Source organism: Vibrio sp. A8-1 (genome assembly GCF_013048685.1).
Lineage (GTDB): Bacteria > Pseudomonadota > Gammaproteobacteria > Enterobacterales > Vibrionaceae > Vibrio > Vibrio metschnikovii.
This window is the reverse complement of sequence record NZ_VHTC01000023.1, coordinates 1-57,671: the sequence shown is the minus strand read 5'-3', so window position 1 is coordinate 57,671 and position 57,671 is coordinate 1. Positions and strand designations below refer to the sequence as shown.

Here is a 57,671-nt window from a genome sequence, read left to right as displayed (position 1 = left end):
AACCTATTTCGCGTTCCATAACAGTACTAACGATCAATATGTTGAAAAACTGCAGAACGGAATTAATCTCATCAAAGAGAGCGGTAAGCTCGATGAAATCATTGCCGGTTACCGTTAATACTATCAATCCGCACTTCATCACTTGAAGAGAATACTTCTTCAATCTCTTCAAGTGATCACCTTTGATACAAAGTGGCGTTTTCCCTACTCAAACGACACCAGTGTTTTATTAGGATAATGAGGTCTTCGTATGAAAGTCACATCACTTTGTTTAACCGTATTACTTACTTTTCTGAGCTGGACAAGCTGGGCGAAAACTCTCACAGCAGCGCAAGATCCATGGCCACCGTTTGTTACCTCAGAGGCTCCTCATGGACTTTCTATTGAATTAGTCAGCGCCGCACTAGAAACGCAAGGCTATCAACTAGAGTTTCAAATTATGCCTTGGGCAAGGGCACTGGCAGAGGTTCAAGCAGGCAATATTGATTTGCTACCAGCAACGTGGTTTACCGAACAGCGAACCAGCGTTCTGGCTTATAGCGATCATTATCTCTACAACCAAATAAAGTTTATTACCTTACCCACGAATGCCTTTGAATATAGCGGTCTTGATAGTCTCGCAGGTAAACGCGTAGGTACGGTTCGAGGTTATGGATATGGCGACGATTTTTTAAATTCAACGCTATTTAATCGCTCAGAAGCCAATGATTTAATTTCTAATTTACGCCGTTTAGAAGCAGGCCGGATCGACGTCACTTTAGAAGATGAATTAGTCGCTCGCTCTTTAATGAGTGACAATGGTTTGGATGCCAATAACTATCGATTTACCACGAGTGGTTTATCCGCTAACTCACTTCATGTTACCTCTGGGCTAGCCAATCCCAATGCTCTCGAGTACATCGAAGCTTTTAATCGAGGGTTAGCACAAATCAAAGCCAATGGTACTTTTAACGAAATACTGCTTAAGTATGGGATCGCTCTCGATTAATCAGTCTATGGACCTGCGTCTAAGGCATTAAAAAAACAGAGATCGGATATGAGTAAAATGCGGCTGGTAGAAATAATCCACCAGCCGCATTTTTTTATTGAGTGCGTTTGTGCTTCGGCACGTAATTAAGAATTGATATTGGCACTGGATGTTTAGGCTCAAATCCTGCGATTTCTCGCCGTTCAATCAAATGCCCTAAACGGCTCTCTATCATGCATAAGTTTTTGAAGTTGTCTTTCGATACCAAAGAGATCGCTTCGCCTTGTGCCTCAGCTCGACCAGTCCGTCCGATACGATGGACATATTCATCGGCGGGAAACGGCAGATCATAATTGACCACTCGAGATAATTCATCGATATCGATACCACGCGCTGCGACACCGGTCGCAATCAAATATTTGATCTTTCCGGCTTTAAAATCTGCTAACAGTTGCTCGCGTACTGCTTGGCTACGACCGCTATGAAACGCTTCAGCGGCAATGCCTCTTTTTTCTAATTGCGCAGCCAATTTGGCAGCGCCGTGTTTGGTCTCGATAAAGATCAGCGCTTGGTCCCATTGATATTCATGGATTAAATGACTCAACAATGCTGACTTTTGATCTTTATCGACCGTAATAAGCCACTGGGTAATGTTGGACTTCGAGGCTTGGTTCGCTGCAATGCTGATCTCATGAGCTTCACCCACCGCAGTTTTAGCCAGCTCACGAACCTTATTCGATAAAGTCGCGGAAAAGAGTAAAAATTGCGCTTCCGTTGGCAAACGTTGAATGATTTTGTTAATCGCTTCAATAAAGCCCATATCGAGCATGCGATCCGCTTCATCCAGCACAACCACTTCAATTTCATCAAAATGTACCGCTCGTTGAGCGTACATATCAAGCAGTCGTCCGGGGGTGGCAACCAACACATCCACACCGTCAATCAGTTGCTGTTTTTGTGCCTGCTCATCAACGCCGCCATACATCGCTAAACTGGTTAACGCCGTATATTGAGCATACTGTTTGACATTATCCGCAACTTGGATGGCAAGCTCACGAGTCGGCACTAAAATCAGCGCGCGAATACGTTTTTTGCGCTGAGTTTGTCCTTGCATCAATCTATCTAAAATCGGTAGCACAAAGCCGGCCGTTTTACCGGTCCCAGTTTGCGCGGCAGCAATCAGATCTTGGCCTTTTAAAATAACCGGGATCGCTTGCGTTTGAATAGTGGTCGGAGTTTGATAACCAAGCTCAGCGACTGATTTGATCAGTGCTTCGTTTAGTCCAAGTTGTGTAAATGACATAGCAGACTCTAAATAAAATGGCGTAGAGCAAAAACGCTCGACAATATCGCTCATTCTAACATGAAGAATGCGGTGCTGTTGATCTTTCGAGATTAGTGATTTCGAAGCCGTTCAACAGCACCTCGGTATGAACGCTTTACTTTCTTCATACCTCATTTATAAGTCAGACATGATGTCGCATGTAATCACGCCAATTTTTGCTGCGCTATCAAACGGTACTGGACGATGTCTTCGATGGTCAGTACGGGCATATTGTGTAAAAGGCCAAAGGCAACAATCTCTGGCGTTTTAGCCATCGTACCGTCCGGATTGGTTACCTCACATAACACACCAGCGGGCAATAACCCTGCCATTTGCATTAAATCTACCGTACCTTCAGTATGACCACGTCGTGTCATAACACCGCCTTTACGGGCACGTAGCGGAAAGACATGACCTGGGCGGGCTAAATCGTCGGGTTTCGCTTGCGGATTAATCGCGGTTTTAATCGTGGTCACACGATCTTGAGCGGATACTCCAGTGGTCACACCATGACGAGCTTCTATCGATACCGTAAACGCGGTTTGGTTTTTGCTGTCGTTGACGGGCACCATCGGTGGCAGTTCGAGTTTATTGGCCTGCTCATCGGTTAAACATAGGCAGACAATCCCGCTGCATTCGCGGATCATCAACGCCATTTGTTGGTCGGTCAACTTTTCTGCAGAATAGATAATATCGCCTTCATTTTCACGATCTTCATCATCAAGCAATAAAACACCACGTCCTTCACGTAAAGCGTGTAACGCGTTTTCTACTCGAGTGATTGCATCGCCAAATTCGGCAAGTAGTGACAACTGATTCATGGTTTACTCCTAATAATGACCAGAATCAGGGCAGTTTTATGAGGCAAAACGAAAGGCACCATAATGGCAAGCTGAGTAAATCCTCGCTAGACACTATTGGCGTATTTGTCATTCTCTCTCATCCGGACTATAACCGTCGGCTCTGGCTTCTCACCAGATCTGCTGACCTCGACGAATCGAGCGCTCGTGGGCTGGCCCTAATGGACATACCACCGGTGGGGAATTTCGCCCCGCCCTGAGAATTTTAATGTAATGAGTTAAGGTCAAGCTAAAGGCCTCCTTTAACTTGACGCCTATTATGGTAATACTTCACGCCTCGTTTGCAAAGCCACAAGCGGCCAGATTTGAGACATGCAGACACAATAAAAAAGCCCCATGATCGACATGAGGCTTGATAGAATTTACCTGTACCACATTAATCTAATTCAACTAAATTCTTTTGAAAGGTTTTGTGCTGCGCTTTAACCGCATCTTCTGGTTCACCAGTTAGCAAACTAACAGCCACAATCGCTAGGGTTGAAAAGAGTATCCCTGGAACGATTTCGTACACATCAAACCAACCGCCAGTCAGCTGTTTCCAAACCACAATTGTCACACCACCAACGATGATCCCCGCTAAAGCGCCATTACGATTCATACGCGACCAGTACAGACTGAGCACTAATGCAGGACCAAAAGCAGCACCAAAACCCGCCCAGGCATAAGAGACTAAGCCAAGCACTGAGCTATCCGGTGTCATGGCCAACACTAACGCGACGATTGATATCAGCACAACGGAAAAACGTCCTACTTTAACGATCTCTTCTGAAGTCGCCTCTTGTTTGAAAACTTGCTTATAAAAATCTTCCGCTAGGGCAGACGAAGAGACCAACAGCTGTGAATCTGCTGTACTCATGATGGCCGCTAAAATCGCCGCCAAGAGAATACCAGCGATGACTGGATGAAACACAGCGTTAACCAGCAGCATAAATATCCGCTCACCATCATCAAGCTGAATCGAGCCATTTTGCGTAACGTAAACTAGGCCAACTAAGCCCACTAACATGGCTCCAAACATTGACAACGCCGTCCACAGCACCGCAATCCAACGGGCAGTAGTTAGATCTTTATTCGAACGCGCCGCCTTAAAACGCGCCAAAATATGCGGTTGTCCAAAATAGCCAAAGCCCCAAGCGACGAGAGAAAGAATGGCAATACTAGAAAGAGGCTTGCCTTGAATATCATCCCATAGAGTCAATAATTGCGGGTTAATCGCGCTCAAATCTGAACTTAATTGACTAAAACCACCATTCATTGCGGTGATCGGGACAATCAGCAACGCGGCAGCCATCAATAAACCTTGCACCAAATCGGTCCAAGATACAGCCAGAAAACCACCAAATAAGGTATAGGACACCACACAAATCGTGCCAATGATCACCGCGGTGGTGTAGTCAATCCCAAAGACGGTTTCAAATAATTTACCACCCGCGACTAAACCTGAACTGGTATAGAAAAGAAAAAATAACAAAATGAAGAAAGCCGAAATGGTTTGAATCAGTTTCGATTTATCATTAAAACGCCGCGATAAAAACTCAGGTAAAGTCAGAGCATCGGTGGTAATACTGTAAGTACGCAACCGCTTTGCGGTAATTAACCAGTTAGCCCATGTACCGATGAGTAAGCCACCCGCAAGCCAAAAGGCTTCAATCCCTGCCGCATAAGCGTAGCCGGGTAAACCTAACAGTAACCAACCACTCATATCCGATGCTCCCGCTGACAACGCAGCAGGCCATGGCCCAAGGGAACGGCCCCCTAGGAAGTAGTCTGATGAGTTTTTGGTTCGCTGGTAAGCAAACACACCGATCGCCAACATCAAAATCAGATAGATAATGAAGGTGGTCGTAATAGCAAAGCTATTGTCCATTGATATTTCCTCTATTTACTAAGATCGCTTTCCCTCCTGCTCATTAATTTAATGAGCAGGAGGGTCAGGATTAATGGGTTTCGTTGCCTAGCTCTAAGAGCGTCGCGTTACCACCCACTGCTGTTATATTTATAGTGCGCGTACGTTCGGTAATAAAACGTAGCGATAAGTGCGGATCGTGTGCCACGGGAAGGGTGGTGAGATCGGTTTCTGAAACAAGATTAATAATTGCGCCGGAACGCTGGGCAAGTTGTCGATTAAGACTGTGCTCAAGCGATACATTACCCACATAACCAACACTGCGGATGTCTGACTCGATTAATGCCTGATACGCGTCCAAGGCACTAAACTGCAGTAAATTAACCGGTAACGATGACTGCTGGTTAGCCGCCGTTAACGCGGCAACAAGCTCGCGATCATCACTGCAGATAATCACACTATTGCCCGCCACCAACGCACAGCATAACTGAGCCACCAATGCTTGCTTAGCCGTTACACTGGTGTCATTTTGGATAAGTAGAGCAACCCCTCGCCCTGCGGTATACAGTTCATTGGTTTCACCCGTAGGACCAATCAATGAGTGTGAACGCGCCAATAATGCACTGGCCTGCTCAAGGTGAAAAGACACCACATCGGCTAATCCCGGCATACTTTCTTTTAAAGATGATTTCAATGACAGTAAGCACTCACATTTAAAATCAAAATCGGTTAAGTTCCAGTTTTCCCAAGCCGAGCAGGCGTCGGTGAAACGGGTGACTTGATGTACCATAAACTACTCCTTCGCTGGTTAGATTAACCGTATTGCACTTGGGTAAAACGATATAAATAATGCGGCCCACCCGCTTTCGGTCCGGTGCCAGATAACCCTTGACCACCAAATGGCTGCACTCCAACCACTGCACCAACCTGATCGCGATTGATATAGCAGTTACCGACTCGCGCATGTTTCTCTATCCAACGGTAAGTGGTTTCGTTACGGCTATGAATCCCCATCGTCAAGCCGTAACCAGTAGCATTGATCTGCTGAACTACCTGAGCCAGCTCGTTGGCTTGGTAGCGAACAATATGCAAAATAGGTCCAAACTGCTCCTCACTTAAACAATCAATTCCTGAGATTTCAAACGCCGTTGGTGCTACGAAATCGCCATATTGACAATCATCAGCTAACGTTAATTGCGCAATTTTTCTCTGAGTCTGGCTCATGTGAGCAATGTGTTTCTCTAAACCTTGCTTTGCCTTCGCATCAATCACTGGGCCGACATCGGTACTGTGCAAATAAGGCATCCCGACCGACAGCTCCTGCATCGCACCTTGGATCAAACTAATCACACGATCAGCGATATCTTGCTGCACAAACAATACCCGCAGTGCTGAGCAGCGTTGACCCGCCGAAGCAAAGGCAGAACGTAACACATCGCGCACCACTTGCTCGGGCAGAGCCGTGCTATCGACGATCATCGCATTTTGCCCTCCCGTCTCAGCAATCAAGGGCACAGGCGTCGACTCTCGCTCAGCCAGTGTTTGATTAATCCGCTGAGCGGTAGCCGTCGATCCCGTAAACACCACACCAGCAATCGCAGGGTGTGAAGTCAATGCATGGCCTATCTCCGAGCCGCGACCAGGTAAAAATTGAATTGCATAGTCAGGGAAGCCCGCTTCAAGCATCAGTTCAACGGCACGCGCAGCGATCAAGCTGGTCTGCTCGGCGGGTTTAGCCACCACTGTATTACCAGCGACTAAAGCTGCCGTAATTTGTCCAAGGAAAATCGCTAATGGGAAATTCCACGGGCTAATACACACAAATACGCCTCGTCCTTGACGTGAAACTTGACGTGTTATGCCATCAAAACTGCTGATGGTGAACGGAGCCAACCCTTCGACTTGATTCGCGTAATAACGACAAAAATCCACGGCTTCACGAACTTCATCTATTGCATCATGAATCGTTTTTCCGGCTTCCTGATGACAAAGCGCACAAAACTCAGCCAAATGCGATTCCAGCAAATCGGCTAATTTCAGAAGTTTTTCAGCACGTTGCTGATCAGGAGTCTGCTGCCATTTTGAAAATCCAGCCTGAGCAATCGCAATGGCTTCGGAAACATGATCATGGGTTGCATGATAAACTTGCCCAACGTCAACACGGCGATCATAGGGAGCCGTGACTGCAACCGGAGAAATGCGTTCCTTGATCATGCTTTCGATCTGTGACTGACCATTGAGTATCGGTCCTGCTTGCCATTGTTGACTCAAATAACCATGCACTTGATCTTCGAATGGTTGCGCTTCACTTTGAATATCAATATTGATCCCATCTGAGTTTTTGCGTTCAGGGAAAATCTTCGGCGGCAGAGGAATGTTAGTGTTGTGTAACGTCTCAAACGCCAATAACGCATCAACCGGATGCTGAGTTAAGCTCTCAACCGGACAGCGCGCATCGACTAAACGATGGACAAAAGAGCTATTCGCACCATTTTCTAATAAACGGCGGACTAAATAAGGCAACAGATCCTTATGGCTACCAACGGGGGCGTAAATACGTACCGATTGCTGGTAAGCTTTCATGGCATGATGATATAAGCCATCACCCATCCCGTGTAAACGCTGAAACTCAAATTCTTTATGGCTTGCCATGACCGCAATCGCCGATACAGTGTGCGCGTTATGAGTCGCAAATTGAGGAAAAAGATGTCCGCGAACCCCATCACTCAGTAAAAAACGAGCACAGGCTAAATAGGACACATCGGTCGCTTCTTTGCGGGTAAAGACGGGGTAGCGTTGATAGCCTCGTTGCTGTGACCATTTAATCTCACTATCCCAATAAGCGCCCTTAACGAGACGTACGGGGATACAACAACTGTATTGCTTTGCCAGCGCAGTCAACCACACTAAAGTCGGTAACGCCCGCTTAGAGTACGCCTGTACGACTAAGCCAAACTTTCCCCAACCTTGAATTTGTTCACTGCAATACAATTTTTCAAATAGTTGTAACGACAGCTCTAGGCGATCCGCTTCTTCGGCGTCAATGGTGATCGCCACATCCAATTCCATCGCTCGTTCTAATAATTGCAGCAAAGTCTGGTACAGCTCATCCATGACACGGGCTTGATTGGCCACTTCATAGCGCGGGTGCAACGCCGATAACTTAATCGAGACCGAGGGCGCAGGGCTAGTATCCAAACCATATTGGTCACGACCAACCGCCTCAATCGCCATTAAATAATCTTTTAAATATTTATTCGCATCACTAGTGGTTAACGCCGCTTCACCCAACATATCAAACGAATAGGTGTAACCTTTATCACGCATTATCCGGCCATTTTTTTGCGCTTCGCTGATCGTGCGACCCAATACAAACTGATGACCCATGATTTTCATCGCTTGATGCATCGCCTTACGAATGACTGGCTCAGAAAGTTTATTGACCAAACGGTTTAAGGCTTGAGTCGGACTTTGCGCTTGGTTGTCACCCAAGCCAATGACTTTACCAGTCAGCATCAATCCCCAAGTCGAAGCATTGACAAACACAGAATCCGAATTTTTCAGGTGTGATTTCCAATCGGCGACCGATAATCGATCTTTAATAAACGCATCCGCTGTTGGTGCATCAGGGATACGCATCAGAGCTTCTGCAAGACACATCAATAAAATACCCTCTTGAGTGTCCAAGCTGTACTCTAAAAGCAGTGCGTCGATCATCTGCACCGATTTCTTGTCTTGGCGAATCGCTGCGATCAATTGTGTCGTTTTGGTCGCAATCAACACTTTTTCTTCATCGCTAGGCGTTGCCAAAGGCAGTAATTGCGTTAGCCATTGAGATTCGTCCACCATATAAAGTGGCGAGATCTGTGCCCAAAGCGTACTAAGCGGTTGCTCAATAAACTTGGGGTTCAACACATCTATTGCTGTAAACATGCGTTTTCCTCAATCTCCTATCCGAGGGATGTGACTCGGATTTCAGTCAATGGCAAGCAGTGTATTTTGAGCGCAAGCACAATACTTGTCAAAAACTCCGGAGTTTTTGTGAAAATCTCGTCTTTTTAACAAAACAAAAACAAAATCACAGCAATTAAGGTCATAAGAAAAAGCAAAACCACTGATAATTTTTCAAAAAAACAACGTCACTATGCCGTCAAGAGCACAGCCGTCGATGCCAAGAAAAACAATCACCATACAATATCAGATGGACAACACAGAATTCAGCGAGAGCAGTATTCGGGATCACTGGTAATAGGCTTGCGGACAAAGAGTCCGCAAAGCGCAATAAACCATTTATCGACTACACTGCTTTTTGTATTGAGAAGGGGAGATACCTTGTAAACGAGAAAAGGTATGAGTGAACGCACTTTGATTTGAAAATCCTGCCAATTCAGCGACTTGACCCAAGGTAAAACGAGATTGCTCAAGGAGTTGTTTCGCCATATCCACACGTTTACTCAATACATATTGGTGTGGGGTAATCCCCAATTGCTCTTTGAATAATTGGTGAAACTGACTCTCACCTAAGTAAACGCTGCCGGCTAATTGAGCAACTGATATCCGCCGACTTAAATGCTGCTCGATATAGCGATCGATCGCGTCTAAATCAAAACGAGCCTCTTTACGATGGACTTCAAACGCCGAAATATGACGCAATAACAAAGCGAGCACGGTATCACTGCACGCTCGACTCAGTAATAAATCGTCCGGACTGGCATGCATTTCCAGCACTAGCATCTGAATGAGTTTTTGGATCTGCTTATCGAGTTGAAAATAAATGTCGCTACGCGCCAGTTCATTGATTCTCTGTAACGTTAAAGGATCATCCCCTTGTGGTAAGGGCAAATTCAACACCAAAATGTCCGACTGTCCTACCGTCGCACCGAAAGCATGCCCTGTACTTGAAGTCACGACACATCCTTGTCCAGGGCCAACAATATTACCGATGCCAGATACCTCAAAATCTGCTTGTCCCTTCAAGCCAATCACAATTTGTGTGTAACTATGATCATGGCAATCCATGTAATCCGGTAAAGTAATTAATTCCGCCGGACGAGGCGACAAAAGTTTGGCTCTTTCTGGGTTATTCACTAAATATTGACTCATGAGCACTGCACCATGGGATGATCTCTCTGCATGTTATAACATTTTTATCAGAAACCAAGCTTGATGGTGAAATAAGTCTCATCTCACTATCAATACCGCCAACAACAAGCAAAATTAGCGCTCACTTAGAGCAATAGCCCCTGATCCGAGACTTCGGAACAATGATCAAGTGCACATAAATTACGGTCAATGAGTATCCAATTAAAAAACGTTAAAGCAGATCGGAAATCGGTGCTTGCATATTTCAAGAATCTGCTCAAAATGGAGTAAGTACATTTATAAAAGATACAAAATCAGTGACCTACTCACTAGATTTTGTATACAATTGTGCCTTCAGGATGAGAATTTTTTGCGATGAGCCAGCGTATTGATAACGCTGTCAAAAGTTTGTCTTTCTCCACTATAATGTGGCTATGTTAATTGTTGCAGGGACCTAATGATCAAATATCACCTCCCAGCGCTACTGCTTGCGCTAAGCCCTCTGTGGGTATCGGCATCGGTGTTCGCGGAAGAAGTTACACAGGTTGATCCTGTGGCCGCTATCGATGAAAAAATAACCATTAAACAAAGTGAAATTGACACTATCGCTGCGGAATTTGAAGCAGAAGGAGCTCAACTTCAACAACTTAAAAACGAACAAGCACGTTTAAAACGTGAAAGTGATGAGCTTAATGCACGGCAAAACCGGGCAAAATCCGCTCTGGACAAACAGTATAATCGCCTTCTTGAAGATCCAGACACTGATTTAGTCACCTTCCAACAACGTTATCAGCAGGCTTGGGCCGATGTAAAACAAAACCAATCGGAACAACTTACTAATCAGCAAGCGATAACTGAAAGTGATATGCGTTTATCGCAAATGAAGCAGCGTCATGCGCGTTTGAAAACTGAGTTTACGAACTTGCAAGAGAGCAAAATGGATGCTCGAGTTAAACGTCTCGAAGCTGAGCTTCGTCAAAGCCGCGTCTTGGAAGCCAGCTTCCGCACCACGTGTTCTACCAGTATGACTCTGGGCGAATGTGCCAATCAAGGTCAGCAGTTGACTCGTCAGCGTGCCGTGAATACCTTTAGAGAGCAACTGCTTGATAATTTGACTGAATCGGTCATCGCTAAGCAAAATCTTCGTGGTGTAGAACTCAACATTCACGTCCAAGAAAGCCAGGTGATTCGCAGTGGGTTTGAAGGTAACAACGAGTATTTCACTCATATTCAGGCTCAGCTACAAGCTCGTCCAGAAGCCGTCGCCGCCTGTAAGCTGTTAAACCTATCCAGTCGCTATTGCTTAAAAAACGCCACCGAAGCTGTCAATAGCAAGAATGAAAAACAGTGGGCCAATGTGACTATTCGCTCAGATCAGTATCATGATTCTGTCACCATTAATGGTATACAATACGGTAGTACGCCTGTGGAAGTTGTTTTACCCGCAGGACGTCATCAAATTTCTGTGACGAAGGACGGATTTGAGACCTATAATCAAACCGTGACAATCAACGGAAATGACACTATTTGGGTAAGACTTCGCCCCAGTAGAAACGATTAATTCCTGTAAATCGACCCGTTTTCTGGTCTGATTTCACAAAGCTGTCGTTTAAACGCCGTTTTGGTCCTAAGTTATTGAAAGATGACTTCTGACAAAACGGCGTTTTCGTTTAGAATAGCGACAATAATTTTTAAAAAACTTAACTGAAGTAGGCAACAATGCGACCAGGTTTACCCGTTCTGTTATTAGCACTTTTACCTTGCTTAGTGACAGCACCCACGTTAGCTGAAGGCACACCTTCCTCAGTCATGGCGATTGATGACGCATTATTTACGCATCATACCCAGTGGCAAGAAGCGAAGAAAGCAACTCAACATCAGCAAACGGTGGTGGACACTCAGCAAGCTGAACTCGCTCGTTTAACTGCCTTAGCGAAACAACTCAATACCGCGTTTAATTCAGCGAAAACAGCCCTTGAACGTGATTATTTGAAAATGATTGATGAACCGCAATTAGACATTAGCGGTTCACAAAACGCTTACCAAACAGCTTGGTCTGAAGTTAAGAAGAATCAGCAAGACACTTTACTTGCTGAACAAACCTTGCAAGAAATGCACAATCAGCTCGTTCAATTACAAGCTAGCCAAGACGCTATCCAACAAAAAATCACTCAACTGGATCAAGATAAACTCCGAGCAAGAGCTGAGCGATTACGAACAGAATTGAGTCGTGTCGGAGAACAAAAAGTTAGCTTTACCAATGTGTGTAATGCGGCGATGACCTTGGCACAATGTAGCCAGCAAACGACTGATTTAGCTCAGCAAAAAGCGGTTAATCAATTTCAAACTTGGCTAATAGAAGAAACCACCGAAGCGCCATTAATCAAACAGCATCTGGCTTCCGTTTCGCTCAACATTCATTTACTCAGACATAAAACCGTTGATTCTGGCTTTTACGACGGTAATCGCTTTAAAACTGTGCTCGAAGCGCAATTAGATGCAAGACCAGCAGAAAATGTGCCTTGTACATTACTCAATATTGATAGCCAATACTGCTTCGCCCCTGGTGATGGTAGTCACCCTAGTCAACAAAAAGAAGTGGCTTGGGTCAATGTCATGATTCGCTCGAATCAACATAACGATCAGGTCACGATTAATAGCGTGCGTTATGGTAGTACTCCGGTTGAAATTATGCTTCCCACGGGTCAGCACCATGTTGTGATAAAAAAGGAAGGCTTCCATCCCTTTGATCAACAAGTCAATATCAGTAACGATCACACCTTACGTGCCGTATTACGTGAAATCGTCAATGAAGTAAAAGCCGGTGATAAGTTCGCCGATACTCTGAAAAATACTCAGCAAGCCCCGCAAATGATCACTCTACTCGCAGGGGAGTACTTATTAGGGGAGAACACATCTCGTCAAGTTCGCCTTGATCATGCTTTCGCTATTAGCGCAACGCCAGTCACCGTAGGGCAATTTAAGCAATTTATTCAACAAACGGGTTATAAAACCGATGCTGAACTGAAAAATATTTGTCTGGCAGTACAAGGAACAACGGTTGCTCCTGTATCAGGAAGCGATTGGAAAAATCCCGGCTTTCAGCAAACAGCTCAATCACCTGCCGTCTGTATCAGTCGTAGCGACGCAAGAGCTTATACCAATTGGTTAACTCAACAAACTGGGTTTCGTTATCGCTTACCGAGTGAAGATGAGTGGGAGATCGCCGCTCGCGCTGGGCGGAGAACTGATTACTGGTGGGGGAATGATTTTGGCGCTGGTCAAGCCAATACTGGATGGAGTGGTACGCCATGGTCAAATAACCGTACATCACCCGTCATGGCATTTTCACCAAACCCATTAGGCTTTTACGATATGGTTGGTAACGTTTGGCAATGGACATCAGACAATCCCGGTATCGCTAAAGGTGGAGCATGGAGTTTTTCACCTGAAATGGCTAAAGCCTACCATCAACTCTTTGTCTCGCCGTCTACGGCGGCCAACTATCTCGGATTTCGCGTCCTACGCGAGCTATAGCGCAAGCATTAAATACAATAAAGGGGGATAAGTCACTTATCCCCCTTTATCATCTCTAACCGGTTTTATGGCGCTAAACGCTCTATCTGCCACTGCTGATCAGATTTGCTGTATAGAAAACGATCATGTAGACGATGCTCGCCACCTTGCCAAAACTCAATACTTTGCGGTTTGATTCGATAGCCTCCCCAAAATTTAGGCACAGGAATTTCTCCTTTAGCAAATTTTTGTTTCAGTTCGAGATACTTACCTTCTAATACACCACGAGCAGAAATACGGCTACTTTGCTTACTCGCCAATGCGGCAAGCTGGCTCTCTTTAGGTCGAGAGGTGAAATATTTCATGTTCTCAAAGGCAGTCAGTTTTTCCGCGACGCCAGTAATGTGCACTTGACGCTCTAAAGGATGCCAAGGAAAGTGCAAACTGACTCGATGATTATGTTCAATATGCTGCGCTTTACGACTGGCTAGGTTGGTGTAGAAAACCAAGCCTTGCTGATCAATATTTTTTAGTAAAACAATTCGTTGAAAAGGTTGACCATGTTCATCTACGGTCGCAACCGTCATCGCCGTCGGATCAGCGAGCCCGGCATTAATCGCTTGCTCTAGCCAAAAATTGAATTGCTCGATAGGATCGAGCAATAAGTCCTTACGGCGTAATCCACCTTGTGTGTACTCACGACGAATATCTGAAAGATCCATGTCTACTCCTCTTTTTTGGCTATGATTGTGCGCCGATAGCCTAACGATCTCAAGTAGAACGGATTGATTTCGCCCGTCGAACTCTCACCGTGCAGAGTCTCTGGCTTAAATTCCAATATCCTCTTGATCCAATTTGGAGGAAAACTTAATCTCATGTTGATTAAAAATAATCATCGAAGGCCCATGAACTCGCTTTGTGACCACTTTTTCATCACCATATTGAATCGTCACGTGAGTGAAGACCTTGCCTTTAACTTCAATGGTATTGATTTCCAACATCTGTTCAAATTCTTCATTTAATAAGTCTACCGCCACCTTCACTTTTTCCATCCGTTCACTTGATTGCGCCTTATGCTGATCAATCTGTGACGCTTCTTCCTCATTACGCTCGGCTTTAGGACGCTTTTTAAACTCTAATTCCCGGCGAATGACTTCCATCGTGCTCTCTTGAGCTTGTTTATAATACTCTTTATGTTTAGCGATTCGGTCACGGTACCATCCATAGCGAGCAAATGCTTCAAGCGTTGTGGCCGCATCGCCTTCTACTCCTAGATTAAAGCACACGACTTTTCCGCCAACTTTCGCACTACCGCCGCTGAGTGTGCCTTGTTTTTCCGCTTTATCTAAAACGGTTAGATCGCCCCCACAGCGAATATCATTGCTCAGACTATGCACAGAAAGCTGGATATTTTCCGCGGCTTGTAACTCAGAAAATTGGGCATAATTGGCCTTAATACTGCCTCCCGATTTGACCACACAGGTTTTCGCTTCATCATCATAAACCGTATGGCCAATAATTCCTTTACCGATCTCGATATCACCTTGAGCTTGTACATCTGCCGATTCAACAAATCCACCGATCACAATAGACCCCGTCGCGCGGACAATCATTCCCGGCTCAACATCTCCGGCAATAACCACACTGCCTTTAAATTTCACGTGACCAGTTGCGACACTGACGTTATTTAGACACAAGGCGCTTTCTACATCGACCGTTTTATTCTTAATGATCGGCATTCCAGATAGACTGGATAACAACAAATTAGGATCATCAGGAGAGATGTGTGTCCCTTTACCCGCAACCAGTACCCCTTCGTTACCCGGTTTAGCAGGAATGACTTTCCCCAACACGGTAAAACCCGGCTCACCCTGAGTTGCAGGCTTACGACGCATCACTGGATCGTTTTCTTCGACGGTGATTGTTTCTCCCAGATTTCTCATATCGACTTTATGCGGATCGGCCGTTTTTTGCGGAGCTAAAATGCGGGTTGTCACATCATCCACTAAAGGGACAAATTGCACGTCTTGACCTTGAATCGGCGCTTTACCCTGAGCAATCGGTTGAGTAAAGGTTTCTCCGGGTTTTAAGGTTTTACTCACCAGTAAGACTTTTTTTAAAGCTTGTTTATTTATGCCTTTAATTACATAAGCTTGCGCTAAAGCATGCACTAACTCACTGCCATAAAGACCACGCCCCCCATAAGCGCCTGTGACCACCATACTGGCTAGCATATCTTGTTCACTCAAGACGACTTCAACAGCCGCATTTCTTTTTTCAGCAATGATGATGCCTTCACGAGCCTCTTTTTTACCTTCTTTGACACAATTGATAAAACGATTCACCGCCTCTTCGAGCAAATAGAATTTCCCTGCTCCTAATCGAGCTAAAGACTCACTCAATCCCGTTTGAGCTAATTCAGGGTTTGCATTGCTATCGCTCGGTAAGCGCGCAATAACGCGACTCTTGTCTTCCGAGAGAGTAATCAGATCCTTCCACATAATACTCAACCTTACCGCATCTCTTTGGGTTAAAGAGCAGTGTATAAAAAATGTCTGAATCACTAAATAATTCGATGTTCAAATTAAGGCCCCCATCACTGGATATCGGCTTTAAGTTAAAAAAAGGCCATATTAAAGACCTAACCTCGACATTCGTTTAATGCTCGTAATCCTCAATGACCACAGAGACGTCTGGAAAAGCGTACCGAGTATCAAAACGATATACGGCTTGAATTTGCTGACCGTGGTTTATATAACGAATCGATTCACATAACTCGGTTGCAAATAGTAAATCTTGATCATCATGCGTCAACTCCGTTTGCTCAGTATTAACGTCTGTCAACGGTCGCCCATTATGTTCGAGAATAAACAACACCCTTTGCTGCTGAGGTTGATAATCGACCTGAAAACGGATCCAGTAATCGTCAGCTAATTCCTCAAGCAACTGCTCTCGCTGTTGGTGGTAAAGCACAAAACCGTCAGGATGACTTTTGAGAGCCGTCGATAAACCAAGTAAGCCTTGTTCAATAATCTTCGTAAACAGTTCCGATAAAATTGAACAGATAAAATCCAGATGATCGCCAACTTGAATAATCCCTTTTAAAAATAAACGAACTTCATTCATGACGATGATCTGCTTTAATACCGAAGCGGAAAAATAGAGTTCACTTTTACAAGGAATTAAACTGGGAGAAGAACCGAGCGTCGGCTGAGTATTTTGGGCATTAATGATCGGAAAAGACATGGCAAGGATAGAGAGATCTTCATCTTGCCCTGCTGGTGAAAAAGCGTGCACCGCCGAATCAATCAGGCTGATGAACGATTGAGTCGATGCTTGTGTCAATAATGTTTCCAGCCGTTTTCGACCAAACACTTCGCCGTTTTGATGACGAGTTTCAATAACCCCTTTCGTGCAGCAGACAATACTCTGCCCTGGTGAGAGTTTAAAGTGTTTGATATCACAACGAAACATTTCACTCGGTAGAACACCTAAGGGCTGATGTGTCGATGCCAAGCGTTTCACCAACTGACGATTCGGCGATAATATATAACCGTCAGGCATTCCTCCCCCCCACCAAGAGATTTCAAAACCGTTGGAGTGTATTTCAAATAAATGAGCCGCAACATGAATACTTGGGGGCAAAAACGTTGCCAATTCTTGATTAAGCTCGACAACCATTTCGCTTAATGCACAACCTCGTTCCGCCAATGCAAAAAAAGCGCGAGTCGCAGGAATATTAGCAATCGCAGCAGGCAACCCATCGACACTAGAATCGGCGATCATCACATAAATTCCACCATAACGACGCCGAGCCACCAAGATCAAATTACCGTTAAAAATCGTTGAAGGCGTAGAGATGTAATGAATACCATAAATCGGTTCGATTTGTGCACTCATCTCTTCGACCAAATTACTGAAAATCGACTCTGCTACCGAGTAATCATGCTGGACTTGATCTTGGAATATTTGTAACTGATCACGCTGCAAGATCAGTTGCTGATGCATTTTGACAATCCGATAGTGCGCCTGTATTTTGGCTAATAAGACACTTTTTTCGATTGGTTTAGGAATAAAATCATCACCGAGAGCAAGGCAGCGAGAAAAAGAGTCTTGATCATCCAATGCCGTGAGAAACAAAATAGGAATATGCTGATCAGGAAAAGCCGTACGGATCTCTTTTGCGGTAGTAAAGCCATCTTTTACTGGCATGATCACATCGAGAAGAATAATGTCGGGTAAAGGATCCATCTTTTTCATTGCCGCGACCACTTCCTGACCATCGGCAAAAAGATCAACATGCGGCGTAATATGACTCAACATAATACGGCACAATTCTCGGTTGGTCGCATGATCATCGATGATCAACACTCTCATACTCGGCCTCACTGACTGTGCGTGTTATTCATTTTTAGACGATTAAGGCCTGTTAGCCTTAGCTATTTCATCGGCTCTATCGATAAAAATGAGCCAAGAACATCGCAAGAGTAACAAACCCTATGCATAAAAATATAGTTCAGTTTATGAGTTAGAGCGAATAGCTTTGCTGATCAAAAGAAGAAGCCAATGATCTATCAACCAACAATAAATACATCAATGCCCAAATCAAACCTATAGAACGTTTTGTTTGGGCATGATGGTGGGCTTTCAATTGTTTTGTGTTGTCCCTCCCCCATCATCGATGATGACTAAGAGACGTCAGCGGTAAAAGATCAATCCCTAAGAGCTTTGATTAAAACCGAGGTATCCATCCGGCCAAGCCCCTGAGCAGACAAATCACGATAACGTTGCGCCGTTACTTCCGTCAGCGGTAAAGACAAGCCATGACGCTCAGCTTCATCAAGACAAAACTGCAGATCTTTGATCATCCAATCAATAGCAAAACCAAAATCAAAGCGGTTCTCAGCCATACTGATTGCACGATTCTCCATTTGCCAAGAGCCTGCGGCGCCATTTTTTAAACAAGCGATCATGGTTGGAACGTCTAAGCCTGCTTTTTCAGCTAATAACAAACCTTCAGACAGTCCATTTAAGATGCCAGCGATGCAAATTTGATTGACCATCTTAGCACTTTGCCCTTGACCAACCTCTCCCATCCGTACTGCAGAACGACCATAAGCGGCAAAAACAGGTTGTAGCTTTTCAAATAGCGTTTGCTCTCCGCCACACATAATGGTCAATTGCCCATTCTCAGCGCCAGCTTGTCCGCCAGAGACCGGAGCATCCATAAAGCTTATTCCCTGCTCTTTCGCCGCTTGTGCAAGCTCTCGGGCAAGCTCAGCGGACGTCGTAGTATGATCGACTAACATAGCATTTGGCTTCATTGCTGATAGCGCGCCATGCTGGCCAAGCGTAATGCTACGGACATCATCGTCATTACCGACACACATCAATACGACATCAGCATCAGCGACACATTCAGCAATGGTCATTGCCGCGTGACCAGAGAATCGCTGAGACCAATCAATGGCTTTTTGCTGATTACGGTTAAAAACCCTCACTTCAAAACCCGCATTGGCTAAATGCCCAGCCATCGGATACCCCATCACACCTAAACCAAGAAAACTGACTTTCATAATAATTTCCCTATATTGAATAAGATTGACATGCTAAAGACGTAAAAAAGCCGAGACAAGCTCGGCTATTCATCATTACTCGACGTCAGCGTTATGGTAAACCTGCTGAACGTCATCACAGTCATCCAATAAATCGAGGAATTTCTGGAATTTTTCAGCATCTTCACCCGTCACAGCGGTACGATTTTGTGGCACGAATGTGATTTCTTCAACATCTAAGACTAAATCAGGAAAAGCATTAGCCAATGCCGTTTTCACTTTGAAAAACTCGGTGTGAGGTGCAAACACGGTAATCACATCGTTGTCCAACTCAATATCCGTCACATCGGCGTCTTCCATCATCAGCGCTTCAAGGATCGCCTCTTCGTCACTGCCTTTGAATTGAAAGACCGCTTGATGATCAAACATGTGTGCAACGACGCCTGGAGTTCCAATTTTCGCTCCAGTTTTCACAAAGCATTGACGAACGTCTTGATAAGTACGGTTACCGTTATCGGTTAAACAATCAACGATCACGCTTGCGCCACCTGGGCCAAAACCTTCATAGCGGGCAGGTTGATAATCTTCACCGCCACCGCCTGTTGCTTTATCTAACGCTTTATCAATAACATGGGCAGGAACTTGATCTCTTTTTGCTTTAGAGATCAGGTGGCGTAGAGATAAGTTCATATCTGGATCTGTGCCACCATTTTTTGCACACATGTAAATTTCTTTACCGTACTTGGAATAAACTTTAATTTTTGCGCCTTGAGTTTTCGCCATAGCGGCTTTGCGCACTTCAAAACTTCTTCCCATCGGGATCTTCTCTCTTATTCAATTAAATGCGATGGTTACAGCAATCAAGAGTGATCTTGGCTGTTTAATCATGAACGCTACGCTACGCCCATTACTCGTTTGTACTTATCTACTGACTGCTGAAACCAAGCTTTCTCTTGTTCAGAGTTCAGCTTGGTTAGCTGCTTAGTGATCGCTTCCGGTCCACATTTAGCCTGCTTGATCTGCCAAACTAAAAAAGAGGCCTGCTTATCAAGCTCTATCTTGTTTTTCTGCTCCGCATCCAGCAACGCAAGGTTAAAAGACATTAGTAAACCCACAATCAGTAAAAACGTGATGCGAAATATAGCATAGGAATGGTAAAAATTAAGAGTCAAAATCGTGCTTTGGGCTGCTTTAAGCCAAGAAATCATCAAAAATAAAGGGCGGCCTTAGCCACCCTGCTTTATTAACGGTTTCATGCATTTTAACCGTAAAACCACTTGAAGAGGATCATTCGTCACTCTTCAAACGCAATCATCTTTCGTGATTTAGTGAAGAAGACCTAACTCTTTGGCTTCTTCAATCGTTAAACCACTTTCACGAATATCGCGTAGCATTTCAATGCGACGACGAGCCTGCGCAGACTTCAGCGTTTTGCTAGGACGCTGCATTTCTGCTTCTTCCGTAACCTCAACATCCCATTTATTGGCGATGTTAGTCATTTCATCATGGTCAATTGAATTTATAGACATTGCAACCTCCGAACAAACCATGCTAGGAACCAGTTATCTGTAACAAAAGGCCAAAACCTTGTTAAGCAGATTTTAGCGAGAGTGTGACTTAAGCAATGGTTCATTTATCATAATCGATAAATGACTCAATTATTTTCTGCTCACTCTGAGTATAGAAGTACATCGAGCGGATTATCGGTAAAAAATTCACTAAATCAACTAGTGCGGAAAAATATTTTACTGATCAGTTCGTTAAATAGGCAGTCATCGATAATTCAATCATTGATAAGTAATGAAAGCATGATCAAGGTGGGTTGCTGTTGTTCCAAGTTGCCTGAAAGTCTTCGTGCTCATCGGTGAACTCTATTCACTTTACGAAACCATTTCCCGTTATCGCTCAGAAGCGGTAACGAGAGATGGTTTAGGGGACGTGATTGGATAGAGAATAACAGCGGATTAAACGCCGATAGCCACTTCATCTAAGGCACGGAACACCGTATCGTCGATATGCTCTTCATAAACTAACTTACAGACTTTACGACGAACCGCTAAGCCAGAGATTAATCGCTCGATTGAAAGGTGTTTATTGCGGTGCTGAGTATTATACAGCTCGATCACCTTACTCAACGTGCTGTAAGGTACGACGCAATCATCCACTTTTAGCCAATCGAGCTTATCAATCAATTCCTGACACTCTTCACGAATGGATGAAGGGGCATGCCCAGTCATGGCTGCTAAAGCCGTTATGCTTCGTTCTAGCGCCTCTGCTGAGGTATATTTGGATAAGGTTATGGTGATTTCATCTGCGTTGATCTCAACCAGATGCTTACGTAACTTCACTCGTCGCCCTAATCGACCACGAGGCGTCGACGGTTTACGTTGTATCGGTTCAAATTCACCATCAATAATTTCGGATAACTCTTGAAGCCTTTGTTTTGAAACCATTTCATTTCGCAATGGGTTCGGTAACGTTGGCGCCATATTACGCTTACCTGCATTAGTGGTCTTGGCGCGAGAATAACGCAGTACCTCTTCTACATCACATTTTATGGCAACTTGATAATCAACCACTTTACTTTGTTCAACCAGCTCACTGATCGTTAAATGGTAACCCCATAAATTAACCGTAAAATCACCGGTTTTATCTTCATCGTTAGACAATCGTCTTAACTCGCGGATCAGATCCATCGAAAAACGCCGCCATTCGATATTGCGAGCTAATTTCTGATTAAGCTCACTCAACATCATAGTATCGGTATGGCGACGTGACATTCTGCTACGAAAATACGAATAGAGTTGGAAGACTAATGTATGTTGTTTAAGAATTTCAGGTGGAAACAAGAAGAAATAGTCTTTGGTCATCAATTCTTCAAAAAATGAGGGCTCCCATACCAAAATATACAGATTGGGTTTAATGCGAATTTCACCATCGCTGCCTTCTGTGGGTGCTTCTTCAGACGCGGTGATCGTGCGTGCTAGAAAACGAAAACGATCACTTTTAAAGCCTTCAGGCATATTCTCACTCAGCCAGCGACCGGTTAATTCGTGTAACTGAAAATCGGTAAATTCAATGCGATCAATACTATCACGAATCGAGTCTCGCGCTGGACCACTGTCTTTTTTACCTCTTAACGACAAAATGTCTGTGATATACAACGGAGTTTTATTAGGAACGTATTTCGCATTGAGCTGATAATCTTCTTGATGATGATCGTGATATTGTACTGTTAAGGTAAACAGAGCAAACAGGGTCATAAGATCATCGACCGTCATGATGTTTTTAGATGATCGCGTTTCAATCACAGCACGAGTTCCTGAGATAGATACCATCGATTTTTGATAACTTTTGCGTGTGCGTGGTGGTGCTAATGCTTGATCAATGATCCCTGCCCAGTTGGTTGGAGAGACAACAAATTGCTCAGCTTCGTCTTTCATTGCTGGAGGCGTATTAAGACCATGCTCATGTAACAAACGTTGGTTAACTTGTGTTTGTGCTAGTGCCTTTGAACGTTTACGTTTTTCACTTTGTTTTACGGATTCGGTGATGAGACTGGTTGAACCTAATACGGAGATCAGCTGATTAGGATTAACAAACTGATGAAGCATGGTTTTGCCTGCCAGACCTTCTTCAAAACGAACTGGGATCTGTTTAAATAGTCCAATGGCAACAGCGGCACGTAACCTTTGTTGAATGGCCGCTCTGGTCAACTGACCATCCGTTGCTTCGATCAATTCTGTTGTAGACACTAAACCATCTTTGCTGCGAAAGCCTCTAAGCGAGATTAAGTTTAACAATTCAATGATACTTTTAGTGACACCCTTGAAATGTTGATACTGTTCGATCCAGTCTACCGCGGTTTCTGAGACGACAAAAAGATGCCCATCTTTGTGGCTTCGTGGTGCTTTGATTAACAATTTTTCTTCTGATGCCATGATTAGTTCCGTATCACACAAGCCGTAATATCGCCATAGTTCCAAGAGCATAATCAAAAAAAGATCATAAATAAAGGAAAATTTCTGTTTTTTAAATAACTGATCTTTTTGATTATTCTGATCTATATTGATTAGTATGATCATATGATCTGACAGGATTTTCACGGCTAACCTATTGTATTTAATTGATAAAAAAATAGTTCAACAAGAAGCATGATCATGACTTATTCGCAACGATGATCAATAGTTATTAGAAAGCATGATCAAACGATCACTGAAGCGTGATCATGTGACTGACGAATCAATGATCATTATGATTTCGGATCAATGATCACGGTTTCTCTACAGGTTATCCACAGGCAGCTTATCGTTGAAGCTTCTTTTCTCAAATTGATGGCTCATTGATATGTAAACATGACAGGAAGCATGATCATCAAATCGGTATTTTGAGATCTTTGATTAAAGCGCGTATCTATTTTCGATTCGGTTTTACCTTTTGGGTCCATCATTTTAACGGTCAGTGTTTATTTGTCTATTTTCCTGTGTTACGAAAGCATGATCATGTTGATTATGATGATTTTGCACGGTTTCTGTTGCTGTTTTTATTGGTCATCGTGAAAGAGAGATAATCGATAAAGCCTGATTGCAACTGACGTCTTCCGTAAATTATCTGGTATTTATCATGCTTCCGGTGATTTTTCTTCACTTGATCATCTTTCCGATCTTGGATCCTACGATTAACTGATCCGAATAAACGTGATTCGTCGATTTTCTTCCTTGATCATGTTTCCATCATAGGGGTTTTACCTAGGAAGCATGATCATCATTCAAGCCATGATCATGCTTCCTATTTTCTCCCTCCTCCATTCTTAAGATCGTACACAGTATTTAAGATGGATTTGAGTCTCGATAACCTTACTCAGTGGTTTTTGGTGAATATAAACCGAAATATTGAGAGTATAGATGTGCAAATAGCCTTGTAAGGTTGGTAGAGTCATGCTGATGACCACATTGACACGTTGTTTCACTATTTCAGGTTATGATTGAAATGACACCAACCGTAATTTATCGATGATGGATAATCGTTCCGATGATTACTAATCTTCAATTTTTAGGTCAAGTTTTATACGAAAGAGAGGTTTTATTATTGTGATAAGTCTATCTTGATTATTTTAAAGGGATTTTTAATGGTTTATATCCCTCCTCTCGCGGGTGGTTAGAAAAATGCGTGGTTTTATTACCTGATTAGGATGGTTTCTTTTGTGATATTTTTGTTGATGACGTTCCTTCTTCTTTTGGCTACTGATTGGATAATAATGGATAGCAGAGTTTACATTGTAAATAAGTGACGCTGTGACACTTTTATGGTTTTGCTTTTGTTGCCGGGTTATCCGTAGAAATTAATCAAAAAACTGTCAGCATTTTGTCATATGTTTCTCTATTGGTGTTATAAAATCTATTTATTGTGATTTCTGTCCTAAATTGTATGTTCACCTTTTTATTGTATTGTATGTTTATTGCTGTACAATTATGGTCATTAACGGATGATGAGAATGGCTATGAAAAGAGAACAAACGATAGAAAATCTCTACAGGCTCGCCGAGCAAACTCAGCAAGTGCAAGCTGATCGAATAGAGATTGTATTAGAAGAACGTCGCGATGAGCACTTCCCTCCGATGTCAAAAGCATTGATGGAAACACGTTCGGGCTTAACACGACGTAAACTTGATGAAGCGATTGCTAAACTAGAAGCCGCTGGTCATCAATTCACTAAAAATAATGCTAACCATTACTCGATTTCATTGGCTGAAGCACACATGCTTATGGATGCTGCTGGTGTATTGAAGTTCCACCAGCGTAAAAAAAATACTGAGAATAAGCCTTGGATCATTAATGTTCAAAACCAAAAAGGCGGAACGGGTAAGTCGATGACGGCGGTGCATTTAGCGGCTTGTTTAGCACTAAATTTGGATAAGCGTTATCGCATTTGTTTGATTGACTTAGATCCGCAAGGGTCTTTACGTCTATTTTTGAATCCTCAAATTAGTTTGGCAGAACACAGTAATATCTACTCTGCGGTTGATATTATGCTCGATAATTTTCCCGAAGGGACCGAGATAGATACGGCATTTTTGAAAAAAAATGTGTTACTGCCCACCCAATACCCGAATTTAAAAACCATCTCAGCCTTCCCTGAAGATGCCATGTTTAACGCTGAAGCTTGGCAATCACTGTCTAAAAATCAATCGTTAGACATTGTTCGTTTGTTGAAAGAGAAGTTGATTGATAAAATTGCCGATGAATTCGACATTATCATGATTGACACTGGACCACACGTTGATCCTTTGGTGTGGAATGCTATGTACGCGTCAAATGCATTATTGATCCCTTGTGCGGCAAAACGTCTTGACTGGGCATCAACCGTGAATTTTTTCCAGCATTTGCCAACGGTTTATGAAATGTTTCCAGATGATTGGAAAGGGCTAGAGTTTGTTCGTTTAATGCCAACGATGTTTGAAGACGATAATAAAAAGCAAGTTTCTGTATTAACCGAGATGAACTATTTATTGGGCGAGCAAGTGATGATGGCTACTATTCCACGCAGCCGTGCTTTTGAAACTTGTGCTGATACCTACAGTACCGTGTTTGATTTAACGACGAGTGATTTTGAGGGCGGTAAAAAAACCTTAGCCACAGCGCAAGACGCGGTGCAAAAAAGCGCACTTGAGCTAGAGCGTGTTTTGCATTCACATTGGCTTTCTTTAAATCAGGGGTAAGTAATTCATGGCCATAAAAACATCTGATCTGAACGCTAAATTGTTCGGTAAAGCCGATAAAAGACGGGCCTCTACCCCGCAAGAGGCACAAGCCGCTGCTAAAGCCCAAGCGCAGATCATTGAGTTAACCGTTGCCGGTGAAGCGATGGTAACTTTTGAACTTATTCGTATACCGGCTTCAGAGATTGATAGTCGTACTTCTGTTTTTACTCAAAATGCGCGTGAGCAATCATTCCTTAACGAACATGCGTTGGCCGATATTCTCAATACGTTACGTGAGCGTGGGCAGCAATATCCGGCTGTCGGTCGTCGGCTTGAGAACGGACAAATTGAGATCCTAGATGGTAGTCGCCGTCGTAAATCGTGTTTGATTGCCAAGCAAGATTTTTTAGTTTATGTCGCTGATAATATCACTAGCGATCATGCTAAATTTTTGTCTGATGTAGCGAATGCACATAAGCCCTTATCTCTGTATGAAAAAGGCAAAGAAATGCAAGCTCAGCTTGATAGTGGAGCAGCAGAAGATCAAAAAGCGTTAGCTAAGATGTTTCAGTGCAGTGAGGCGTTAGTCAGCGGAGCGCTAAAGGCGGCTTCACTGCCTCTAGCCCTGTTACAAGCTTACCCAAATGTGGTTGAACTTGGTCGACCGACCATCGTTAAATTACATAAGCAATTTAATGAATTAACACCTGATCAGCAAAAAGAGTTGTTAGATAAATGTCAGCAAGCCAATGGCTTTGTTTGGCAACACTGTCAGTCTCAAGGGGTTACTCGGATCACCAAAGAGGTCACAGAAACGATAGAATCTTGGATAGAGCAGCTTTCGCCACCGAAAAAAACGCTGAATAATAAAATTGAGCTGGTCAAAGGCCTAGTCAACTATCAGCGTAAAGGGCCGCTATTAACGCTGAATATCCAAAAAGTTGATGACCAATTGGCTCAAGAGATTTTAGACTTTCTCGAAAAGAAACTTAGCTAACTCGGTATCGTTTTCTTTCAACATAAAAAAAGACAGCCCATAAAATGGGCTGTCTTTTTTTATGTTAAGTGTATGGACGATTATTGATTACGCAGACGCTGCCAGTAGCGTTCATAAATAACGAGCGCTTCTGGGCCTACATCGTTAATAAATTCGCCTTTTTGCATCTCTTCATCAGAAGGAAAAATCGACGGATTATTACGTAGTTCGTCCGCTAATAAAGCTCTTCCTGATTGCGTTGCGGATGCATAACCTAAACTGTTTACTATCTCGGCTTGATTCTCAGCTTGATACATAAAATTAATAAATTTATGGGCTAGTGCTTTATTATTACTACCGGAAGGAATAGTAAAGTTATCCATCCATAGTACAGCACCTTCTTCAGGCATCACGAAGGTAAGCTCTGGTAGCTCTTCTTGGCCTTGGAATGCGTTGCCATTCCACTGCATGCCTAGGGCGACTTCGCCAGAAACATAAGGTACATGCGGCGCATCAGAGTTATACAGCAATACATTACGTTTTAAGGCAACCAATGATTGATAAGCCTTTTCTATTTCTGCTTCGTTTTGGGTATTGATACTAAATCCATTGAGTTTCAGTGCCATACCAAATACATCACGCATATCATCAATCAGCATGACTTGACGGACATATTTCGGGTCCCACAGATCGGCCCAGCGAGAAATTCCGTTAGGCAAATAAGCAGCGTTGTAGCTAAGGCCAGTAATGCCCCAAATGTAGGGCAAAGAATACTGGTTCTTTGGATCATGCGCTTGACCTAATAACGATGGCATAGCATCTTTCATGTTTGGAATTTGTGCGTGATCCAATTCGCTCAATAGCCCTTCACGAGCCATTTTTTCAATAAAATAAGCGGAAGCAAAAACAACATCATATCCGCTGCCTTTAAGAAGTTTGAGCCTAGTGTACATGGATTCATTATTCTCGAAGGTTGAATAATGGATCGAAACGCCTTCTTGAGCTTCAAACTGTTTGAGTGATTTTTCTGGCAGGTAGCCACCCCAAGCGTAAACATTCAGTCTTTGTGCTTGCGCACTCACTTGAGCAGAAGTAATGACGGCTGCGAGGACCAATCCTTTGATGAAAGATTTCATTGCATTTTCGTTCCTTAAAGTCCAGCCCAATGCTGGTGTTCAGATGCATAATTAGTTAAATCGGTGTTTCAATAAAGCAAATATAATTTATCGTTAAGAACAATTATTTTAACCTTCTCAATTCTTTGGCTTAGCATGATGTTTATTGTGTCGCGCAAGCCGATACCGTATCCACTTTACCTTTGTGCTACCATTGCCAAATCATGATGAAATGTGAATCTGTATGACGACTTTAACGACCGATTATCTTAACTACTTCCAATCTCTCCAACGCTGTGCACAACAGCGTAATCACCGCTTTGCCGTTTATCTGTCTGGTGAACTACCATGGAGTCGGCATGTTCTTCAAGCATGGCTTGCAACAGTAGAGGAACATCGTGTTGTACAACTTGGTGGTGTTCCGTTTTTCGCCGCTTCTTCGTTAGCGTATAACCAAGGACAGCGTCTTTTAGGTCAAGAATGTCATGTATTGATCATGGATTTTAGCCAAGGATTTGATGCTAATAGTTTTAGTGCTGCCTTAGGGACGTTAATTGGTGGCGGGCTTCTGTTTATTATCGGTCATCAGGTTAATCCTACCGCCGCTGATAATATTTGGCTTACTCGAGCACTTGAGCAGTTATTGATTGTTACCGAAAGCGATATTCCTGCCCTTCCTAAGTCTTTCCTTGTTCCTGAGTCATGCCATACCCAAGAACAAGCATTAGCGGTTGAGGCGATGCTTCGAGTGGTTACTGGACATCGTAAGCGCCCATTATTACTTACCGCCGATCGCGGTAGAGGCAAAAGTAGCGCTTTAGGTATCGCTGCTGCCAAGTTAATGCAATCGCGAACGCTCAAGATCATCATTACAGCGCCACGCTTATCGGCGATTACTCCGGTGTTTTATTTTGCAGCGCAAGGTTTACCCGGTGCAAAGGTAAGTAAAGATAAAATTGATTATCAAGCCTCTCAATTACAGTTTATTGCTCCAGATGAGCTGGAGCAACATGAGCATGACTGTGATTTATTGTTGGTCGATGAGGCAGCAGCACTGCCGTTACCGTTTTTGTATCGTTTTGTTGAGCGTTATCATCGAGCGGTCTTTTCGACCACTATTCATGGCTATGAAGGTTGTGGGCGAGGTTTCACGCTCAAATTTCAACACTGGTTAGCACAGCATCGACCACAAACGCATTGCCTACATTTGGAGCAACCTATTCGCTGGGCTGCGCAAGACCCTCTAGAGACTTGGCATCGAGAGACCTTTCTCCTCAATTATGATTTACGGTCGGATTTAGCAGCGATCACGCTCGATAATATCGATTATTTTAGTGTATCGAAAACCGAGTTATTGGCGTCACCTAGTTTGTTAAAAGAGGCGTTTGGTTTATTAGTTAATGCCCATTATCAAACTTCGCCGAATGATCTTTTCCATTTGTTGAGTGACGAAAAATTAACGCTCTACGTTGCTAGCCATCAGCAGTGTCTGGTTGGGTGTCTATTAGCGGTGCAAGAAGGCGGGTTGGACCAAGAGTTAATTGAATCGGTTCAGTTGGGTCAGCGTCGTCCTCGGGGGCATCTTGCCCCGGTTACATTAGCCAATCAGATGGGAATAACAAAGCCTGCGCAGCAGCAATGTTGGCGAGTGATGCGAATAGCGGTTCATCCCCAGCGACAACATTTGGGTATTGGCAGCCAGTTACTGACTCACTTTATTGAACACCATCCTTGTGATTATGTTGCTACCAGCTTTGGTGCTACGCCGGAGCTTATCCATTTTTGGCAACGCAATGGTTTTCATAGCATCAAGTTAGGTTCACAACGTGATCAAGCGAGTGGTTGTTTTTCATTACTGATGATCTACGCTCGACACGTTGAATGGCTCTCTCAAGCTCGTCGGCAATTCCAAGCACATTTGCTCTACGAGTTGAAAGATAGTTTGCAGTGCTTAGCTGCAAAGACGGTTTGTTTGTTATTGAGCGAAGCTAAAACCGAGAAGCGAATAACGTTGCCGGTTGATTTATTGACTCGTTACAGTATGGGCGGGGCGAATTATGAAAGTGTCGCAGTGTGGATTGAAAAACTCCTCATTCATTCTGCTTTTCAATCCTCAATGGTGATCGAAGATTTATTGATTGAAAAAGTCATTCAACAGCGTACTTGGACAGAGTGTGCAGCGACACATGGCTATACCGGACGTAAACAAACAGAGCAAGTATTACGTCACCAGCTCGCTCGGTTATTGAGTGATTTACAGTGTAAACTGAGCCTTCAATAAAACGAGGATTGAAATTTACACTGTAAACTGGAAAGCGTGTGACTGAGTCTACGAATTTAATCAATCCTCATTGGTATTGAGAGTAACTACTGACTACTTTTATAAGGGGTTGCTTATATTCGATTTCGATAAAAGGACACAACCCCTTAATCATTAGACGCTCATTTTACTTAACGCTGCTGCTTAGCTATGCTTGTGATTGGTCATTGTTGAGATTACTGTGCTGGTTGCCGACTTTAAGTGTTTGAGCTTGAAATCATGATCGATGATTTCGCTAGACGATAAAAGAAATTATTGTCAAGCGAGAACACCCTAGGAGTCACTATGGCTATTTCACGAAGGACGTTTCTTAAAGCAGGCGTTGGGGTTGGCGCGGTAGGGGTAGGTTATCGGCAGATAAATAAAACCAAAACTCAAGCTAACATTGTCATTGTTGGGGGGGGGAGCGGCCGGTATTGGTATTGCCAATCAATTGGGACATTATTTGGACGGCGCAACGATCACCGTGATAGAACCACGTGGTTTCCACTGGTATCAGCCGGGCCAAACGTTATTACTTGCCGGTGCTTATACACAAGTCAGTGATGTGATTAGTCCCAATGAACGTTTTATTGATGCTAGTGTGCGTTGGGTTGAAGATTCCGTAATTGAGTATCGGCCTGAGCGAAATCAAGTGGTGACTGAAAATGGTCTGTTAGTGAACTACGACTATTTGATTGTCGCGACGGGTGTTGAACTTCGTTATGACTTAATTGACGGGTTTGATCCGCAAGAAATTGGCCAAAACGGGATAACGAGTATTTATTACAGCCCGCAGGCCGGAATCGCTAGTCATCAACAAGCTCAAGCATTTGCCCATAGCCAAGGTGGTAAAGCCATCTTTACTCGACCGCAGGGGGCGATGAAATGCGCTGGAGCGCCAATGAAAGCGACCAACTTGGTAGAATACTTTGTCGCCCAGACCGGTCATCGAGATAAATTTGTTTTTGACTATTTTACGGCAGAGAATTTCCTTTTCTCAGTTAAAGTATTTGACCAGCGGATACGTGAGATTTGGCAGCAACGCAGCATTAACTCACACTTTCAGCGTACCTTAACCTCAGTCGATACGAGTAGAAAACAAGCCACATTCCAATTAGCGGACCAATCGACACACACCGTTGATTGGGATTTTATTCATGTTGCTCCCCCTATGACGGCCATAAAAACCATCAGAGAATCGCCATTGGCAGATAACGAGCAATTTAAGGGCTACCTAGAGGTCGATCAATATACGATGCAGCATAAGCGTTACAGCAATATTTTTGGCTTGGGAGATAATGTAGGGACGCCAATCGGTAAGACGGCGGCGTCTGTTAAAACGCAAATTCCGGTAGTGACACAAAACTTAACGGCACTAATAAAAGATAAACCATTAATGGCGAAATGGGATGGTTACACGTCATGTCCGATGATCTTAGATGTGGGTCATGCAATGCTGTGGGAGTTTGACTTCACTCTTCAACCGATGACAGCGCTACCGTTTCAAGTCGTTGACCCTCTAAAAAGCAGTCGCTTTGCTTGGAAGGTAAAAGAATCTGTGATTAAACCGATTTATGACATGATGCTACGTGGTTACACACCGATGTAGATCATTTTCTAGGAAGAGAAAAAACTCGCTACGTCTCTTTATCGCAAGACGTAGCGAGTCAGCTTCGGCAAGAATCAACCGGTTATATTCCCTTAAACTGATTAATCTTAGCGGCTAAATGAGTCATCTGTTTTTCTACGCCGATCACCGAATGTTCACCTTGCTGGGTAAGTTGTTCGGTGCGGCTACTTTGTTCATTTAAATTTTCTATGCTTTGATTAATTTCTACTACCGCTGCACTTTGTTCTTCAGCACCTTGAGCGATTTGTTGGTTCATTGAAAAGAGCGCTTGTAGAGTGGTGTTTAATGCTTGCACATCTTTTACTGCTTGATGATGAGTGGTCAAACTGTGTTGGCTATTTTCATGCACGACTTCAATTTGTGTGGTCACTGAATTCGACGCCGATCGAAGCTTATTGATGATGTCTTGGATCTCGGTGGTAGACTCACTAGTGCGTTGGGAAAGCGAACGCACTTCATCAGCAACGACCGCAAATCCTCGACCATGTTCTCCAGCCCTTGCGGCTTCTATCGCCGCGTTTAACGCTAACAAGTTGGTTTGCTCGGAAATAGAGCTAATCACTTCGAGAACGCGAAGAATATTTTCAATATGGTTGTTAAGCTGTTGCAGACTCTGCTGGCTGGTTGCCATATTCGAGCCGAGTTGTTCTATATGGGTAAGGCTGCTGTGCATCGCAGAGAGGGCATTTTGTAATGAGCTATTGCCTTGCGCGGAAAGCTCGCCTGCATGGCTAGCGAGTCGTGTCGCTTCTTCGGTTCGTTCGGTAATATGTTGACTGGCCTGAGAAATGGTTCCTAAAGCACTACGCTGTTCCTCGGTGGCTTGATTGGTTTCTTTAGCGTTATGTTTCAATTGTAAAAATGCCACTTGCGATTCCGCTACAGTTTGATTAACAGAACTTAATGAATCTCTGAACCGCTCAATAAAGAGGTTAATTTTCTGCGATAAATTCGCTACCTCTGCACCATCAAAAATATTCACTTTGTGGTTTAAATCAAGATGCTGGGCAATATGATCAATCTCACTGCTTAGTTGTTGAATCGGTTTAGTTAACGCCGTAACGACAAAGTGCATGATCACTAAGGCAACGGCGATAAAAATTAATGTAAACAGGAGCGATTGAATAAATTGAGCCATGATTGGTGAGGTAATTTGAGATTTGGGTATTTCAACAACCACAAAACGGTCTAAATCCGCTAACCAATAAGATCCAATTAAATAAGCGTCTTGGTTGACGGTAAGTTCAGTAATAATGGGAGCGGTTTTACCCGCACTAATGGCTTGTTGCAGTTGCCCGCTGGTATGATTCGCTAACACAGAATCTTTGGGAGCGACTTGGATTTTTCCGTCGCTCGATGCCAGCATGGCTCGCCCATTAGAGCCTATCCTAAAGCTTTCGATCATACTGACCAAGCTACTAACGTTGAAGCCTAACCCGGCGACCACATAAGGTTGATTGGTTCAAGGATTGACTTGTGTACTGCGATAATTAATAAAAATAACGTATTGCCTACCTACTTGATCTTGGTTCATGTTCAATTCAATGGGTTTGTTTTTGCCGAGAAAGTTGGGATAGAAATCTTTAAAGGGGTAATCGGCAAGGCGAGTGGCTCGATGCTGACCATCATAAGTAAAAATATATTTTCCTTCTGCGCTATCTAAGACGGCAAAAGCATTGTCTGATCCGAGTCGAGTCATCGCATTTTCTAATGCCTGATGAGCTACGGCGGGATTAGCAATGGATTTTTGTTCCGCGCTCCAATCCAGCAAACCTGAATGATGAGCAAGAAAATTCGACCCTGTGATCGCCGGTTGTAGCTGATTACTGATTTCAAAAGCGAGTCCGCGTAATTGACTCGGCAGAGTGTGCGACTTAAGCTCATTCAATTGATCATTTGATGTGCGGATTGCCTGTTGCCCCATGGCAATCAATGTACAAGTCACCAGTATGACGGATAGAACCCAGTTAATTCTGCGACGAATTGATAGCGTTTTCCAATACATAACATAAGCCTCATTTATTATTATTAACCAACCTATAGATCATAGTGTTTGTTTGCTAAAGTGAGTAATAAATGAACGAAAATATAGTTAACTATTCAGTAACATTCTGATGTGACGACGATTTTTAATCATAAAAAGGTTAATCCAACAGCAGTGAATGATCTTATTCTCTGTATTCGCGTAAAGGTTTAGCTAACCCTATCCATCTCTGAAGCAAGGATCTGATCACGGCATGAATTTCAAAACGGTTCGATTACTATTAGGCGATCAGCTCAATGCTCAACACTCTTGGTTTAAGAAAGTGGATGATGATGTACTGTACATTATTGCTGAACTTCATCAGGAAACGGGCTATGTGACTCACCACATCCAAAAAGTCGTCGCGTTTTTTTTGGCGATGCAAGAATTTGCTAAAGCAAGGCAGGAAGAAGGTCATCAAGTCGTTTACCTGACCCTCGATGAGACACAGAATTTTAGTGATCTACCACAATTAATCGCGCACTACGTACAACAGACTGGAGCCATGAGCTTCGAGTATCAGCGCCCTGATGAGTATCGTTTACTCGCACAGCTCGCAAACTTACGTTTTGCTAATACTGTTATTGGTTGTGTCGATAGCGAGCACTTTTTGCTGCCGTTTGAAGAGATTGAACAACATTTCCCTAAAGGCAAGCATAAAATGATGGAGCATTTTTATCGGCGGATGCGACAACGTTTTACGGTTTTAATCGAAGATGGCAAACCGCTTGCTGGTCAATGGAATTTTGATGCCAGTAACCGCAATAAATTAAAAGCACAAGATATTGCTCAGTTACCAGAACCTTTGCTGTTCAAAAATAACCCATCGGACGTTCTTGCACGCCTAAATCGACATGGAATACAAACGATAGGGCACTTAAAGGGCGATTTGTTTTGGCCAATCAATCGCGCGCAGAGTTTGACATTGCTTGCTCATTTTTGCCAAGTGTGTTTACCACGCTTTGGCCAATTTCAGGATGCGATGACCCACTTACATCCTGCGCAATGGAGTCTTTATCATAGCCGATTGTCCTTTGCTCTTAACAGTAAGCTCTTACATCCTAAAGAAGTGATTGATGCAGCGGTTGCGGCTTATCAGCGTGAGAGCCAGATCGATCTTGTCCAAGTGGAAGGCTTTGTTCGCCAAATCCTAGGCTGGCGTGAGTACATACGTGGCATCTATTGGGCCAACATGCCGCACTATGCTCAGCTCAATGCACTTCAGGCCACCTCCCGCTTACCTAGCTATTTTTGGACGGCAAAAACAAAAATGCATTGTATGCAGCGAGCGATCGGTCAATCACTCGATTTTGCTTATGCACACCACATTCAGCGTCTGATGGTGACGGGAAACTTCTGCTTATTAACTGGAATCAATCCCGATGAAGTCGATGCTTGGTATTTAGGTGTTTACGTCGATGCCATTGAGTGGGTTGAAATGCCAAATACACGGGGAATGGCTTTATTTGCCGATGGTGGCATCGTCGGGACTAAACCGTATGCGGCTAGCGGTTCTTATATTAATAAAATGAGCGATTATTGTAAGACCTGTTTCTATGATAATAAAGCCCGCAGTGGTAAGGCTTCCTGTCCATTCAATAGCCTTTATTGGCGATTTATGCATCAGCAGCGTGATCGTTTAGCAGTCAATCCCCGTATTGGAATGTTGTATCGCTCATGGGACAACATGACGGATCAGCAGCGAGCGGATATCTTACAGACGGCAGAATACTACGTGAGTCACCTGGAGGAGTTATAATGGATATTTTGGTGGTTGGCGCAAATGGTGGAATCGGTTTAGCCATCGTAAAGCAGTTATTATTGGCCTTACCTGAAGCGAATATTCATGCGACTTATCATCGCCAATGCCCCGATTTCACCTCTCAACGTGTCACTTGGTCTCAGTTGGATGTCACTCAAGAATCTGACGTTGCTTTATTCAGTCAGCGTTTTTCGACACTGGATTGGTTAATTAACGCGGTAGGTATGCTGCATGCTCAAGATCAGGGTCCAGAGAAGAATTTGCAAGCATTGAATAGTGATTTTTTTATGCAAAATATTACCATTAACACCTTGCCTACGCTGTTATTGGCCAAGTATTTTTCGCCGCTGATGAAAGCCAGTGATGCTGCTAAGTTTGTGACTATTTCTGCCAAAGTGGGCAGTATTAGTGATAACCGTCTTGGCGGATGGTACAGCTATCGGGCCTCTAAAGCCGCACTGAATATGCTACTGAAAACTCTCTCTATTGAGTGGCAGCGCACGATTAAACGAGGTGTCGTCTTGGCGCTACATCCAGGGACCACCGATACGCCGCTGTCTAAGTCTTTTCAAGCCAACGTACCCGCCGATAAGTTATTAACGCCAGAGCAGGCTGCACAGCATCTGGTTGAGTTAATCATTCAAGCGAATTTGCAACAAACAGGACAGTTTTTGGCTTATAACGGAGAGCGCTTACCTTGGTAATCACGTTCTGTCCATTCTACAGACGCTAGGCTGAGTCTTAACGTTTTATCCTAAAACAGATAGAGGGTTTTCGCTATCTTGACCGAGTTGGCGTATGATGCGCTCATCGCCTTTATTATTGACCTTTATGACTAAATCAATTCCTATCCATACCGAACTCAATCCTGATCCATCTTCGTCAATTACCTGTTCCACTTGTCAGGCTTGTTGCTGCCGATTAGAAGTCATGCTCATTAGTGACACAGGGGTTCCTAAGCAGCACGTCGCGGTTGATCGATGGGGCGGAGAAACGATGCGTCGTTTGGATGACGGATGGTGCTCGGCGCTCGATCGTGAAACTTTTATGTGTACTATCTATGAATTGCGCCCTTGGGTTTGTCGTGCCTTTGAAATGGGCGAATATGAGTGCAGAGAAGAAAGAGATTTATTTCTTTAATGTTTAGCTTATGGATTTAACTTGTTTTTAAACCATAAGCTGAGAAGGTTATCTTAACGTTAACCTTGACCATGCTTGATTGTCACCGTGACTCTGTTAGGTCGTTAAGTGAGGCGGTTTATAGATCAATTGATTTCTACCTCGTCGCTTGGCTTCATACAACATATCATCTGCCCGATTTACCAAGGTGGAAATATCTTGGTAGCCACAAAATAGCCCAACACTGATCGTGACTGAGAAGGAGCGTTGATTATGGCTAAAGGATAAACTCGCGATCTGCTTGATGAGTTGTTCGAGCTTCTCAATGACTATCGGAAACTCTTGTTTAGAATAGAGACAAAATTCTTCGCCACCAAAACGTGCTACCAGTTCATTATCTTCATGATTAAAAAGATTTTGCATGCACTGAGCGACCGATTGTAAAACTTGATCTCCCATGGCATGGCCGTATAAGTCATTCACTTTTTTAAAATGATCCAGGTCTAGCATCGCAATACTGATCAGGTTTTTCGTTGTATAAATATGATCAAAAAAGAAGCGTCGATTCCACAATCCAGTTAATACATCTTTATTGGCCAGATAGAACATCCGATCGTTAGAATCCTTTAAATTTAATAAATTATTCACCCGACAATAGAACTCATCTTGATTAAAGGGTTTATGCAGAAAATCATTTGCTCCGGCTTTAAGAAATTGTGAGGTAATAGAGCGATCATTACTTGCCGAAACCCCAAGCAGCATAAATTTATGGCGTGGGTACAAGGCTAGAGTTTCTTGGATCATCGTGACGCCATTTTTAATCGGCATATCATGATCGACAATCACGAGCGTGATTTGTGGATGCTGTTTCAGTATTTCTAAGCCTTGTTGACCATTCTCGGCTTCTAAACAATGAATATAACAACGCTGTAATAATTGACACATATGACGCCGTACCATCACCGAATCATCAACCACTAAAGCGGTATGGGTTAAGTTGTTAATCAAGCGATCAATGAGTGGCGCTAAATACGCGACAGATGCAACGCTGTCTTTAAGGATGTAATCGAGTATCCCTTTGTTGACGAGCCGTTGACGAATGTCCTCATTAACGTGAGCAGTGAGAATAATACTAGGGATGTTTTTTTCGATCAGCAGATCGACGATTTCTCCATCTTGCGCATCGGGTAAACAGTAATCCAATACCGCGCAGAGTATATTGGTCGACTCTGGAGCGTCGAGTAAACGACGTGCCGATTGGTAGTCATCGGCAATCATCAGATCTACTTCTAGTTTTGAAAGAAGGGCAGTTAAGTAATTTCGATAAGCTCGACTGTCTTCAACGATGAGTACGGAATGTTGCACAGTAATACTCCCAATGGTTCTAATCGGACGCTGTTCCCATATTTATCGGGTGTTACCTGAGCCATTAATTGAAAGTCGCCAACGCTATCTATAAGAGCTGGCTCGTTATTCGTTTGTTATTGTTCTCTTTCTCAACTCGACAGTTGTAACGTTTAATTATTAAGTTCGGTATTCTTTATGAAGCGGTTTCCGTTTTGATCAAAGACTCTGAATCCAATCACCTCGCTTATCAAGGTGATTGGAGATTCATTCACTGGTTGCCTATCGTTTAGCTATCGCTGACCGTTTATGACTCTGTTATGCTCAGAGTCAGTAATTTACACTGTAAACACCTTAAACTTTAAAGCGTCCGACCAAGTTATACAGCTCATGCGCTCGGCCATTAAGATCTTGGCTACTGGCTTTGTTTTCATTAGCCAGATCGGCAGATTGACTACTTTGGTCAGAAATGACCACAATCCGTTCGGAGATTTCTTGGCCAACAATACTTTGTTCTTCAGTCGCGGTGGCAATTAATGAGTTCATATCCATGATCACACCGATAGATTGCTGAATACTTTCCAGTGCTTTTGCTGCTTCGCTGGCTTCTTTGACCGTCGATGTGCTGCGGTGTTGACTGGAGTCCATCGCTTTCACTGCATTGTCTGAAGCAGATTTTAACTGTTGAATCATGTTATGGATGTCTTCCGTACTGTCTTGAGTACGGCTGGCCAATTTGCGTACTTCATCGGCGACCACCGCAAAGCCTCTGCCTTGATCGCCGGCTCGTGCGGCTTCAATCGCGGCGTTCAATGCCAGTAAATTGGTTTGTTCAGCAATATCTTGAATAACCACTAAAGAGCTGGAAATATTTTTGACATCGCCTTCGAGTTTAGAAATCACGGTACTGGCTTCGGCGATCTCTTTGGCTAAGGCTTCTACCGAACGAGCCGCAGATTCAACAATTTTATGCGCTTCTTGAGCATTATCTTCCGCTTGTCTGGCCGAATTGGCTGCTTGATTAGCATTATTCGAGATCTCTTGAGCGGTCGTTGTCATTTCTGTCATCGCGGTGGCGACTTGCTCGGTCTCTTCGCGCTGCCCTGTAGCAATAATATCTACTTGAGCAGCGCGTTGCGTCATGGTATCGGTTTCTGCAACCACTTGTTGTCCAAGTTGATGGACACGTTGAATAATCCCTTGCAGGCTGGCCACAAAAGCATTGAAATTACTGCTTAGGCGGGCAAACTCTGGAATAGTGAAGCTTTCCATCCGAGCGGTGAGATCGGCATCGCCACTGGCAAAAGAGCGAATCGAGTCATCCAGCATATCCAGTGGGCGCATAATGCTGCGATTTAAGAACAGCGCCATGACTCCGACAATAATGACAATAACAGTGGCAATCGTGGTTAATGTCCAAAGGCTTTGAGTCAGTTGCTGCTGGGCTCGTTTTTCCATGGCAGCAATTTCTGCATCGACGTCATCGGTATAAAACCCAGTACCTATGGTTAAATCCCATTGAGGAATATAAATCGAGTAGCTGAGCTTAGGTAGAGGTACCGATTCACCGGGTTTTGGAAAATAGTAAACCGAGAATTCATCTTTTCTCGCGTTATTAATGATATCTCGAATTAAAAAGTTACCTTGGGCATCGGTCATATTGATGAAGTTATCGCCTAATCCAGCTTTACTCTGACCAAGGAGAAGGCGAGTCCCTTTGCTGTCATAACCAAAAATATAACCGTCAAGCCCAAAGCGAATCTCTCGTAAGATGCTCAGAGCTTCCTCTAAAGGCGCTTGACGACGCAGTAATGGCTCGATTGCGGTACGCGAAATCTCCAAATAAGATTTCAGCTCGGTTTTTTTCATCTCCATCATCGCAAGGCGAGTATTATTCATCTGCCCTTGAGTCAAACTGCGCGTTTCTGCGAAGGTTGAATAGATCATACTTAAGGCAATCAGTAATAAAGGCACAATCGACAAGATATAGAGGCGCTGGCGTATGGTTAGATTCATGGTGTTTTCCATCTTTCATGATTATTAAGTTCAAACCAACAGAGACCATTTTGCCTACTTGATCATTTCGTGGCGTGAGAATGATTGGTTATCTTATCGATATCATTGTCAGCGATGCAGGCTATTAACATAATATTAGTGCAGATATTTAACGGTGAATGAAAGATTACTATGTGGTGTCTCACATTTTTATGGTTAGTGAAGAAGGAAGCGTATCTTACTACTGAAAAAAGTCTGACTTTGTGGTTGATGAATGTTTATTACGCGTTGCGGTGAGAGACCCTCGAGCGAGCGAATCGATATTTTTGTATTTCAACACTCCATTTCTCCTGTGCTATAATCTGTGCCCATTTATCGGTAAGAGCCTTAAGCCCCATGAGTTTAAAAAACGATCTGCAAAAATTACACAGCCGTCTTGATACTTGTTCCCATAAGTTAGAAGCGGCTAAGACTCGCGGTGATAGCGCTATGGTGAGCAAATTTACGGATGAAGTTGATCAGTTGACCAAACAACTTAATAGTCTGAAGAACAAAGCCGAATATGAGCTAAACAAAGAGCGTAAAATGCTCGCGGATATGCCGTTTTATCGTGAGTTAACCAAAGAAGAGCAAGCCGATTTAGGAAAGCTGAAAAAATCCGTTAAAGGACTAATTATTGTCCATCCCACCACTAAAATTGGTAAAGCTTTGCGGGTTGAAGTGATGACTGGTTTTGCGCCTAAACCATTTTAATCGGCGCTCGGCCTACTTATGATCAGTAGGCCGAGGCTTCAACATCAATTAATAGCCCATTAACTGTAATAAATTTTCTGCGGTGTGCATCGCTTCTTTACGGTTGGCGATATTCAGCTTCTGATATAAGTTACGAATATGCGTTTTGATGGTCGTTCCTGCCACATCAAGCTCTTGAGCAATCTGCTCATTACTAAAACCTGAATAAATTAACCCAAGCACTTGCCACTCACGTTGAGTCAATGGACTGGTTCGAACCAATTCAGGGATATTGGGATGGTTAATCAGCTTTTCGACAAATTTTTCATCAAAATGAATAGAGCGACTACGCTGAGAGGTTGAAATCTCTTTAATCAACAACTGGGCACGATGACGCTCTAGATCGCCTAATTCTCCGCGGTGAACCATTTTTTCCAGTAAATGACCAATTTTTTGTCCATCGATCAGAAAATTACCCACCATGCCCGTTTGATTGGTGAGACGCAGTGCTTCTTTGAGTTTGTCACGCGCGAGTTCATCATCATTGCCGAGCGAGGCGAGCGTGGCTTCAACAATTAAGTTGCGATTTAAGTCGGTCAGTAGTTGGTACTCACTCGCTTGCTGTTGTAAAAATGCTAAGGTTTGCTTGGCTTCTGGATACTGTTCTAGGCAAATTTGTGCGCGAGCAATATTGCGCCATTGCAGTTGGAAGAAATGGTTATAAGCTTTTTCTGGCCGATGGGTAGTGGTCAACCAATGCTCTATCGCGGCTTTATCCCCACGAGCTTGCCAATACAACAACAAAGATAATGAGGCGTTGGCCGTCCAGTCGACATGATAATGTGACTGCTTGATCAAGTGATGGACTTGCTCGATATAACGTCCGGCTTTATCCAGCTCTCCACGGCCAACCGCGATACGAGCCAACATCGAATAACTGTGTAAATGTTGACTCGGTGAATGTTGACCAAGCACTTCTAATCCTTTGTGCGCACACTCCTCTGCTTCATCTAACCGATTCCAACACCAAAGAATTTGGGCGCGAATACGCAATAAAAACTCATGTAAGGGAACTTGGTGTAAATGCTGTTCTTCCACCAGCTTGAAGGCGTTATCTTGCACTTCGAAAGCCGCTTGTACGTAGCCTTGGGCAATTAAGATTTCGCTCTGTTGTAATAAGGCCCAGAGCGCTTGATGATAGACTTGATATTGCCGCGCCAGTTTTTCGGTTTGTTGCATCATTGATAGTGCACGACTGAGGTGACCAAGAACGTGGTTCACTTCTCCGACAACCAACGTAGCAACAATGCGGCTTCGATACACGGTGCTGTCTAATTGGCTTAATGCCAGTTCAGCGAGGGTTAAGGCTTTCTCGGGCTCATTTTTGTTGATTGCGACTTGAGCCAATAGCGCATTAAACTCACCTTGCTGTTTACTACTGAGTTCGACGTTCAGCGCTTGCATCTCTTTTTCTGCCTGCTCAAGCATTGCGCCCACGGTATCGTAGCGATGTTGGCTTTGTGCCAACCAAGCTTGCAGTAAACAGAGTTTTGGTTCTTTATAAAGCTGTTGTGGCGCGAGGAGATTAATCGCCGACTCAAGGACATTAAGCTCACCTTGGTTGAACATTTTCCAACCATGTTGAGTCAAAATACTCGCTAAAAGATCGGTATCCTGCGCTAAGTTAGCATGACGTAAGGCTTGATGTGGGGTAGAGGCTTCAAGCCAAGCGCGCGCGGCGGAGCGATGTAATTCTTGCTCTTGCTGAGGGATCCGAGCCATCCGTTGATGAGCGAGAAATTCAGCGAACAAATTATGAAAGCGATACCAGTTGTGCTCACCTTCTAACGGATAGATAAACAGACCATAGCGATTGAGCGATTCAATCATACTTAGGGCATCGTCTCGTTGTGTTAAGGCGCTGACTAAGCTGTCGTTAAAGTGATCCAATACTGAGCACTGCATCAGAAAGTGGCGTGTTTCTTTATCCAGTAAATCAAACACTTCTTCGACTAAATAGTCCCATAAATGGGCATGGTTAAAATGAGCGACCGATTCAACGGATTGGGCTAAGGTGCGCTTTTGATGTTGTGCTTGCAAAGCGATGAGTTGTAATGCTGAAGGCCAACCTTCAACATAATTACGCAAGTTGAGAGCGGTGACATCATCAATACCTTCTACAACACGCTGATTGAAAAAACGCGTGGTCTCTTCAGTATCAAACGCGAGCAACTCATTACCTATCTCTATCATTAAATCACGTACACGCAGATTGGCAGTGCCCAGTGGCGGTGTCATACGGCTCGTGACGACTAAGGTGAGATTATCGGGCATATGTTTTAGGAAAAAGCGCATCGCTTCGTGAATCTCATCATCACTGATCAGATGATAATCATCCAGCACGACAAAGCACTCTTGATCAAACTGAGAAATCTCAGCAAAAACTTCGCTGAACAGTGAATGGGGCGATGAAAATTGGCGTCGTTCTGCCAATTTTTGTGCATTGGGGCAGCTTTGTTGAGTCGCTTTATTCATCGCTTGCAGTAAGTAATTCATGAAGCGAAAAGGATCATTATCACTTTCATCAATACTATACCAGCCGACATTCGGCTTATCGGCAAGCCATTGTGCGGCCATAGTTGTTTTGCCATAACCCGCAGGTGAGCGGAAAAGGACCAGTTTATAACAAGGGGCCTTTTGCAGGAGTTCTAAAACGCGCGGACGGACAATCGCGTTGTGCAGCCGTCCTGGGCGAGTTAATTTCGATGGAATCCACATGATATTTGTCCCGTCATCGTTAATGACAGGGATGTTACTGGAACTTGCCGCAGACTGTTATTGATCCCAGACGACTTTCTTGCCAGATTCACAGTTCTTCACTAACTACGCCCCAATTATGTGACATCTATCACTTATTGCTGGTTTTGAATAGCGTGATATTACTGTTTTGCATACGAGATTCACTGCAAATTAAGCAACAAAAAATAAACTCATGTGATCGTTGTTGCATTTTGAGTAAATGTTTATCTGGCTGACCGAGTTTTGTAAAACGGGAACACTATGCTGATTAAACGCGTTGCTGTGATCGTTATCACTCATCGTTTGTTTCTCTGTTTGATCGATGAGAGACAGATCACCTCTACGAGGCTGTCGGTGTATCTACGCCCTTGCTTCTCATCCTAATTTGCCATTTCGGTGGGAGGATGTTTTGCTGGAAGAGGCAATGCAGGATAGGCCACAGATGGATTAAACCGAAAAGTGAGATTTCTCAATGAAACCTACGCAACAGAAAACTTTTGATAAAGCATTATTTCAAGCAAACGTGAAACGCCACCTTACCGCGACCTATGCGACGACGATTGAACATGCTTCTAGTCGAGTATGGTACTTAGCAATGGGGCAAGCGTTAGCGGAACTAACCACCTTTGATTTATTAGAAACAGAACAAGACCCACGCATCGTTAATGCGAAAAGTGTTAACTACTTGTCACTTGAGTTCTTAATTGGGCGGTTAACGGGTAACAACCTGATCAGCATGGGGCTGTATGAGCAGGTTGGCCAAGCAATGAGTGAGCTTGGACAGAACCTGACTGATTTATTAGAAGAAGAACGCGATCCGTCATTAGGTAATGGCGGTTTAGGTCGTTTAGCGGCTTGTTTTATGGATTCATGCGCTGCGCAAGAGTATCCAACAGTCGGCTATGGTTTGCATTATGAGTACGGTTTGTTTAAACAATCGTTTGAGGATGGACATCAAAAAGAAGCGCCAGATGCTTGGTGTGGAATTGAGGGCTATCCATGGGAAGTGGCTCGTCCCGACATTAAGCAAGAAATTGGTTTTTATGGCCATGTGGAAGTGTATCACGAGCAAGGCAAAGAGAAGCGCCGCTGGGTACCGGGCATGTTGGTACAAGCGATGCCGTGGGATCTGCCTATTGTGGGTTACCAGAGTGAAACCGTTTACCCGCTGCGTCTTTGGGAATGTCGCGCTATTGCACCGTTCTCATTAGAGAGCTTTAATAATGGTAACTATTTTGAAGCGCAGCACGCGTTGATTGATGCGGGCAATATCACCAAAGTGCTTTATCCTAATGACAACCACGAAAAAGGTAAAACGCTACGTTTGATGCAACAATATTTCCACAGTGCGGCTTCAGTGCGTGATATTTTGCGTCGTCATCAAGCGGCTGGTTTCTCGCTACAAGACCTACCAAAATATGAAACCATTCAGTTAAATGATACCCATCCAACCATCGCCATTCCTGAATTAATGCGCATTTTCATTGATGAGCATGATTTGACTTGGGAAGCGGCATGGGAAATCAGTTCAAAAACCTTTGCTTACACCAACCATACGTTATTACCAGAAGCCTTAGAAACGTGGAGTGAATCGTTAATCCAACGCTTGTTACCTCGTCATATGGAGATCATTTACGAGATCAACCATCGCTTCTTACAAGACGTTCGTGCTAAATGGCCTGGTGATGTAACCAAACAGCAAAAATTATCGATCATTCAAGAAGGTTTCCACCGCATGGTGCGTATGGCTAACTTGTGTGTTGTCGGGTCGTATGCTGTCAATGGTGTTGCCGCCTTACACTCTGCGTTAGTGCAACGGGATCTGTTTCCCGAATTCGTTGAGCTTTACCCTGGTAAGATCCAAAACGTGACAAATGGGGTGACCCCTCGCCGCTGGTTAAAATTCTGTAACCCAGGATTAACCGCATTGATCACCGAGAAGATCGGTGACCAATGGCCTGCGGATTTAGATCAGCTTAAAGAGATTGCCAAGTATGCTGATGATAAAGCGTTCCAAAAGCAGTTTATGGCCGTTAAGAAAGCCAATAAACAACGTTTGGCTGACTGGGTAAGCGACAATATGGGTATTGAGCTTGATACCAACGCTATCTTTGATGTCCAGATCAAACGTTTACACGAATACAAACGTCAGCATCTGAATATGTTGCACATTCTTTCGCTCTATCATCGCTTATTGAACGATCCAAAATTTGATATGCAGCCACGCGTGGTGTTCTTTGCTGCGAAAGCGGCGCCGGGCTATCACCTTGCTAAAGAAATTATTTACGCGCTGAACAAGATTGCGGAGAAAGTGAATAACGATCCTCGTGTGAATCACAAACTTAAAGTGGTATTTATTCCCGATTATCGCGTCAGCATGGCGGAAATCATTATTCCGGCAGCGGATGTGTCTGAGCAAATCTCTACCGCAGGTAAAGAGGCATCAGGTACCGGTAATATGAAAATGGCACTGAATGGTGCGTTAACCATCGGTACGATGGATGGCGCAAACGTAGAAATTCGTGAAGAAGTTGGTGATGAGAATATCTACATCTTTGGTTTGGATGTCGATGGCGTTGAATCTTTGAAAGCACGCGGCTACAACCCTTACGATTATTATCAAGCCGATCCACTGTTGAAAGCGTCAATGGATTTACTGCTGGGCGATGAGTTTACACCAGGTGCTCCGGGACAGCTGCGCGCGACTTATGACAGTTTACTGGATGGCGGAGACCCTTACCTCGTACTCGCCGATTTCGCTTCTTACATTCAAGCTCATGAAGCGATGGACAAGCAATATCGTGATCAAGCTGGCTGGGCGAAAAAAGCCATTTTGAATACCGCGCTGGTGGGTAAGTTCAGCTCAGACCGTAGTATTCGAGATTACGTGAATAATATTTGGAAATTAAAAGCGGTTAAACGCTAATTAACCGACTATCCGGCCAAGGAAACCCTTGGCTGGATAACTCTTTTCTTATACACCCTACATGATTTTTGAGGGGTAAGCAGTCCCTTCGGAGAAAGCGATGAAAGAACATAATGCATTAAAACAAGTCGCAGAGATGGCAAGAATTGCCGATAGCTATGTCAGCGCTTGGGGAGACGAGGCCACCGTTTCAGACGACACTATTCGTCGTCTTTTGGCGTCTTTGGGTTACGATACAACCAATGATCAAACGTTATTAGCGTCAGCTCAGAAAAAACATAAAAAAGATGTCTTGGATCCTGTGTTGGTGCTCTCAGAAGGGGATGCGGTTGAAGTTCCACTCTACCTAGGTGTCAGCGCTCGGGAAAGTGAATTTAATTGGCGGATAGAAACTGAGCAGGGAGAAGTACTTGAAGGCTATCTTCAATCACAAATAGTTCGTGATGAACGTGCAGAGGGTGGCCCTTTAGTGTTTGCGTTGCCAAGCGGTTTGGCGTGGGGATATCACACTTTATTGGTTACTCGTAAGCGGCGTAAAGCGCCGTACACAATGACGCTGATCATCGCGCCGCGAGCGTGCTATAAGCAACCAGCTTTGGTTCAAGGTAAAAAGCTCTGGGGACCAAGCATTCAACTCTATACCTTACGTACCCAACACAACTGGGGAATGGGCGATTTTGGCGATCTTAAACAGTTGGTGGCTGATATCGCTTCACGTGGTGGTGATTTTGTAGGGTTAAACCCGATTCATTCGCTATTTCCGGCTAACCCTGAAGGGGCCAGCCCATATAGCCCTTCTTCACGTCGCTGGTTAAATATCCTGTATATCGATGTGAGCTCGGTACCTGAGTTTGCGCTCAGCGCTGAAGCTCAGCAACAAGTCGGTAGTCAGGATTTTCAGCAACGTTTGCAAAAAGTTCGTGAAACTCACTGGGTTAATTATACCGAAGTGGCCGAGCTTAAAATGAGTGTCTTGCCGTTACTGTTTAATGAGTTTAAGCGCCGCCATCTGGATAATAATACCGATCGCGCGCGTGCCTTCTTAGCGTTTGTCGAGCAAGGTGGCGAAAGTCTTGTTCACCAAGCCGCGTTCGATGCACTGCACACGGATTTGCATGCACAAGATAACCAAGTGTGGGGGTGGCCAGTTTTCCCTGAAAAGTATCGTCATTTTGATAATGCGGCGGTACAAAAGTACATTGAAGAACATCGTGAACGTGTTCATCTCTACATGTATTTACAATGGGTCGCCGATACACAAATCAATGAAGTACAAGCATTAGCCGATGAAAAAGGCATGGCGGTCGGTTTATATCGCGATCTCGCCGTGGGAGTCGCTGACTCTGGCGCTGAAACCTGGGCGGATAACGGTAGCTTAGTTTTGGATGCCAGCATTGGCGCGCCACCAGATGTGCTGGGTCCTTTGGGGCAAAATTGGGGCTTACCGCCACTTAACCCACAAACCTTACACGCCACGGCTTACGATGCTTACATCAAGTTGCTTCGTGCCAACATGAAACATTGCGGTGCGTTACGGATTGACCATGTACTGGGCTTGCTGCGTTTATGGTGGATCCCAAAAGGTGAAAATGCCACTCAAGGTGCTTACATTTACTATCCAGTTAAAGATATGTTGGCTATTTTGGCGCTCGAATCGCACCGTCACCAGTGCAGTGTCATCGGTGAAGATTTAGGTACCGTTCCTGATGAAATTGTCGCATTGCTGCGCGATGCAGGGGTGCACTCTTACAAAGTCTTTTTCTTTGAAACTTCAAAAGAAGACGGCGGGTTTATTTCTCCGACTCATTATGCCGATCAATCGATGGCGGCCTTATGTACTCATGATATGCCAACGTTACGTGGTTTTTGGCACTGTGATGATTTGAAAATGGGCCGCGAGATTGGTTTGTATCCTGATGAAGCGCAGCTGCAAGAGCTGTTTACGGATCGTTTGAAGTGTAAACAAGGCATTCTGAATTCGGTTGATTGGCACGGTTACTTACCAGCAGGCATTGGACGTGATGCTCAGTTAGTTCCTATGGACTCTTACTTAAGTGAAGCATTGCAATTGCACGTTGCGGCCGGGTCTTCCGCGTTACTCAGTGTTCAACTCGAAGATTGGTTGGAAATGGATAAGCCTGTCAATATTCCAGGTACCGTAAATGAGTACCCCAACTGGCGTCGTAAGCTATCAATGAACTTAGATGAGATCTTTGCCCGCGACGATGTTAATCGTATTGCGACTAAATTGACCCAGATTCGCGCGAAAGCGAGCCAATAATAAACCGGAGTAGCCGCCTTTGGGCGGCGATGATACTGGCGTTGTTCACTCATCAATGTGCTGTTTATGACAATAATAGGGCATCTTTTGGGGTTAAGGTTAAGAAATAAACGCTAGGTCACTCCATGTTTTTACCGGGTTAGCTAAGATGTATCAGGCTAAATGATCGAATAAATTCCGAGTGTCTACTACAGCACAAATCGGATCTGTCAAACTCAAGGTCATGGATGCCATGCTAGCAAGCCCGCACTTAGCGGGCGTTTTTCCTTTTGATAGTCTTGGTTAGGAGTAAGTATATTGAACCCCGTAAAAAAGAAACCGCTGAAAAAAATCGTTAAGTTACAGCAGACCTATCAACAATTATTGCATGCTGCGTGTGCCGATCCCTTTGCCTTTCTTGGCCCTTATCTTCCACAAGAGCAAGGGGCACTGCGGGTATGGCTTCCTAATGCAGATAAGGTTGAGCTGCTCTTAGAAGGGCAACCAAGAATCGCCTTAGAGCGTGATGAGTTCGATGGGTTTATTCTTAAATCCGATCATGATCTGCGGTTTACCCATTACCAGCTGGCGGTCGATTGGGCCGGCACAGAGCAAATCATTGATGACCCTTACCAATACCATTCCTTATATGCTGAATTTGAACAGTTGCATACGCCCAAGCAGATGTACCATCATATGGGAGCGCAATTTGTTACCTTAGAGCGTGATGGACAGCAGATCAGCGGAACTCGTTTTTTAGTCTATGCGCCTCATGCTTCAGCTTGCAGTTTAATCGGTGCCTTTAACCACTGGGATGGACGTCGCCATCCGATGCAACGCCTTGATTACGGGATCTGGGGATTATTTATTCCTAATTTACCCGAAGGAACACAATATAAATTCGAACTGAAAGGTCCTCATGGGGAAGGCTTACCTCATAAGGCCGATCCATGGGGTTTCTATGCTGAGCAGTATCCTTCTTTAGCTTCCGTGACTTACGATCATCGCCGCTATCAATGGCAAGATACCCGCTGGCAACAGCGCCCCATTTCCGAAAAGCGCAAACAAGCACTGTCTTTTTACGAGTTGCATCCGGGGTCTTGGAAGCGCGGTGAAGATGGGCGCTTTTTAACTTATCGTGAATTGGCTGATCAGCTAGTACCTTATCTGGTGGATATGGGCTATACCCACGTAGAGTTAATGCCAGTTTCTGAGCATCCCTTTTATGGGTCTTGGGGATATCAGCCGATAGGGTTATTCGCTCCAACCAGTCGTTATGGCACGCCGGATGATTTTAAATATTTTGTCGATCAGTGCCATCAGGCGCAAATTGGAGTGGTGCTAGACTGGGTTCCTGCCCATTTTCCATCCGATTCCCATGGGTTAGCGAATTTTGATGGTACGCCGCTGTATCACGATCCTGATCCTCGCCGTGGCTGGCATCAAGATTGGAATTCCTATATTTATGATTTAGGCCGTGAACATGTGCGCCGCTTCTTAGTGTCTAACGCGCTCTATTGGTTTGAGATGTTCCATATTGATGGCATACGAGTCGATGCTGTTGCTTCTATGCTTTATCTCGATTACTCGCGTAGCCATGATCAATGGATCCCGAACGTTGATGGGGGACGTGAAAATTACGACGCGATTGCGATGTTGAAATGGATGAATGAAGAAGTGTATAAGCATTTCCCGAATGCCATGACCATTGCTGAAGAGTCAACGGCTTTCCCTGGCGTTTCTGCCCCAACCTTTGTTGGGGGGTTAGGCTTTGGCTTTAAGTGGAATATGGGGTGGATGCACGATAGCCTTTCTTATATCAAAGAAGATCCGGTGCATCGTAAATATCATCACAACACTTTAACCTTCCCATTAATTTATGCCTTTAGTGAAAACTATGTCTTATCGCTGTCACACGATGAAGTGGTGTACGGTAAACAGTCATTGATTTACAAAATGCCCGGTGATGAATGGCAGCAAACTGCGAATATGCGTGCCTATTTGGGTTACATGTATGGTCAACCAGGTAAGAAACTTAACTTTATGGGCGCTGAATTCGCACAAACGGGGGAGTGGAACCACGATGATCAACTGCAATGGTTTTTGTTGGAGTTTGAGCGTCATAAAGGGGTACAAAACTTAGTCCGCGATTTGAACCACTTGTATCGTACACACAGCGCGCTGCACGAACTGGATTGTGATCCTCAAGGGTTTGAATGGCGTCTACAAGATGCGGCTGATGCGAGCATTATCGCTCATGAGCGGATCAATAGTGCAGGTGAGCGCGTGTTGGTGATCACCAATTTTACGCCAGTACCACACGAAGCGTTTCGTTTAGGTGTTCCTGTCTCGGCCACTTATCACTTGCTCTTGAATACGGATGAAAAGCGATATGGCGGGAGTGGTTTTGACGTTTTATCGGTCGTCAACAGCGATCGTGTGCCGAGCGAAGGGTTAGCACAATCACTGCGGTTACGTATTCCACCGTTAGCGACGTTATTTTACAAACTGAATTAGCAAAAAAAAAGCCAGTCGCAATTGGGCGGCTGGCTATCTATTTGTGAACAAAATATTCACTAACAACGTCAGTTGGCTAGGTGACCCTCGGCTTAAAAGGGTCACTTATTACAATACAATTACCGTGCCAATATTTTTTGGTGACAAAACCAGCAAAATGGACTGATTTTCGCAGTTTTATAGCGTCATGTTTCATAATTGCATTTGCAAATTGCAATTGAGAGGCAGTTCGCAAAAAATCCGCCTCATTCAACATCCTTACATTACGTTCATCAAATAAGCGCCAAGCTTGAGAGTAAGAAAATCCCTAAGGTACAACTGATAAAAGAAAACACCGTTGTTAAGGCGATAATGTTTGCAGCGAGTGGTGCATTTCCTCCCATCGCTCTCGCCATGACATAGCTTGCGGCAGCGGTTGGTGCTCCAGTCATTAATAGAATAATCCCGACATCCATACCCCGAAAGCCAAACCATAATGCAGCGCTGGTGATCAACAGCGGTGACCAAAGCAGTTTGTAGCGAGTCGCAAACCAAGTCGATCGGGAATCATTTTTTAGTGATTGGATATTCAGTGAGCCACCGGTGCAGAGCAAAGCAAGAGGCAGAGTCATGTTGGCAAAATAGTGTCCTGCTTCGCTGATCATAGTAGGGATCGGTAGTGCTATCGCATAACACAATACCCCAAGTAGGATCGCGATAATCAACGGGTTCTTCGTCAATGTTTTGAGTATCGTTGTGAGTGCCTTCGTTCCTTGTGTTTCGCCTTTTGGCGTTAAAGCGATCACCGCTTGAATATTATATAGCACCGTTGTTGTTGCGACATAAATCGCGGCTAATGCGACCCCACTATTACCATATAAATTAGCAACATATGCCAAGCCTATGATTGCGGTATTGGCTCGAAAGCCGCCTTGAATGATCACGCCTTGATCTTGAGGATGATGAAATTGTCGCTGAGTCATCCAGCAGGTAAACAAGAAAAAAATAAAATTAGCAACGAGCCCAAAAACAATCAAGGACAGACTGGAAGAGAAGTCATGCTCGGCTCCGACAATACTGAGAAAAAGCATCGCCGGGAGTGTGACTTGAAAAACCAGTTTTGAGGCAACATCAATAAAATTATCGTTAATCAACTGCACACGCTTGAGTAATACCCCCAACAGTAACATTAAACAAATCGGGCCGGTAATGGAGGCTGAAAATTGCAGTTGGGTGATGAGCGCTTGCATGATAGACCTTCCAATGGAGAGAGTTTTCATTCTTTCATAGATAAGCAAGAGCGAGAATAGCCAATCCATAAAATCTCTCTTTTGCTAAGGGGGGACCTTTGTTTAAGTCACGCTTTGTTGTGCAAACTTTGTTAATGATTTTCGTGCTGAGAAGCGCATTCATTTCAAGCTGTTAAATTGTTGCCCATAGTTTTGATAAGGTTAACAATTTCGCAATAATAATTATCCTCTCGTTTGAATCTATGGGATCATATTGGCTGCCGTTTGGCCCGATAAGGAAAAATAATAATGAATCGAAACGAGAATGTCCCATTGCCCAACAATACCCGAGAATGGTTATTCAACCGCAACAGCTTGATTGTGTTAGCGGATATTGCCCTGTTTTTTATCCTACTGAATACCTTACCTTTTGCCCCTAATGTCGTCCTTGGATTGAGCATTTTAGCGTTTATCGCTGTGCTATGGTTAACCGAAGCGTTGCATGTCACGGTAACTGCGATTTTAGTGCCGATATTAGCGGTGATATTTGGAGTATTTGAAACTCAGGCTGCACTGAATAGTTTTGCTAACTCGATCATCTTTCTCTTTTTAGGCGGATTTGCGTTAGCGGCTGCGATGCATCGTCAAGGGCTGGATAAAGTCATTGCTGATAAAGTGTTAATACTGGCACGTGGGCGCTTTAGTGTCGCGGTGTTCATGCTGTTTGGTGTCACGGCTGGCCTGTCAATGTGGATCAGTAATACGGCCACAGCGGCGATGATGCTACCTTTAGTGCTTGGTATTTTAAGTAAAGTTGACCAAGACAAAGGCCATAATACTTATGTATTTGTGCTGTTAGGTATTGCTTATAGTGCCAGTATCGGTGGTATTGCAACGATTGTTGGTAGTCCTCCGAATGCGATTGCCGCGGCTCAAGTCGGGTTATCCTTCTCTGAGTGGATGCAGTTTGGTTTGCCGACGACTATCGTCATGTTACCTATTGCGATGTTGCTACTTTATTGGATGCTTAAACCCGATCTAAAAGGGCAGTTCGAGCTCAATCACGAGACGGTGAGTTGGGATAAAGGGAAAGTGGTGACTTTGACCATTTTTGCCTTGACCGTTTCATTGTGGATATTCAGTAAACCGGTGAATGAACTTCTTGGTGGTTTTAAAAGCTTTGATACGATTGTCGCCTTAGGCGCGATTGTTCTGGTCTGTTTTGCACGAGTGGTTCACTGGAAAGATATTGAAAAAACCGCCGACTGGGGGGTATTACTGCTGTTTGGTGGTGGTATCTGTCTCAGTAATATTCTCAGACAGACCGGAACTAGCGTGTTTCTGGCCAATGAACTGAGCTCGATGATTTCAGACTTAAATATTTTACTGATTGTTATCGTGATTGCGGCTTTTGTGGTGTTTTTAACGGAGTTTGCCAGTAATACGGCCAGTGCCGCATTATTAATTCCGGTGTTTGCTGGTGTTGCTGAAGCTTTAGGTGTTTCACCCGTGATACTGTCGGTGTTGATTGCGATAGCGGCATCGTGTGCTTTCATGCTCCCTGTGGCAACGCCACCGAATGCGATTGTTTTTGCGACAGGACATATTAAGCAAAGTGAAATGATGCGAGTAGGGATGGCATTGAACATCGCTTGTATTGTGATTTTATCAGCGATTGCGATGTTATTCTGGAATTAATCGGGACCGCTCATCGTCTCTGCTGTTGAAAACGATAAAACCCCAAGCTTATCTTTGCATACTTGGGGTTTTATTATGGGCGAATATCGTGATGTTTACTGATTAATAAAGTGTTTGAACTTTTCTTGAGTGGCGGCATCAGCCTTGTTGTACCAGAAATACAGCATCTCTTCGGCGGTATTATCGATCGCCTGTGGGGCTTTTATGTTGTTGGAGACTGAAGTGGTGGTGACGATGGCGGCAGGGCCTCCTGCACGATTGTATTCCAACAATTCTTGTTGATAGTTACGCCCTATTTGCATCCCGGGTTTGATCAGTCGATCTTGCTGGAGAGCAACAGACTGCCCGTTAGAATCTTGCAGTGACCAAGTCAGATGACGGATATTGTTTTCCGCGTCAACGGCGTTACGGTAGGTTGGTAGATCAAAGGTTAGATTGGTCTCTTGCGCAGAAAAAGTCGCAACAATCACTTCACTTTCCACTTGAATACGATCATTACCTTGTGTGAAATAAGGTTGATAGCGGAAGACGATCTGTTGTTGTCCATCTTCTAAAGTTAGTGTTTTTTTTGCAGAAAAAAAACCGCCAGAAACCGCAGGTTTCTCTCCATTAACCACCAACATATTAATACTATCAGGAATATCAATGGTGACTTTAGCTAGGGTTGCGGCACTAAAAACAATCGCAAAAAGACACGATAATGGCTTGATGGCATTCATCTATTTTATCCTATTGATTACTTGAAGAAGGGAAGACTGTCAGGGTGCCGCTTGTCCGTGATAAAAGCAAGTTTTCACATCGGTAATCACTGAGCGTTCATCAAAATATCATCTTTCGATTCGCTTCAATATACGCTTACCTATCCTCAATATGAAACGATGCGAGCATAGCCAAAAATAGCCGTTTTTCTACTCTATAGGATAAAAAATCCGTTTTTTTGGCTGAAGATTGCCTTTAGCATGTAACACGTTGAATCTGTCCCATTCATTGCTCGTTGTGCCTCGAAAACTCTGGAACTCCATTTTTCAAACGCTCACAAGTATCAAATACTGTCTCAGATGTTTAATCAACCATAAGAGAGACAGATATGAAGCGTACTATTCTGTGTTCGGCGGGGATGGCTTTTGCCTTGTCGTTCACTAGCACGGTAATCGCAGCGCCAAGCGCACCAAATATTGATGTATATGGCTCAAATAACCTGCAGTTTTCTAAAATACAGCTAGCAATGGAAACGACCGCGGGCTATCACCAAATGGTGCAGTATCGAGAACAAGCACCTATTTCGATTACCTTTAATCAATGGAGCGGTGAACGCGGGCATACTTATAAAATTTTATTTGATGGTGTGGAAGTGGCCTCTGGGCCGATCAGTGGCAGTCAAACCACCGCCAACTTCACCTATGATAAAGGTGGCCGTTATCAACTCCAAGTTGCAGCCTGTGATGATTCTGGGTGTACGACCAGTGCGCCAGCAGAGTTAATTCTGGCTGATACCGATGGTTCACACCTTGAACCTCTGACCATGAACGTTGATCCGAATAATAAATCCTATTCACTGGACCCTGATACCGTCGTTGGTACCTATTTCGTTGAGTGGGGCATTTATGGTCGTAATTATACGGTGGATAATATTCCAGCCCATAACTTAACGCATATCTTGTATGGTTTTATCCCTATTTGTGGTCCGAATGAGTCGGTCAAATCGGTCGGTGGTAATAGTTATAATGCCTTGATGACCGCCTGTCAGGGGGTACCTGATTACGAAGTGGTGATCCACGACCCTTGGGCGGCATACCAGAAAAGTTTTCCTCAAGCAGGACATCAGTACAGTTCACCGATCAAAGGTAACTATGCGATGTTAATGGCACTCAAGCAGCGTTATCCCGACTTAAAAATCTTGCCATCAGTCGGAGGATGGACGCTATCCGATCCTTTCTATGATTTCACGGATAAAGCAAAACGCGATACGTTCGTTGCATCGATGAAACGTTTTTTACAGACATGGAAGTTTTATGACGGTATCGATATCGATTGGGAATTCCCCGGTGGCAATGGCGCTGCCCCAGATTTAGGCGATCCGATCAATGATGGACCAGCTTATATCGCCTTAATGCAAGAGCTACGGGTGATGTTGGATGAACTTGAAGCGGAGACCGGTCGTTCTTACGAACTGACCTCTGCAATAGGCGTCGGTTTCGATAAAATTGAAAAAGTCGATTATGGTCAAGCGATTCAATATATGGATTATATCTTTGCGATGACCTACGATTTTTATGGTGGTTGGAATAACGTCCCTGGCCATCAAACGGCACTGTATTGCGGTAACTTTATGCGCCCAGGTCAGTGTGATGGAACAGGCATTGATGAAAACGGTGAACCGTATAAAGGCCCTGCTTACACCGCGGATAACGCAATTCAATTATTGCTAGCCCAAGGTGTACCAGCCAATAAGCTGGTTCTTGGGGCTGCGATGTATGGTCGAGGTTGGCAAGGTGTGATGCCGGCTTCGTTGACCGATCCTACCGATCCGATGACAGGGGTTGCGACCGGCAAATTAACGGGCTCAACAGCGCAGGGAGTCTGGGAAGATGGTGTCATTGATTATAAGGGCCTTAAAGCGTATATGATTGGTGATAATAACCAAGGGATTAATGGCTTTGAATACGGTTATGATGCCCAAGCCGAAGCTCCTTGGGTATGGAATCGCACTACAGGAGAATTGGTCACGTTTGACGATCCGCGCTCGATTAAAGCCAAAGGGGCTTATGTTCGTCAGCTAGGTTTAGCCGGTTTATTCTCATGGGAAATTGATGCGGATAACGGCGATATTCTTAATGCCAAGCATGAAGGGCTTGCTCAAGGATCGAATCCACCAGTTAATCGCGCTCCAATTGCTGATGCAGGTATGGCGCAAACCGTTGTCGCTCCAGCGACCGTAACCTTAGATGGCAGCGCTTCCAAAGATACCGATGGCACGATTGCCCGTTATCAATGGGAACAAATTGCTGGGCCAACCGTGCAACTCAGTGATGCGAATCAAGCTCAGGCGAGTTTTTCGATTGGTGAAGTCACTCAAACCGAAACCTTACGTTTTAAGTTAACCGTAACAGACAATGAGGGAGCGAGTGGTTCCGCGACGGTTCAAATTACCGTTAAAGCCGAAGACGGTGGTGTGGAAAATACGCCTCCCGTTGCGATTGTCTCTGCGCCTTCTGAAGTGAGAGCTGGTGAGCAAGTGTTGGTTGATGCCTCGGCATCTTATGATGCGCAGCAAGAGACGCTGAGCTTTGGTAAGTGTTCACCAAGCCCCTATTGACAGAAAAAGTGTGACACTCAGCACTTGATCCACTTTTTACTATTGAGTGATCATTCCAGTGCTTCATCCTGTTTGTTATGAGCAGAAAGAAAGCCCCTA

39 protein-coding genes and 1 riboswitch (1 of these 40 running past the window's edge) are annotated in these 57,671 nt (G+C 44.1%); of the genes, 17 read left to right on the top strand and 22 right to left on the bottom strand.

What is annotated here, in order from left to right:
* Positions 1–118, top strand: the end of a protein-coding gene (locus tag FKN93_RS12715) for a transporter substrate-binding domain-containing protein (protein WP_170905234.1). Its footprint begins 560 nt before the window's first position; 118 of the gene's 678 nt are visible here — the last part of the coding sequence; its start codon lies off the left edge, out of view; it ends in the stop codon at positions 116–118.
* A gap of 132 nt (positions 119–250) precedes the next feature.
* Positions 251–988: a transporter substrate-binding domain-containing protein gene (locus FKN93_RS12710; protein WP_072670847.1), complete on the top strand. Its 738-nt coding sequence runs from the start codon at positions 251–253 to the stop codon at positions 986–988.
* A gap of 94 nt (positions 989–1,082) precedes the next feature.
* Here the strand turns inward: FKN93_RS12710 and FKN93_RS12705 are convergent, their stop codons facing one another.
* From FKN93_RS12705 to FKN93_RS12680, 6 genes are all read right to left on the bottom strand, one after another.
* Positions 1,083–2,270 carry a DEAD/DEAH box helicase gene (locus FKN93_RS12705; RefSeq protein WP_170905233.1) on the bottom strand — a complete coding sequence of 396 codons (1,188 nt, stop codon included), beginning with the start codon at positions 2,268–2,270 and terminating at the stop codon, positions 1,083–1,085.
* Positions 2,271–2,455: 185 nt separating this feature from the next.
* The gene (ribB, locus tag FKN93_RS12700) at positions 2,456–3,112 is read right to left on the bottom strand and encodes a 3,4-dihydroxy-2-butanone-4-phosphate synthase (protein ID WP_154170827.1); all 657 of its coding nucleotides are present in this window, start codon (positions 3,110–3,112) and stop codon (positions 2,456–2,458) included.
* Between the two features lie 106 nt (positions 3,113–3,218).
* Positions 3,219–3,359, bottom strand: a riboswitch (FMN riboswitch).
* 168 nt (positions 3,360–3,527) lie between these two features.
* Positions 3,528–5,018, bottom strand: a complete 1,491-nt coding sequence (gene putP / locus FKN93_RS12695; RefSeq protein ID WP_158137168.1) for a sodium/proline symporter PutP — start codon at positions 5,016–5,018, stop codon at positions 3,528–3,530.
* A 70-nt stretch (positions 5,019–5,088) separates the two neighbouring features.
* Positions 5,089–5,787 carry a 1-pyrroline-5-carboxylate dehydrogenase gene (locus FKN93_RS12690; RefSeq protein ID WP_170905232.1) on the bottom strand — a complete coding sequence of 233 codons (699 nt, stop codon included), beginning with the start codon at positions 5,785–5,787 and terminating at the stop codon, positions 5,089–5,091.
* A 23-nt stretch (positions 5,788–5,810) separates the two neighbouring features.
* Complete coding sequence (gene putA / locus FKN93_RS12685) at positions 5,811–8,930, bottom strand: bifunctional proline dehydrogenase/L-glutamate gamma-semialdehyde dehydrogenase PutA (protein ID WP_170905231.1); 3,120 nt, start codon at positions 8,928–8,930, stop codon at positions 5,811–5,813.
* Positions 8,931–9,287: 357 nt separating this feature from the next.
* The gene (locus FKN93_RS12680; protein ID WP_170905230.1) at positions 9,288–10,100 is read right to left on the bottom strand and encodes an AraC family transcriptional regulator; all 813 of its coding nucleotides are present in this window, start codon (positions 10,098–10,100) and stop codon (positions 9,288–9,290) included.
* Between the two features lie 436 nt (positions 10,101–10,536).
* Here FKN93_RS12680 and FKN93_RS12675 point away from each other — a divergent pair, with 436 nt between their 5' ends.
* Entirely contained in the window at positions 10,537–11,640 is a 1,104-nt protein-coding gene (locus tag FKN93_RS12675) for a PEGA domain-containing protein (RefSeq protein WP_154170824.1), read from the top strand.
* Positions 11,641–11,798: 158 nt separating this feature from the next.
* A complete protein-coding gene (locus tag FKN93_RS12670; RefSeq protein WP_158145250.1) occupies positions 11,799–13,616 on the top strand; it encodes a formylglycine-generating enzyme family protein in 1,818 nt (605 codons plus the stop codon).
* 65 nt (positions 13,617–13,681) lie between these two features.
* Here FKN93_RS12670 and pdxH read toward each other — a convergent pair whose 3' ends face one another.
* From pdxH to FKN93_RS12630, 8 genes are all read right to left on the bottom strand, one after another.
* Complete coding sequence (gene pdxH, locus FKN93_RS12665) at positions 13,682–14,317, bottom strand: pyridoxamine 5'-phosphate oxidase (RefSeq protein WP_004396844.1); 636 nt, start codon at positions 14,315–14,317, stop codon at positions 13,682–13,684.
* Between the two features lie 105 nt (positions 14,318–14,422).
* Positions 14,423–16,096 (bottom strand): FapA family protein, encoded by a 1,674-nt coding sequence (locus tag FKN93_RS12660; protein WP_158145251.1) that lies wholly within the window; start codon positions 16,094–16,096, stop codon positions 14,423–14,425.
* A gap of 157 nt (positions 16,097–16,253) precedes the next feature.
* Positions 16,254–17,972, bottom strand: a complete 1,719-nt coding sequence (locus FKN93_RS12655; RefSeq protein WP_161426037.1) for a SpoIIE family protein phosphatase — start codon at positions 17,970–17,972, stop codon at positions 16,254–16,256.
* A gap of 335 nt (positions 17,973–18,307) precedes the next feature.
* On the bottom strand, positions 18,308–19,171 hold the full coding sequence (locus FKN93_RS12650; protein ID WP_170905229.1) for an NAD(P)-dependent oxidoreductase: 864 nt from the start codon (positions 19,169–19,171) through the stop codon (positions 18,308–18,310).
* 75 nt (positions 19,172–19,246) lie between these two features.
* Complete coding sequence (locus FKN93_RS12645) at positions 19,247–19,966, bottom strand: YebC/PmpR family DNA-binding transcriptional regulator (RefSeq protein ID WP_170905228.1); 720 nt, start codon at positions 19,964–19,966, stop codon at positions 19,247–19,249.
* 77 nt (positions 19,967–20,043) lie between these two features.
* On the bottom strand, positions 20,044–20,253 hold the full coding sequence (locus FKN93_RS12640; protein ID WP_170905227.1) for a DUF3283 family protein: 210 nt from the start codon (positions 20,251–20,253) through the stop codon (positions 20,044–20,046).
* A gap of 222 nt (positions 20,254–20,475) precedes the next feature.
* Positions 20,476–20,679, bottom strand: a complete 204-nt coding sequence (locus tag FKN93_RS12635; RefSeq protein ID WP_004396838.1) for a hypothetical protein — start codon at positions 20,677–20,679, stop codon at positions 20,476–20,478.
* A 435-nt stretch (positions 20,680–21,114) separates the two neighbouring features.
* The gene (locus FKN93_RS12630; RefSeq protein ID WP_170905226.1) at positions 21,115–23,091 is read right to left on the bottom strand and encodes a replication initiator protein RctB domain-containing protein; all 1,977 of its coding nucleotides are present in this window, start codon (positions 23,089–23,091) and stop codon (positions 21,115–21,117) included.
* Between the two features lie 1,559 nt (positions 23,092–24,650).
* Between FKN93_RS12630 and FKN93_RS12625 the strand changes: the two genes are divergently transcribed.
* The gene (locus tag FKN93_RS12625; protein ID WP_040905504.1) at positions 24,651–25,868 is read left to right on the top strand and encodes a ParA family protein; all 1,218 of its coding nucleotides are present in this window, start codon (positions 24,651–24,653) and stop codon (positions 25,866–25,868) included.
* A 7-nt stretch (positions 25,869–25,875) separates the two neighbouring features.
* The gene (locus tag FKN93_RS12620; RefSeq protein ID WP_170905225.1) at positions 25,876–26,847 is read left to right on the top strand and encodes a ParB/RepB/Spo0J family partition protein; all 972 of its coding nucleotides are present in this window, start codon (positions 25,876–25,878) and stop codon (positions 26,845–26,847) included.
* 80 nt (positions 26,848–26,927) lie between these two features.
* On the opposite strand, the gene FKN93_RS12615 is transcribed toward FKN93_RS12620, so the two are convergent.
* Positions 26,928–27,962 (bottom strand): extracellular solute-binding protein, encoded by a 1,035-nt coding sequence (locus FKN93_RS12615; protein ID WP_004396834.1) that lies wholly within the window; start codon positions 27,960–27,962, stop codon positions 26,928–26,930.
* Positions 27,963–28,185: 223 nt separating this feature from the next.
* On the opposite strand from FKN93_RS12615, the gene FKN93_RS12610 reads away from it, so the two are divergent.
* Positions 28,186–30,222, top strand: a complete 2,037-nt coding sequence (locus tag FKN93_RS12610; RefSeq protein WP_170905224.1) for a GNAT family N-acetyltransferase — start codon at positions 28,186–28,188, stop codon at positions 30,220–30,222.
* Positions 30,223–30,646: 424 nt separating this feature from the next.
* On the top strand, positions 30,647–31,852 hold the full coding sequence (locus tag FKN93_RS12605) for an FAD/NAD(P)-binding oxidoreductase (protein WP_170905223.1): 1,206 nt from the start codon (positions 30,647–30,649) through the stop codon (positions 31,850–31,852).
* Positions 31,853–31,934: 82 nt separating this feature from the next.
* Here FKN93_RS12605 and FKN93_RS12600 read toward each other — a convergent pair whose 3' ends face one another.
* Together FKN93_RS12600 and FKN93_RS12595 are read right to left on the bottom strand one after the other, a co-directional pair.
* Entirely contained in the window at positions 31,935–33,278 is a 1,344-nt protein-coding gene (locus FKN93_RS12600) for a methyl-accepting chemotaxis protein (RefSeq protein WP_170905222.1), read from the bottom strand.
* Between the two features lie 57 nt (positions 33,279–33,335).
* Positions 33,336–33,878: a cache domain-containing protein gene (locus FKN93_RS12595; RefSeq protein ID WP_170905221.1), complete on the bottom strand. Its 543-nt coding sequence runs from the start codon at positions 33,876–33,878 to the stop codon at positions 33,336–33,338.
* Positions 33,879–34,110: 232 nt separating this feature from the next.
* Between FKN93_RS12595 and FKN93_RS12590 the strand changes: the two genes are divergently transcribed.
* The 3 genes from FKN93_RS12590 (at position 34,111) to FKN93_RS12580 (ending at position 36,798) form a co-directional block, all read left to right on the top strand.
* On the top strand, positions 34,111–35,655 hold the full coding sequence (locus tag FKN93_RS12590; RefSeq protein ID WP_170905220.1) for a cryptochrome/photolyase family protein: 1,545 nt from the start codon (positions 34,111–34,113) through the stop codon (positions 35,653–35,655).
* The gene (locus tag FKN93_RS12585) at positions 35,655–36,362 is read left to right on the top strand and encodes an SDR family oxidoreductase (RefSeq protein WP_170905219.1); all 708 of its coding nucleotides are present in this window, start codon (positions 35,655–35,657) and stop codon (positions 36,360–36,362) included. Before FKN93_RS12590 ends, FKN93_RS12585 begins: the two co-directional genes overlap by 1 nt.
* Positions 36,363–36,489: 127 nt before the next feature.
* Positions 36,490–36,798, top strand: a complete 309-nt coding sequence (locus tag FKN93_RS12580; RefSeq protein ID WP_161424993.1) for a YkgJ family cysteine cluster protein — start codon at positions 36,490–36,492, stop codon at positions 36,796–36,798.
* Positions 36,799–36,894: 96 nt separating this feature from the next.
* On the opposite strand, the gene FKN93_RS18115 is transcribed toward FKN93_RS12580, so the two are convergent.
* Positions 36,895–38,142, bottom strand: coding sequence for a diguanylate cyclase (locus FKN93_RS18115; RefSeq protein ID WP_170905218.1), 1,248 nt, complete (start codon positions 38,140–38,142; stop codon positions 36,895–36,897).
* Between the two features lie 333 nt (positions 38,143–38,475).
* Entirely contained in the window at positions 38,476–40,137 is a 1,662-nt protein-coding gene (locus tag FKN93_RS12570) for a methyl-accepting chemotaxis protein (protein WP_170905217.1), read from the bottom strand.
* 375 nt (positions 40,138–40,512) lie between these two features.
* Here FKN93_RS12570 and FKN93_RS12565 point away from each other — a divergent pair, with 375 nt between their 5' ends.
* Complete coding sequence (locus FKN93_RS12565; protein ID WP_072670822.1) at positions 40,513–40,869, top strand: YibL family ribosome-associated protein; 357 nt, start codon at positions 40,513–40,515, stop codon at positions 40,867–40,869.
* 48 nt (positions 40,870–40,917) lie between these two features.
* Here the strand turns inward: FKN93_RS12565 and malT are convergent, their stop codons facing one another.
* A complete protein-coding gene (gene malT, locus FKN93_RS12560; RefSeq protein ID WP_170905216.1) occupies positions 40,918–43,626 on the bottom strand; it encodes an HTH-type transcriptional regulator MalT in 2,709 nt (902 codons plus the stop codon).
* A gap of 493 nt (positions 43,627–44,119) precedes the next feature.
* Between malT and FKN93_RS12555 the strand changes: the two genes are divergently transcribed.
* The 3 genes from FKN93_RS12555 to glgB all read left to right on the top strand — a co-directional run bounded on the left by FKN93_RS12555 (position 44,120) and on the right by glgB (position 51,350).
* Positions 44,120–46,573, top strand: a complete 2,454-nt coding sequence (locus FKN93_RS12555; RefSeq protein WP_170905215.1) for a glycogen/starch/alpha-glucan phosphorylase — start codon at positions 44,120–44,122, stop codon at positions 46,571–46,573.
* Positions 46,574–46,673: 100 nt separating this feature from the next.
* Positions 46,674–48,854: a 4-alpha-glucanotransferase gene (gene malQ, locus FKN93_RS12550; protein ID WP_170905214.1), complete on the top strand. Its 2,181-nt coding sequence runs from the start codon at positions 46,674–46,676 to the stop codon at positions 48,852–48,854.
* Positions 48,855–49,151: 297 nt separating this feature from the next.
* A complete protein-coding gene (gene glgB, locus FKN93_RS12545; RefSeq protein WP_346009390.1) occupies positions 49,152–51,350 on the top strand; it encodes a 1,4-alpha-glucan branching protein GlgB in 2,199 nt (732 codons plus the stop codon).
* A 272-nt stretch (positions 51,351–51,622) separates the two neighbouring features.
* Here the strand turns inward: glgB and FKN93_RS12540 are convergent, their stop codons facing one another.
* Complete coding sequence (locus FKN93_RS12540; protein ID WP_158137179.1) at positions 51,623–52,579, bottom strand: AEC family transporter; 957 nt, start codon at positions 52,577–52,579, stop codon at positions 51,623–51,625.
* A gap of 288 nt (positions 52,580–52,867) precedes the next feature.
* On the opposite strand from FKN93_RS12540, the gene FKN93_RS12535 reads away from it, so the two are divergent.
* On the top strand, positions 52,868–54,256 hold the full coding sequence (locus FKN93_RS12535) for a DASS family sodium-coupled anion symporter (protein ID WP_170905213.1): 1,389 nt from the start codon (positions 52,868–52,870) through the stop codon (positions 54,254–54,256).
* 95 nt (positions 54,257–54,351) lie between these two features.
* Here FKN93_RS12535 and FKN93_RS12530 read toward each other — a convergent pair whose 3' ends face one another.
* On the bottom strand, positions 54,352–54,975 hold the full coding sequence (locus tag FKN93_RS12530; RefSeq protein ID WP_170905212.1) for a DUF2057 family protein: 624 nt from the start codon (positions 54,973–54,975) through the stop codon (positions 54,352–54,354).
* A gap of 368 nt (positions 54,976–55,343) precedes the next feature.
* Between FKN93_RS12530 and FKN93_RS12525 the strand changes: the two genes are divergently transcribed.
* Entirely contained in the window at positions 55,344–57,572 is a 2,229-nt protein-coding gene (locus FKN93_RS12525) for a glycosyl hydrolase family 18 protein (RefSeq protein WP_249374177.1), read from the top strand.
* The last annotated feature ends 99 nt before the right edge of the window (positions 57,573–57,671 follow it).

Coding starts and splice junctions, on each gene's coding strand:
- FKN93_RS12645 (WP_170905228.1), bottom strand. CDS start 19,966: ATGGGAAGAAGTTTTGAAGTGCGCAAAGCCGCTATGGCGAAAACTCAA.
- FKN93_RS12585 (WP_170905219.1), top strand. CDS start 35,655: ATGGATATTTTGGTGGTTGGCGCAAATGGTGGAATCGGTTTAGCCATC.
- FKN93_RS12660 (WP_158145251.1), bottom strand. CDS start 16,096: ATGTGGAAGGATCTGATTACTCTCTCGGAAGACAAGAGTCGCGTTATT.
- FKN93_RS12690 (WP_170905232.1), bottom strand. CDS start 5,787: ATGGTACATCAAGTCACCCGTTTCACCGACGCCTGCTCGGCTTGGGAA.
- FKN93_RS12610 (WP_170905224.1), top strand. CDS start 28,186: ATGACGACTTTAACGACCGATTATCTTAACTACTTCCAATCTCTCCAA.
- FKN93_RS12525 (WP_249374177.1), top strand. CDS start 55,344: ATGAAGCGTACTATTCTGTGTTCGGCGGGGATGGCTTTTGCCTTGTCG.
- FKN93_RS12535 (WP_170905213.1), top strand. CDS start 52,868: ATGAATCGAAACGAGAATGTCCCATTGCCCAACAATACCCGAGAATGG.
- pdxH (WP_004396844.1), bottom strand. CDS start 14,317: ATGGATCTTTCAGATATTCGTCGTGAGTACACACAAGGTGGATTACGC.
- FKN93_RS12570 (WP_170905217.1), bottom strand. CDS start 40,137: ATGAATCTAACCATACGCCAGCGCCTCTATATCTTGTCGATTGTGCCT.
- FKN93_RS12540 (WP_158137179.1), bottom strand. CDS start 52,579: ATGCAAGCGCTCATCACCCAACTGCAATTTTCAGCCTCCATTACCGGC.
- malT (WP_170905216.1), bottom strand. CDS start 43,626: ATGTGGATTCCATCGAAATTAACTCGCCCAGGACGGCTGCACAACGCG.
- putA (WP_170905231.1), bottom strand. CDS start 8,930: ATGTTTACAGCAATAGATGTGTTGAACCCCAAGTTTATTGAGCAACCG.
- FKN93_RS12595 (WP_170905221.1), bottom strand. CDS start 33,878: ATGTATTGGAAAACGCTATCAATTCGTCGCAGAATTAACTGGGTTCTA.
- FKN93_RS12625 (WP_040905504.1), top strand. CDS start 24,651: ATGAAAAGAGAACAAACGATAGAAAATCTCTACAGGCTCGCCGAGCAA.
- FKN93_RS12600 (WP_170905222.1), bottom strand. CDS start 33,278: ATGATCGAAAGCTTTAGGATAGGCTCTAATGGGCGAGCCATGCTGGCA.
- FKN93_RS12580 (WP_161424993.1), top strand. CDS start 36,490: ATGACTAAATCAATTCCTATCCATACCGAACTCAATCCTGATCCATCT.
- FKN93_RS12655 (WP_161426037.1), bottom strand. CDS start 17,972: ATGAGAGTGTTGATCATCGATGATCATGCGACCAACCGAGAATTGTGC.
- FKN93_RS12530 (WP_170905212.1), bottom strand. CDS start 54,975: ATGAATGCCATCAAGCCATTATCGTGTCTTTTTGCGATTGTTTTTAGT.
- FKN93_RS12650 (WP_170905229.1), bottom strand. CDS start 19,171: ATGAAAGTCAGTTTTCTTGGTTTAGGTGTGATGGGGTATCCGATGGCT.
- FKN93_RS12565 (WP_072670822.1), top strand. CDS start 40,513: ATGAGTTTAAAAAACGATCTGCAAAAATTACACAGCCGTCTTGATACT.
- FKN93_RS12710 (WP_072670847.1), top strand. CDS start 251: ATGAAAGTCACATCACTTTGTTTAACCGTATTACTTACTTTTCTGAGC.
- FKN93_RS12670 (WP_158145250.1), top strand. CDS start 11,799: ATGCGACCAGGTTTACCCGTTCTGTTATTAGCACTTTTACCTTGCTTA.
- FKN93_RS12705 (WP_170905233.1), bottom strand. CDS start 2,270: ATGTCATTTACACAACTTGGACTAAACGAAGCACTGATCAAATCAGTC.
- ribB (WP_154170827.1), bottom strand. CDS start 3,112: ATGAATCAGTTGTCACTACTTGCCGAATTTGGCGATGCAATCACTCGA.
- FKN93_RS12640 (WP_170905227.1), bottom strand. CDS start 20,253: ATGTCTTTTAACCTTGCGTTGCTGGATGCGGAGCAGAAAAACAAGATA.
- FKN93_RS12615 (WP_004396834.1), bottom strand. CDS start 27,962: ATGAAATCTTTCATCAAAGGATTGGTCCTCGCAGCCGTCATTACTTCT.
- FKN93_RS12630 (WP_170905226.1), bottom strand. CDS start 23,091: ATGGCATCAGAAGAAAAATTGTTAATCAAAGCACCACGAAGCCACAAA.
- malQ (WP_170905214.1), top strand. CDS start 46,674: ATGAAAGAACATAATGCATTAAAACAAGTCGCAGAGATGGCAAGAATT.
- FKN93_RS12680 (WP_170905230.1), bottom strand. CDS start 10,100: ATGAGTCAATATTTAGTGAATAACCCAGAAAGAGCCAAACTTTTGTCG.
- FKN93_RS12555 (WP_170905215.1), top strand. CDS start 44,120: ATGAAACCTACGCAACAGAAAACTTTTGATAAAGCATTATTTCAAGCA.
- FKN93_RS12620 (WP_170905225.1), top strand. CDS start 25,876: ATGGCCATAAAAACATCTGATCTGAACGCTAAATTGTTCGGTAAAGCC.
- FKN93_RS12590 (WP_170905220.1), top strand. CDS start 34,111: ATGAATTTCAAAACGGTTCGATTACTATTAGGCGATCAGCTCAATGCT.
- FKN93_RS12635 (WP_004396838.1), bottom strand. CDS start 20,679: ATGTCTATAAATTCAATTGACCATGATGAAATGACTAACATCGCCAAT.
- FKN93_RS12675 (WP_154170824.1), top strand. CDS start 10,537: ATGATCAAATATCACCTCCCAGCGCTACTGCTTGCGCTAAGCCCTCTG.
- putP (WP_158137168.1), bottom strand. CDS start 5,018: ATGGACAATAGCTTTGCTATTACGACCACCTTCATTATCTATCTGATT.